55 protein-coding genes, 1 pseudogene and 1 riboswitch (1 of these 57 only partly in view) are annotated in these 57318 nt (G+C 70.6%); of the genes and pseudogenes, 37 read left to right on the plus strand and 19 right to left on the minus strand.

Going from position 1 to position 57318, the window contains the following annotated elements:
* The first annotated feature begins 166 nt into the window (after positions 1–166).
* The 5 genes from VGJ14_05320 to VGJ14_05340 all read left to right on the plus strand — a co-directional run bounded on the left by VGJ14_05320 (position 167) and on the right by VGJ14_05340 (position 4839).
* Positions 167–703, plus strand: coding sequence for a hydrogenase maturation protease (locus VGJ14_05320; GenBank protein ID HEY2831825.1), 537 nt, complete (start codon positions 167–169; stop codon positions 701–703).
* Positions 704–822: 119 nt separating this feature from the next.
* Complete coding sequence (locus VGJ14_05325) at positions 823–1017, plus strand: hypothetical protein (protein HEY2831826.1); 195 nt, start codon at positions 823–825, stop codon at positions 1015–1017.
* Positions 1010–3379 carry a carbamoyltransferase HypF gene (hypF, locus tag VGJ14_05330; protein ID HEY2831827.1) on the plus strand — a complete coding sequence of 790 codons (2370 nt, stop codon included), beginning with the start codon at positions 1010–1012 and terminating at the stop codon, positions 3377–3379. The genes VGJ14_05325 and hypF overlap by 8 nt, the downstream gene beginning before the upstream one ends.
* Positions 3370–3681 (plus strand): HypC/HybG/HupF family hydrogenase formation chaperone, encoded by a 312-nt coding sequence (locus tag VGJ14_05335; GenBank protein ID HEY2831828.1) that lies wholly within the window; start codon positions 3370–3372, stop codon positions 3679–3681. The genes hypF and VGJ14_05335 overlap by 10 nt, the downstream gene beginning before the upstream one ends.
* A 135-nt stretch (positions 3682–3816) precedes the next feature.
* Positions 3817–4839 (plus strand): hypothetical protein, encoded by a 1023-nt coding sequence (locus VGJ14_05340; GenBank protein HEY2831829.1) that lies wholly within the window; start codon positions 3817–3819, stop codon positions 4837–4839.
* Here the strand turns inward: VGJ14_05340 and VGJ14_05345 are convergent.
* A complete protein-coding gene (locus VGJ14_05345) occupies positions 4810–5037 on the minus strand; it encodes a hypothetical protein (GenBank protein HEY2831830.1) in 228 nt (75 codons plus the stop codon). The two genes, VGJ14_05340 and VGJ14_05345, sit on opposite strands and share 30 nt — an antisense overlap.
* Positions 5038–5732: 695 nt before the next feature.
* Between VGJ14_05345 and VGJ14_05350 the strand changes: the two genes are divergently transcribed.
* A complete protein-coding gene (locus VGJ14_05350; protein HEY2831831.1) occupies positions 5733–6293 on the plus strand; it encodes a phosphatase PAP2 family protein in 561 nt (186 codons plus the stop codon).
* Between the two features lie 7 nt (positions 6294–6300).
* Positions 6301–7299, plus strand: a complete 999-nt coding sequence (locus VGJ14_05355; protein ID HEY2831832.1) for a magnesium and cobalt transport protein CorA — start codon at positions 6301–6303, stop codon at positions 7297–7299.
* 1 nt (position 7300) lies between these two features.
* Here VGJ14_05355 and VGJ14_05360 read toward each other — a convergent pair whose 3' ends face one another.
* From VGJ14_05360 to VGJ14_05385, 6 genes are all read right to left on the minus strand, one after another.
* On the minus strand, positions 7301–7936 hold the full coding sequence (locus VGJ14_05360) for a class I SAM-dependent methyltransferase (GenBank protein ID HEY2831833.1): 636 nt from the start codon (positions 7934–7936) through the stop codon (positions 7301–7303).
* Positions 7918–8064 (minus strand): hypothetical protein, encoded by a 147-nt coding sequence (locus tag VGJ14_05365; GenBank protein ID HEY2831834.1) that lies wholly within the window; start codon positions 8062–8064, stop codon positions 7918–7920. Before VGJ14_05365 ends, VGJ14_05360 begins: the two co-directional genes overlap by 19 nt.
* A 144-nt stretch (positions 8065–8208) precedes the next feature.
* The gene (locus tag VGJ14_05370; protein HEY2831835.1) at positions 8209–9390 is read right to left on the minus strand and encodes a DUF1015 domain-containing protein; all 1182 of its coding nucleotides are present in this window, start codon (positions 9388–9390) and stop codon (positions 8209–8211) included.
* 30 nt (positions 9391–9420) lie between these two features.
* Positions 9421–9858 carry a DUF4234 domain-containing protein gene (locus VGJ14_05375; protein HEY2831836.1) on the minus strand — a complete coding sequence of 146 codons (438 nt, stop codon included), beginning with the start codon at positions 9856–9858 and terminating at the stop codon, positions 9421–9423.
* A gap of 87 nt (positions 9859–9945) precedes the next feature.
* Complete coding sequence (locus VGJ14_05380; GenBank protein HEY2831837.1) at positions 9946–10599, minus strand: ATP-binding cassette domain-containing protein; 654 nt, start codon at positions 10597–10599, stop codon at positions 9946–9948.
* Positions 10596–11777: a CaiB/BaiF CoA-transferase family protein gene (locus VGJ14_05385; protein HEY2831838.1), complete on the minus strand. Its 1182-nt coding sequence runs from the start codon at positions 11775–11777 to the stop codon at positions 10596–10598. Before VGJ14_05385 ends, VGJ14_05380 begins: the two co-directional genes overlap by 4 nt.
* A 247-nt stretch (positions 11778–12024) precedes the next feature.
* Between VGJ14_05385 and VGJ14_05390 the strand changes: the two genes are divergently transcribed.
* On the plus strand, positions 12025–12894 hold the full coding sequence (locus tag VGJ14_05390; GenBank protein ID HEY2831839.1) for a hypothetical protein: 870 nt from the start codon (positions 12025–12027) through the stop codon (positions 12892–12894).
* 62 nt (positions 12895–12956) lie between these two features.
* Here the strand turns inward: VGJ14_05390 and VGJ14_05395 are convergent, their stop codons facing one another.
* Together VGJ14_05395 and VGJ14_05400 are read right to left on the minus strand one after the other, a co-directional pair.
* Positions 12957–13631, minus strand: a complete 675-nt coding sequence (locus tag VGJ14_05395) for an SDR family NAD(P)-dependent oxidoreductase (protein HEY2831840.1) — start codon at positions 13629–13631, stop codon at positions 12957–12959.
* 20 nt (positions 13632–13651) lie between these two features.
* Positions 13652–14098 carry an SRPBCC family protein gene (locus tag VGJ14_05400; GenBank protein HEY2831841.1) on the minus strand — a complete coding sequence of 149 codons (447 nt, stop codon included), beginning with the start codon at positions 14096–14098 and terminating at the stop codon, positions 13652–13654.
* 209 nt (positions 14099–14307) lie between these two features.
* On the opposite strand from VGJ14_05400, the gene VGJ14_05405 reads away from it, so the two are divergent.
* The 8 genes from VGJ14_05405 to VGJ14_05440 all read left to right on the plus strand — a co-directional run bounded on the left by VGJ14_05405 (position 14308) and on the right by VGJ14_05440 (position 22071).
* Positions 14308–14727: a hypothetical protein gene (locus tag VGJ14_05405; protein ID HEY2831842.1), complete on the plus strand. Its 420-nt coding sequence runs from the start codon at positions 14308–14310 to the stop codon at positions 14725–14727.
* Positions 14728–14793: 66 nt separating this feature from the next.
* The gene (locus tag VGJ14_05410; GenBank protein HEY2831843.1) at positions 14794–15366 is read left to right on the plus strand and encodes a TlpA disulfide reductase family protein; all 573 of its coding nucleotides are present in this window, start codon (positions 14794–14796) and stop codon (positions 15364–15366) included.
* A 348-nt stretch (positions 15367–15714) separates the two neighbouring features.
* Positions 15715–16527, plus strand: coding sequence for a hypothetical protein (locus tag VGJ14_05415; protein ID HEY2831844.1), 813 nt, complete (start codon positions 15715–15717; stop codon positions 16525–16527).
* A gap of 309 nt (positions 16528–16836) precedes the next feature.
* A complete protein-coding gene (locus VGJ14_05420; GenBank protein HEY2831845.1) occupies positions 16837–17643 on the plus strand; it encodes an LPXTG cell wall anchor domain-containing protein in 807 nt (268 codons plus the stop codon).
* Positions 17644–17791: 148 nt separating this feature from the next.
* Positions 17792–18133 carry a DUF3263 domain-containing protein gene (locus VGJ14_05425; GenBank protein HEY2831846.1) on the plus strand — a complete coding sequence of 114 codons (342 nt, stop codon included), beginning with the start codon at positions 17792–17794 and terminating at the stop codon, positions 18131–18133.
* Positions 18134–18147: 14 nt separating this feature from the next.
* Positions 18148–18846, plus strand: a complete 699-nt coding sequence (locus tag VGJ14_05430; GenBank protein HEY2831847.1) for a LytR C-terminal domain-containing protein — start codon at positions 18148–18150, stop codon at positions 18844–18846.
* 68 nt (positions 18847–18914) lie between these two features.
* On the plus strand, positions 18915–19664 hold the full coding sequence (locus VGJ14_05435) for a trehalose-phosphatase (GenBank protein HEY2831848.1): 750 nt from the start codon (positions 18915–18917) through the stop codon (positions 19662–19664).
* A 127-nt stretch (positions 19665–19791) separates the two neighbouring features.
* Positions 19792–22071, plus strand: coding sequence for a molybdopterin-dependent oxidoreductase (locus VGJ14_05440; protein HEY2831849.1), 2280 nt, complete (start codon positions 19792–19794; stop codon positions 22069–22071).
* A gap of 36 nt (positions 22072–22107) precedes the next feature.
* Here VGJ14_05440 and VGJ14_05445 read toward each other — a convergent pair whose 3' ends face one another.
* Positions 22108–23541: a trehalose-6-phosphate synthase gene (locus tag VGJ14_05445; protein HEY2831850.1), complete on the minus strand. Its 1434-nt coding sequence runs from the start codon at positions 23539–23541 to the stop codon at positions 22108–22110.
* A gap of 23 nt (positions 23542–23564) precedes the next feature.
* On the minus strand, positions 23565–24641 hold the full coding sequence (locus VGJ14_05450) for a polysaccharide deacetylase family protein (protein HEY2831851.1): 1077 nt from the start codon (positions 24639–24641) through the stop codon (positions 23565–23567).
* A gap of 210 nt (positions 24642–24851) precedes the next feature.
* Between VGJ14_05450 and VGJ14_05455 the strand changes: the two genes are divergently transcribed.
* The 6 genes from VGJ14_05455 to groL all read left to right on the plus strand — a co-directional run bounded on the left by VGJ14_05455 (position 24852) and on the right by groL (position 32373).
* Entirely contained in the window at positions 24852–25988 is a 1137-nt protein-coding gene (locus tag VGJ14_05455) for a hypothetical protein (protein HEY2831852.1), read from the plus strand.
* Positions 25989–26072: 84 nt separating this feature from the next.
* Positions 26073–26217, plus strand: a riboswitch (SAM riboswitch).
* A gap of 12 nt (positions 26218–26229) precedes the next feature.
* Positions 26230–27474 (plus strand): threonine synthase, encoded by a 1245-nt coding sequence (gene thrC / locus VGJ14_05460; protein ID HEY2831853.1) that lies wholly within the window; start codon positions 26230–26232, stop codon positions 27472–27474.
* A 166-nt stretch (positions 27475–27640) separates the two neighbouring features.
* Positions 27641–27841: a cold-shock protein gene (locus tag VGJ14_05465; GenBank protein HEY2831854.1), complete on the plus strand. Its 201-nt coding sequence runs from the start codon at positions 27641–27643 to the stop codon at positions 27839–27841.
* 128 nt (positions 27842–27969) lie between these two features.
* Complete coding sequence (locus tag VGJ14_05470) at positions 27970–28629, plus strand: pyridoxamine 5'-phosphate oxidase family protein (protein ID HEY2831855.1); 660 nt, start codon at positions 27970–27972, stop codon at positions 28627–28629.
* A gap of 38 nt (positions 28630–28667) precedes the next feature.
* Positions 28668–30548, plus strand: a complete 1881-nt coding sequence (locus tag VGJ14_05475; GenBank protein ID HEY2831856.1) for a hypothetical protein — start codon at positions 28668–28670, stop codon at positions 30546–30548.
* A gap of 184 nt (positions 30549–30732) precedes the next feature.
* Positions 30733–32373: a chaperonin GroEL gene (groL, locus tag VGJ14_05480; GenBank protein ID HEY2831857.1), complete on the plus strand. Its 1641-nt coding sequence runs from the start codon at positions 30733–30735 to the stop codon at positions 32371–32373.
* Between the two features lie 79 nt (positions 32374–32452).
* Here groL and VGJ14_05485 read toward each other — a convergent pair whose 3' ends face one another.
* Positions 32453–32947: a peptidylprolyl isomerase gene (locus VGJ14_05485; protein ID HEY2831858.1), complete on the minus strand. Its 495-nt coding sequence runs from the start codon at positions 32945–32947 to the stop codon at positions 32453–32455.
* Positions 32948–33187: 240 nt separating this feature from the next.
* On the opposite strand from VGJ14_05485, the gene VGJ14_05490 reads away from it, so the two are divergent.
* Together VGJ14_05490 and VGJ14_05495 are read left to right on the plus strand one after the other, a co-directional pair.
* Positions 33188–34699: an alkaline phosphatase PhoX gene (locus VGJ14_05490; protein ID HEY2831859.1), complete on the plus strand. Its 1512-nt coding sequence runs from the start codon at positions 33188–33190 to the stop codon at positions 34697–34699.
* A 73-nt stretch (positions 34700–34772) separates the two neighbouring features.
* Positions 34773–35054, plus strand: a complete 282-nt coding sequence (locus tag VGJ14_05495) for a DUF4031 domain-containing protein (GenBank protein ID HEY2831860.1) — start codon at positions 34773–34775, stop codon at positions 35052–35054.
* A 22-nt stretch (positions 35055–35076) separates the two neighbouring features.
* Here VGJ14_05495 and VGJ14_05500 read toward each other — a convergent pair whose 3' ends face one another.
* Complete coding sequence (locus VGJ14_05500) at positions 35077–35676, minus strand: metal-dependent phosphohydrolase (protein ID HEY2831861.1); 600 nt, start codon at positions 35674–35676, stop codon at positions 35077–35079.
* Positions 35677–37335 (minus strand): DNA repair helicase XPB, encoded by a 1659-nt coding sequence (locus VGJ14_05505; protein HEY2831862.1) that lies wholly within the window; start codon positions 37333–37335, stop codon positions 35677–35679.
* Positions 37336–37367: 32 nt separating this feature from the next.
* Between VGJ14_05505 and VGJ14_05510 the strand changes: the two genes are divergently transcribed.
* Entirely contained in the window at positions 37368–38486 is a 1119-nt protein-coding gene (locus tag VGJ14_05510; protein ID HEY2831863.1) for an epoxide hydrolase, read from the plus strand.
* A 91-nt stretch (positions 38487–38577) separates the two neighbouring features.
* Here VGJ14_05510 and VGJ14_05515 read toward each other — a convergent pair whose 3' ends face one another.
* On the minus strand, positions 38578–41001 hold the full coding sequence (locus VGJ14_05515) for a helicase C-terminal domain-containing protein (protein ID HEY2831864.1): 2424 nt from the start codon (positions 40999–41001) through the stop codon (positions 38578–38580).
* Between the two features lie 96 nt (positions 41002–41097).
* Between VGJ14_05515 and VGJ14_05520 the strand changes: the two genes are divergently transcribed.
* Together VGJ14_05520 and VGJ14_05525 are read left to right on the plus strand one after the other, a co-directional pair.
* Positions 41098–41706 (plus strand): hypothetical protein, encoded by a 609-nt coding sequence (locus VGJ14_05520; protein HEY2831865.1) that lies wholly within the window; start codon positions 41098–41100, stop codon positions 41704–41706.
* 108 nt (positions 41707–41814) lie between these two features.
* A pseudogene (locus VGJ14_05525) lies at positions 41815–42000 on the plus strand (cold-shock protein).
* A 221-nt stretch (positions 42001–42221) separates the two neighbouring features.
* Here VGJ14_05525 and VGJ14_05530 read toward each other — a convergent pair.
* Entirely contained in the window at positions 42222–43745 is a 1524-nt protein-coding gene (locus tag VGJ14_05530; protein ID HEY2831866.1) for an MFS transporter, read from the minus strand.
* A gap of 144 nt (positions 43746–43889) precedes the next feature.
* Here VGJ14_05530 and VGJ14_05535 point away from each other — a divergent pair, with 144 nt between their 5' ends.
* On the plus strand, positions 43890–44699 hold the full coding sequence (locus VGJ14_05535) for a DUF3027 domain-containing protein (GenBank protein HEY2831867.1): 810 nt from the start codon (positions 43890–43892) through the stop codon (positions 44697–44699).
* Here VGJ14_05535 and VGJ14_05540 read toward each other — a convergent pair.
* Positions 44696–44971: a DUF2530 domain-containing protein gene (locus VGJ14_05540; protein ID HEY2831868.1), complete on the minus strand. Its 276-nt coding sequence runs from the start codon at positions 44969–44971 to the stop codon at positions 44696–44698. The two genes, VGJ14_05535 and VGJ14_05540, sit on opposite strands and share 4 nt — an antisense overlap.
* 81 nt (positions 44972–45052) lie before the next feature.
* On the opposite strand from VGJ14_05540, the gene VGJ14_05545 reads away from it, so the two are divergent.
* The 6 genes from VGJ14_05545 (at position 45053) to pcrA (ending at position 51312) form a co-directional block, all read left to right on the plus strand.
* Positions 45053–45493: a MarR family transcriptional regulator gene (locus tag VGJ14_05545; GenBank protein ID HEY2831869.1), complete on the plus strand. Its 441-nt coding sequence runs from the start codon at positions 45053–45055 to the stop codon at positions 45491–45493.
* Positions 45490–46893 (plus strand): MFS transporter, encoded by a 1404-nt coding sequence (locus VGJ14_05550; protein ID HEY2831870.1) that lies wholly within the window; start codon positions 45490–45492, stop codon positions 46891–46893. The genes VGJ14_05545 and VGJ14_05550 overlap by 4 nt, the downstream gene beginning before the upstream one ends.
* Positions 46890–47453 (plus strand): RNA 2',3'-cyclic phosphodiesterase, encoded by a 564-nt coding sequence (gene thpR / locus VGJ14_05555; protein ID HEY2831871.1) that lies wholly within the window; start codon positions 46890–46892, stop codon positions 47451–47453. Before VGJ14_05550 ends, thpR begins: the two co-directional genes overlap by 4 nt.
* 67 nt (positions 47454–47520) lie before the next feature.
* Positions 47521–47994 (plus strand): TIGR03668 family PPOX class F420-dependent oxidoreductase, encoded by a 474-nt coding sequence (locus VGJ14_05560; protein ID HEY2831872.1) that lies wholly within the window; start codon positions 47521–47523, stop codon positions 47992–47994.
* A gap of 26 nt (positions 47995–48020) precedes the next feature.
* A complete protein-coding gene (locus tag VGJ14_05565) occupies positions 48021–49064 on the plus strand; it encodes a hypothetical protein (protein ID HEY2831873.1) in 1044 nt (347 codons plus the stop codon).
* Between the two features lie 28 nt (positions 49065–49092).
* A complete protein-coding gene (gene pcrA, locus VGJ14_05570) occupies positions 49093–51312 on the plus strand; it encodes a DNA helicase PcrA (GenBank protein ID HEY2831874.1) in 2220 nt (739 codons plus the stop codon).
* 25 nt (positions 51313–51337) lie between these two features.
* Here pcrA and VGJ14_05575 read toward each other — a convergent pair whose 3' ends face one another.
* Positions 51338–52636: a M23 family metallopeptidase gene (locus VGJ14_05575; protein ID HEY2831875.1), complete on the minus strand. Its 1299-nt coding sequence runs from the start codon at positions 52634–52636 to the stop codon at positions 51338–51340.
* Positions 52637–53280: 644 nt separating this feature from the next.
* Here VGJ14_05575 and sucC point away from each other — a divergent pair.
* Both sucC and sucD read left to right on the plus strand, forming a co-directional pair.
* Complete coding sequence (gene sucC / locus VGJ14_05580) at positions 53281–54453, plus strand: ADP-forming succinate--CoA ligase subunit beta (protein HEY2831876.1); 1173 nt, start codon at positions 53281–53283, stop codon at positions 54451–54453.
* A 37-nt stretch (positions 54454–54490) separates the two neighbouring features.
* The gene (gene sucD / locus VGJ14_05585) at positions 54491–55378 is read left to right on the plus strand and encodes a succinate--CoA ligase subunit alpha (protein ID HEY2831877.1); all 888 of its coding nucleotides are present in this window, start codon (positions 54491–54493) and stop codon (positions 55376–55378) included.
* 27 nt (positions 55379–55405) lie between these two features.
* Here the strand turns inward: sucD and VGJ14_05590 are convergent, their stop codons facing one another.
* On the minus strand, positions 55406–56068 hold the full coding sequence (locus tag VGJ14_05590; protein HEY2831878.1) for a hypothetical protein: 663 nt from the start codon (positions 56066–56068) through the stop codon (positions 55406–55408).
* A gap of 136 nt (positions 56069–56204) precedes the next feature.
* On the opposite strand from VGJ14_05590, the gene VGJ14_05595 reads away from it, so the two are divergent.
* Positions 56205–57318, plus strand: the 5' portion of a protein-coding gene (locus VGJ14_05595) for a DUF6350 family protein (GenBank protein ID HEY2831879.1). Its footprint extends 290 nt past the window's final position; the window shows 1114 of its 1404 coding nt (coding positions 1–1114); it begins with the start codon at positions 56205–56207; its stop codon lies beyond the right edge, outside the window.

Here is a 57318-nt window from a genome sequence, read left to right on the forward strand (position 1 = left end):
CCGCCGGTGAGCGAGCGCAGCGAGTTCACCAATAGGCGCCGGCTGTGCGTGGCCGGTCGGCGCGCCGATGGCAGCGAGGTCTGCCGGTGAGCGAGCGCAGCGAGTTCACCAATAGGCGCCGGCTGTGCGTGGCCGGTCGGCGCGCCGATGGCAGCGAGGTCTGCCGGTGAGCGCGCGGCGGATGCTGGTGGCCGGCGTCGGCAACATCTTCTTGAGCGATGACGGTTTCGGTTCCGAGGTCGTGCGCCGCATGCAGGGGGTGCCCGTCCCGGCCGACGTGGACGTGCTCGACATCGGCATCCGGGGCGTGCACCTGGCTTACCAATTGCTCGACGGTTATGACGTCCTGGTCATCGTCGACGCGGCCGCGCGGGGGCAGATACCCGGCGCGGTCACGTTACTGACGGTGGATCAGGCATTGGTGGCCGACGCCCGTCCGGCAGTCGCCGAGGGGGACAGTGCGCTGGTCGACGCGCACGGCCTCGCGCCCGGCGCGATCCTGTCGATGCTCGCCGGGCTGGGCGGCACGGTCGGGCAGGTCTATGTGGTGGCCTGCGAGCCGGAAAGCGTGGCGGAAGGCATCGGCCTGAGTCCGCAGGTCGAGGCGGCGATCGGGCCGGCTATCGCCCTGGTCGAGCAACTGATGTGGTCCGGCGCAATGCCGGACCCAACCGGTCAACACGTGGAGGAGGTGTCCCGATGATCGTGCGGTTTGTCAAGGCGGTGCTCGTGGCGGGAGCGGCTGCAGCCGTGGTCCAGTCGATTCCGGATGTGAAGCGTTACTTGGAGATTCGGTCCATGTGATCGAGTGAGGAGACCGGTATGGAGACGTTGGTGGGGTTCGCCGTGGGCTTTGTGGTGGGCACCCGGGAAGGCAGACAGGGGCTAACCAAGATCGTGGAGTCCTGGGCGTACATCCGGGAGTCCAAGGAGTTTCAGGAGATCGTCGGCAACGCTCTGGGCATGATGGTCCCGATGGTGCGGGAGCTCGGCGCAGCCTCCGGCAGGCATGCCTGACACGTCGCACCACGGGTTGCCGCAACGGCGCGCGGAGACGAGCACGCGTCGGCGGCACGGGTTCACCGTGCGTGGAGTCGTGCAGGGCGTGGGTTTCCGGCCCTTCGTGTATGCACTGGCGCGCGAACTCGCCCTGTCCGGATCGGTGGCCAACACCCCCGACGGGGTGCTGATCGAGGTCGAGGGTTCGCCGGCCGCGGTCGACGCCTTCGGCGTGCGGTTGGGCACCCGGGCACCGCCGCTGGCCCGGCTGGACGAGATCGTTCTCACCGTGCTGCCGTGCCGCGGCGGCACCGATTTCGTCATCACCGAATCGGCCGGCGGCCCTGGTCGCACCTTGGTCTCCCCGGACGTCGCCACCTGCGCCGACTGCCTGGCCGAACTGGCCGACCCGAGGGACCGCCGCCACCGGCATGCGTTCATCAGCTGCACCAACTGCGGGCCGCGATTCACCATCGTCGTGGACCTGCCCTACGACCGGCCCGCCACCACGATGGCCGAGCTGCCGCTGTGCCCGACCTGCCATGCGGAGTACACCGACCCCGCTGATCGACGTTTCCATGCCCAGACGGTTGCCTGTCCCGAGTGCGGTCCGGTGCTGACGCTGCATCAGCCCGGCGAGCCGGACCGGTCCGGCGAGGCGGCGCTGGCCGGCGCGCGCGCGTTGCTGGCCGGCGGGGCGATCGTCGCGGTCAAGGGATTGGGCGGCTACCACCTGGCTTGCGACGCCGCCGACGAGACCGCGGTGGCCGTGCTGCGCAAGCGCAAGGACCGTGGCGACAAGCCGTTCGCGGTCATGGTCGCGGATCTGGCTGCGGTCCGGCGGGTGGCGGCGATCTCCCCGGCCGAGGCGGAGTTGCTGACCGGCGTGGCCCGACCGGTGGTGCTGCTCGCCCGATTGACCGGCGCCACCGGCCTGGCCGAGGCCGTCGCACCGGGCAGTCCGGACGTGGGCGTGGTGCTGCCCTATACCCCCGTGCATCACCTGCTGTTCGGTCTGCCCGGCGACCCGGCGGCACCCGGCGCCCTGGTGATGACCAGTGGAAACGTAGCGGGTGAGCCGATCGTGGTGGACGACGCCGAGGCGCGCGAGCGGTTGGCGTCCTTGGCCGACGCGTGGCTGAGCCACGACCGTCCGATCCACGCGCCCTGTGATGACTCGGTGCTGCGCATCGCGGGCGGCATGGCGCTGCCGGTGCGCCGCTCCCGCGGGTACGCGCCGCTTCCGGTCGCGCTACCCGTGCCGGTCACGCCGGCGCTGGCGGTGGGCGGAGATCTGAAGAACACCTTCTGCTTGGCCGACGGCCGCTATGCGTGGCTGTCCGCGCACGTCGGGGACATGGACGATCTGGCCACCCTGCGGGCTTTCGAGGCAGCCACCACCCAGATGCGGGCGGTGACCGGTGTCGCGCCCGAGCTCGTGATCGTCGACCGCCATCCGCGTTACCGCAGCGCCGCCTGGGCGCGGCGCGGTGGGCTCCCGGTGCGTGCGGTGGGCCATCACCACGCGCACATCGCCTCGGCGATGGCGGAGAACGGCCACGACGGCGCGCAGCGGGTGATCGGCTTCGCCTTCGATGGCACCGGGTACGGCGACGACGGCGCCGCCTGGGGTGGCGAGGTGCTGCTCGCCGACTACGACGGCTACACCCGGGCCGCGCACCTGCGCTACGCCTGGCTGCCCGGTGGTGACGCCGGTGTACGCAACCCGTGTCGGATGGCGCTGTCCCATCTGCACGCCGCGGGTCAGGACTGGGACCGGCGGCTGCCCAGCGTCGCGGCTTGTTCGCGGGAGGAGCGCTCGGTGTTGGGCCGTCAGGTGGAGACCGGCCTGGCCTGCGTGGCGACCTCCAGCATGGGTCGGCTGTTCGACGCGGTGTCATCCCTGGCCGGGGTCTGTCATCGGATCGCCTACGAGGCCGAGGCCGCGATGCGCTTCGAGGGCCTGGCCCGCGCGGGGCTGGACCGGTGTGGACAGCCGTATCGGTTCGACTGTCTCGGTACGCGGACCGCGACCCTGCTCGACCCGGGCCCGGTGCTGGCCGGCGTCGCCGCGGACGTGCTGGCCGGGGTCGAGGCCGCGCTGATCGCGGCCCGCTTCCACCTCGCCGTGGCGGACCTGGTCGAGCGGGTCGCGCTGGACCTGCGCGCGGAAACCGGACTGAACACCGTCGCGCTGTCCGGCGGGGTGTTCCTCAACGCCCTGCTGACCACGTTGTGCCGGGAAAGCCTGACCGCGGCGGGTTTCCGGGTGTTGTGCCACCGCATTGTTCCGCCGAGCGACGCGGGTCTTGCCCTCGGGCAACTCGTGATCGCCGCCCGCAGGACCGATCCAGTCGAGAAGAGTGCGCCATGTGCCTAGCCGTGCCCGGCAAGTTGCTGGAGATCTGGGAGTCCGACGGCACCCGCATGGCCACCGTGGACTTCGGCGGCGTGCACAAGGAGGTCTGCCTGGAGTTCTTGCCCGACATCGCGGTGGGCGACTACACGATCGTGCACGTCGGGTTCGCCCTGCAGCACCTCGACGAGGAGTCCGCGTTGAAGACCATCGCTCTGTTCCAGCAGATGGGGGAGATCGAAGCAGAGTTCGGTGACCCCCGGGCGCAGGCGGCCGAGGCATCGAGTTGGGCGGAAACCCAAGCACGATGGGAGGCGACGTCATGAGATCCGTGCCGGTGGTGGCCCGCACACGTTCGGCGCCACGCGAGTAGGGGACACTCCGTTGGGGGAGCAGCTGCCCCACATCTGCTGAGGCACCGTCACCGGCGCGACGCGGCGAAGGTGTGCGACCCTTCCGCCATGGTCCTCGCCGGGCTGAGCGCCGCCCTGTTGGTCGTCGCGGTCGCCACGCCCGCGGTTGCGGTCCAGCCGCCCGACAACGGACCGATCGTGTTCACCAGCAACCGGGCGGGCGGCAACGACGTCTGGGCCATGGATCCCGACGGCGGCCACCCGCGCCGGCTCACCGACTCCGATGCCGCGGATGAACAGGCCGCGGTGTCCCCGGACGGCAGGCACATCGCCTTCGCCAGCAGCCGAACCGGCTACTCCTTGATCTGGCTGATGGATGCCGACGGTAGCCATCCGCGGCTGCTCACCGGGGGTACCGGAGCGGAGACCGAACCGACCTGGTCCCCGGACGGGCGGCTGATTGCCTACACCGCGCAGGTCGGCGGGAACGTGGATATCTGGGTGATCGGCCTCGACGGCCGACACCGCCGCCGGCTGACCACCGACACCGAATACGCCGTGGACTACCGTCCGACGTTCTCCACGGACGGTCGGCGGGTGGCCTTCACCAGCGTGCGCAACGAGGACGAGGGCGAGAATGCGGACGTCTGGCGGGTGGACCTCGACGGCACCCACCTGACCCGGCTCACCACGAAGCCGGCGTTCGACACCGACCCCGCTTACTCCCCGGACGGTCGACACATCGTGTTCACCAGCACCGGCGACGACGGCAACGCGGACATCTGGCAGATGAACGCCGACGGCGGCGACCTGACCCGATTGACCACCGACCCGGCCTTCGACCACGCACCGGCCTTCTCCCCGGACGGCAGCGCGATCGTGTTCGCCAGTGACCGGCGCGGCAACTCCGATGGCATTTGGGTGATGTCGGCGAACGGCGCCCAGCAGTCCTGCCTGACGCTGGACGGGGCTACCGACACCGATCCCAGTTGGGGGCCGGCCGGCGCGGATCGGCCGCCCGCGCCGTTCGGGCAATTCGGTCCGGCGACGCTGCTCGGTGCGGTGGCGTGTGCGGTCCCCGACACGTCACACGTGGGTGGGTCAGAGGCTCTCGTCCGCGGCCAGGCGTAGTGCCTCGGCCAGGTCGGCCGCGGCCAGCAGCTGCGCCGCCAGCTCGCGCGCCCCGTCGGGGTCCAACGTGCAGTCCTCGTCGACGGTAATCATCCAGGGCTCTCCGGGCAGATGCTCGGTGCGGGTGACGCCGCAGCCGTGCCAGAGGTAGCTACACGGTGCGGGGGAGAAGATCAGGCTGTGCGGCAGGGCTTCCATACGGGCTCCAACGTCGGGCGGTCGTTGCCCTGATTGAACGGCGGTCGGACCTGGCCTCCCATCGCCCGATCGCCCGGATTCGGATCCGCTGAACGGCTGTCACCCACACGGGTGACAAAGGAGCGGAACGATTTCGGCTCTGTCCTCCCCGCTGAATTCCGGTAACGGGGTTGCTCACCATGGAGCCGACAATGTTGAGCAGGCCGCAAACCGGAGCCAACAGGAATGGGCAGGATATTCCTCCTTGAGGATTTGATGCAGATTCAGGGGCTGTCACGCGCCGAAATTCGTGGGCCCTGGATGGGTTCTGACCTGGGCCGTTTACTCATTTCGGCGGTGAGAAGCATCTCGATCCCGGGTGACTTACAGTCAGTGTGGAATGTCATCAAAAGGGCAAATCTTTAGAGCTCCATTTACGTACTGTGATCGCACAGTCACGTAATGAATTGGAATAGCCCGGTCGGTCGCTCAGCGTTTTATGCCGCAAATTTCAGACGGTAACGCCCGTCTTGTTGACCTCGAGGTCATCCAACGACCGGGTCATGGCCGGTTCCCGGGCAGGGTCGGTCGGCGTGCCGAACCCATTCGGGCTAATGGACGGTTCAGGATGGTCGGGATCAATCGGTCATCTCCTGCGCGGGCAGCACTGGCCGGCATACCGTCGACGGATCCCGCCTCGTGGCCTTCGGAGCGTCATGAACTACCACCTGTTCCGGACCATCAATGACTGGTCGGGCAACGGGTTGTTCGACGAGGCGATGAAGGCGATCGCCAAGGACGCGATCTGGGCGGTGTTCGCCGCCTTCGCTGTGCTGTGCGTGTTTCGGCTGCGCGAATGGGATCCACGCCCGGTGCTGTTCTCCCTCGGCGCGCTCGGCCTCACCTACGCCTTCGGCCTCCTCGCCGCCGCGCTGCACCCCGAGCAGCGGCCGTTTCAGACCCACCAGGTGCACCAATTGATCGCCCATGACCCGGGGCAGTCCTTTCCCAGTGACCACGCCACGGCGTCGTTCGGGGTTGCCCTGACCGCGCTGGTGTTTCTCTCCCGTTCCTGGGGCATGCTGCTGTCGTTCGTCGCCGTGGTGATCAGCTTCTCCAGGGTCTACGACGGCGTGCACTACCCGGGCGACATGCTGGGGGGTGCGGTGGTCGCGCTGCTCGGGGTGACCATCGCGGTGGCGGTCGCAGTGGTGTTCGCCCGGCCCGCCAGGCAGGCCGCAGCCCTGCGGCCGCCGGTGGGCGCCGCCCGACGGTGAGGTGACGATGGCCGGAAGCGACTCGAACGGCGCTATCGTCGCCCGAATCGCCTATCACGAAGGCGTGCGGGTGCCGCACGCCACCGGGCCGGGCATCGACGACGGCACGGCGTGCGACCTGCTCTGGGTCGCCCTGGAGAACCCCTCACCGCACGACATGGTCGGGGTGACCGCCGAGTTCGGGCTGCCCGACTTCGCCGTCGCCGAGGCGGTGCGCGCGCACCAGCGGCCCAAGCTGGAGCGGCACGGCGACGTCGCCTCGGTGGTGCTCAAGCCGGTGCACTACGTGGACAGTCACGAGGTCGTCGAGATCACCGAGATCACCTTGTTCCTCGGGCCCGGCTTCGTGGTCACCGTCCGGCACGGGGAGACCGACGTTTTGGGCCGGGTCATCTCCGAACTCGACGATCCGGCGCCCGCTCCGGAAAGCCCGTTCGACGTGCTGGCCAGGGTCGCCCGACTGGTGGTCCAGGGCTATGAGGCGGCGCTGGACGGACTGAACGTCGACGTGGACGAAATCGAGGAGGCGGTCTTCGCCCTGGGCGAGGCCGACCACTCCGAACGTATCTACAAGCTCAAGCGCGAGGTCGCCGAGTTCCGCCGGGCGGTCGCGCCGCTGGTGCGGGTGCTGGAGCGGCTGGCCGACGACATGTGCCCGGATCCCGGGCTGACCGGCCAGTTCCGCAGCGCGCACGACCACCTGTTCCGGGTGGCCGAGCTGCTGGAGGGCATCGACCGGCTGCTCACCGACGTGCTGCAGGCCAACGTGGCCCGGGTGACCGCGATCCAGTCCGCGATCGCGATCCGGCAGAACGAGGACATGCGCAAGATCTCTGCCTGGGCGGCGATCGCACTGGTGCCGACCGCGGTCGCCGGTATCTATGGCATGAACTTCGAGCACATGCCCGAGCTGAGGTGGCGTTTGGGTTACCCGTTGGCCCTCGGGTTCATCGTCATGGTCTGCTCGCTGCTGTACCGCACCTTCCGGCACAACGAGTGGCTCTGACTCAGCCGGGCTTGCGCCAGACCAGGGTGTAGCGGAAATACAACCGGCGGCGGAACGTCACGCCGGGCAACGCGGCGGCAGCGATCGCGGCGATCTCCCGGTAGGAGTGCCGGGGCCGGGCCGGCGGTGCCGGGAACTCCCAATAGCACTTGCGCCGCGGGGTGGTCCGGTCCGCGACCATGCCCGCGGTCAGCCACAGCAGGTCCCGCGGGAAATCGATGCGGGCCGGCCCGATCACCACCAACGCGCCGCCGGGGCGCAGCAGCCCGGCCATCCGAGTGAGTGCGGGGGCGGCATCCATGTGGTGCAACGCACCCACACAGGCCACCAGATCGAAGTGGTCGTCGGGCAACAGGTGGTCCTCGAACAGGCACACCTGGCGGTAGGAGATCGGGTCGCCGGTCACGGACAAGGCAGCGCCCAGGCTCGGTGCATCCGGGTCGATGCCCACCACCTCGGGTACCCGCGCGCGCAACTGGCGGGTCAGTACCCCGGCCCCGCAGCCGACGTCCAACGCGGACCGGGCGCCGGGCGGCAACGCGGCCAGCACCTCCGGGTAGTACTGGATGTTGTGGTTCCACAGCGGCTGCTGCGGATCCACCAGCGCGGTCCGATCGGTCAGGCCGCCGTGCGCCATCGCAACAGCCGAGCAATCAGGCCGGCCCGTGGCAGCGGCGTCGGCTCCTCGTCGTACCCCGGCCAGGACGGCTCGGTGCGCGTCTCCGGCGGCGGCGGTACCTCGAACAGTTCCTCGGGCATGTGCATGCGACGACCCCCCAGGGTGTGCTTCGATCCCGACGGTAGGTCGGTGCGGAACCGCCGGGGTGGACGAACGCGGCCGGGTCACCCAGATGGGCCGGCGTTTCACGACCGTTCGGTGAGAACTGAGCTCGCGTCAGGTGACGGATGTCAGCCGAGCGTGCGGAACACCGTGCCGGTGCGCGGCTTCGGGTAGAAGAACGTGGACTTCGGCGGCATCAGGCCGCGCGCCTGCGCCGTGGCACGGATCTGGTCCACCGATACCGGGCGCAGCAGGATCGCCGCGTCCGCCCGCCCGGAGCGCACCGCGGAGACCGCGTGCGCCACGCCGTGTTGATAGCTGATCTCGTGGTCGGGCAGTGCGTCCACCGCCGTGGCCACCCGCACCGAGTCCAGCGGTTCGACCACGCCGGGACCGCTGTCGGTGCGCGGGCGAAGCAGACGCATGCCCTCGGCGTCCACCAGGGCCAACGCCCGCTCGGCCACCAGCCGACGCACCACGGCGGCATCGGGATGCGGCTCCCGAGGGCCGATCTCGAACGCGGCGCTCAACTCGGTCGCTGGGTCGTGGCCGGTGGGTAACCCGGCCAGCAGGCGGTGGATGGGCTGCACGGTTAGTTGGTCGGCGACCAGTTCCACCACCAGACACAGCGTGGCGTCCGCGCCGGTCGGCGCGCCGGCTTCGTCGGCGTGGATCAGGCAGGTGGAATAACGGTGGTGGCCGTCGGCGATCACCAACGGCGTGGCGCCGATCGCTTCGCAGATCGCCTTGACCCCCGCCGGGTCGTCCATCCGCCACAGCTCGTGGGTGACGCCGTCCTCGTCGTCCCAGCGGTCCACCGCCTCGGCGGCGTCCAGGTCCAGCAGGGCGGTCAGGCCCTCGGTCAGCGACAGCGCCCAGATCGCCGACAGGTTCGCTTTCGTGGCGCGCAGCAGGGAGAGCCGATCGCTGTGTGCCTTCGGGGTGGTGTGCTCGTGCGGCAGCACGTCGGCGCGGGCCTGCGGGCCGATGCCCAGCGCGCCCAGCACGCCCAGCGTGCACCGCACGGTGCCGTCCTCGTCGGTGGCGGTCATTCGGTACGGGTACAGCGCGGGCGGGTCATCGGCCAGCACGCCCTGCACCCGCCAGTGCTCGAAGGTCGCCGAGGCGGCGGCGTACGGGTCCGGGCCGTCCTCGGCCACCGGCATGTCCACCCGGACCACGTTGTGCTCGTGCTGTGCGCACAGCGCGGCACGCTGCTCGGCGTCGATCACGTCGTAGGGCGGCGCGGTGACCTCGACCAACGGATCGGTGGTGTAGCGGATTCCGGGGAACGGTGAGAAGACGGGCATGGGCCCGATCCTTGCACCCGCAGGTTGCCGTCAGGCGAAGTGGAAGACCTCAGTGCCGGCAGGTGCGCCGTAACGGTCGATGACCTTGTTCAGCTCGTCCTGCAGGTACATCACGCCGACGCCGAAGCAAACCCACCACAGCACGCCGGTGACCGGGTCGCAGGTGGCCGGGATACCGGCGGCGCGCTGTGCCGCCTCGATGCGCCGGCCGGTGTGGTGGATGGCCACGAACTGCGGCACCGCCAGCGGGGCGCCCAACGACACCGCCGCGGCGCAGACCGCCGGGCGAACGGCGATCCGCTCGTCGAAGCGGCGCAGCTCGCGGTTCACCTGCCAGACCCAGTAGATCCAGTACAGGCCGAGGGTCGCCAGGCCCAGGGCGCCGACCAGCCACGGGTCACGATGCCGCGGCAGCACACCGACCGTGAGCACCTCACGGGCCAGCAGCACGTCGGTGTCCTGCGTCATCCCATCCCCCGGTCAGCACGGGTGCACACCCGTGACAGCACGGTAGGACGCGGCACCCACCCTCCGCCGGTCATTCACCCAAATCGACTAGTCCAGCGCGAACGTGCGTGCCTGCGCCCCCACCGCCAGGTCCAGATCGTGCGTGCCGAGCACCGCGGTGCCACCCCGATCGGCGTAACCGCGCAGGATGTCGGCGAGCAGCGGACGGAAGCGGTCGTCCAGGCCGTACTCGGGGTCGTCGATGAGCAGTAGTTGCGACGGCCGGCAGAACGCGGCGGCCAACGCCAGTCGCCGGCGCAGTCCTTGGGACAGGGTGTGCGGCTGGTCGTCGCACTTGGCGTCCAGCTCGAAGGCCTCCATCACCCGCGGTGGGATCGGCCAGGTGTCGTCCTCCACCTGGGAGCCCGCCATCCGAGCCAGCTCGAGCACCTGCAGCACGCCGGCACCGGGCTCCCATTTCGGTTCCCCGCAGACCAGCACCACCTCGCCGGACTCGATGGCTTCGGCCGGTGGGTAACCCAGCACACGGACGCTGCCGGCGCTGGGCGCCAGCTCGCCGCCGAGTACCCGCAGCAGCGTGGTCTTGCCGGACCCGATGCCGCCGAGCACGGCCAGGATCTCGCCGGGCGCGACGCTCAGATTGACCTCGGAGAACACGGGGTAGCCGCCCAGCCGCACCCCGAGCCCAGTCACCTCGACAGCGTTGCTGTGCCCATTGATTCCCTCGCTGCGCTCGCTCATATGACTTCCTCCCGGCGCAGTGTCGCGATGCCGTCGGCGTCGTAGCCGAGCGCGGCGAGGATGTCGTCGGTGTGCGCGCCGATGTCCGGCACCGGATCCATCCTCGGGGTGACACCGGGCATGGTGATCGGCGGGAGCAGTGCGTTCAGTTCCCCGACGGGGGATTCCACGGTGCGCCAGCGATCCCGCAGCGCCAGCTGCGGATGCTCGAGCAGACCCTCCACCTCGTTTCGCCGGCCGTTGGCGATGCGCGCCGCGGTGAGCCGACGGGAGACCTCCTCGCCGGGCATCGTGCCGAGCGCCTCGTCGATGACTGCGTGCAGGGCCGCGCGGTTGGCCACCCGGTCGGTGTTGGTGGCGAAGCGCGGGTCGGTGCCCAATTCTGGGCGGCCGAGCACCTGTTCGGCGAGTGCCCGCCATTCCCGGTCGTGCTGAATGGCCAGCACGATCTCGCCGTCGGCCACCGGGATCGGCCCGTAGGGTGCGATGCCCGGATGCTCCGCACCGCGCCGGGCCGGTGGGGTACCGCTGTAGGCCGTCCAGTACATCGGGAAGCCCATCCACTCGGTCAACGCATCGAACAGCGAGATGTCCACCACCCTCCCCGTACCGGTGCGCCCCCGCTCGACCAACGCGGCCAGGATCCCGGAGAACGCGTACATGCCCGCCGCGATGTCGGCCACCGGGATGCCCGCCTTGGACGGCTGTTCCGGGGTACCGGTGATGGACAGCACCCCGGTCTCGGCCTGGATCAACAGGTCGTAGGCCTTGTGGTCCCGATAAGGGCCGGACGTGCCGTACCCGGAGATCGAGCAGTACACCAACGTTGGGTGACGTGTCGTCAGTTCCATACTGCCCAGCCCCAGCCGGTCCGCCGCGCCGGGGGCGAAGTTCTGGACGAACACGTCGGCCCCGGCGATCAACCGGGCCACGATGTCGCGGCCGCGTTCGTCCTTGAGGTCGACGGTGAGGCTCTCTTTGGATCGGTTCAGCCACACGAAATGGCTGGACATGCCCTTGACCGTGCGGTCGTAGACGCGCGCGAAGTCCCCCACCCCCGGTCGTTCGATCTTGATCACCCGGGCGCCCAAATCGGCCAGGTGTCGGGTGGCCAGCGGGGCGGCCACCGCCTGCTCACAGGCGACGACGGTGATTCCCGACAGCGGCAACGTGCTCACCGACCGAGCCTAGTGACCACCATCCGAGGCGTCCGCTCGACCGTGAGCTATAGCTCACTGTTCGGCGGACGCGTCGGGGATGTCGACAGGTGACGGGAGCGGTTGTCCACAGATCGCGGAACTGTGTGTTGGCGTGGCGCTGAATTTGTCGAGGATCCCGAGCATGGGGTTATCGGGGGAGAGCGCACAGCGGCGCCAGACTCGTCGTGTGCGGGCGGCGATGGCAGCTCAATCGAGCGGCGGTGTAATGAGCCGGCGAGCGCTGCCGGCGTTGGGCATCGACCGGTGGGAGATAGCCGCCGAGCTGCGCGCCCGGCGGTGGCTGCGGTTGGGACACCAGACCGTACGGGTGGCGCCGGGGGATGAGCAGTTGGCGAACTTCTACCGGGCAATCGCCGAGGTCGGCGCGCCGGCTGTGCTGGACGGCGTCTCGGCGCTGCTCGCCGGGGGGTTGCAGAACTGGGCGGAAGGAGTGGTGCACGTCGCGGTGCCGAAGTCCGCGACGCCGCAACAGTGCAGCGGTGTCATCGTCCACGAGACACGTCGCTATGAGGCGTCGTCGGTGATCGCCGGGGAGGTGCCGCGGATGAGGCCGGGCACGGCCGCCGTCCATGGGGCACTGTGGGCCGTGACGGATCGTCAGGCCGCGACGGTGGTGTTGATGGCGGCTCAGCAGCGGCTGGTCACCCCCACCGAGTTCGCGGACGAGGTCGAGAAGGTCAAGTGGTCTCGCCGTCGTCGCCTGCTCCGCGATCTCGCCCTGGCCATCGGCGGGGGCATCGAGACCCTCGGCGAGCGTGAGTTCGCGGGGCTGTGCGTCAAAAGAGGACTGCCCGTCCCCGATCGACAAGTGCGCCGCCGCACCGACTCCGGCACCTGGGTGTACGACAACACATGGGACGCCTACAAGGTCACCGCCGAAATCGACGGTTCCCAGCATCGCGATCCGGCCGCCTGGATACCCGACGCACTGAAGCAGAACGCCGCGTCGCTCGGGGGACACGTCGTCCTGCGCATCCCGAATCTGGCACTGCGCATCGACCCCGAGCCCTTCCTCGACCAGCTGGAGGCGGCGTTGCGGGCGGGCGGTTGGCCCGGCGGTCGCCGTGCCGCGTAGCGCTGCCCACGGCGTCCGCTCAACAGTGAGCTATACCTCACTCTTCGGCGGACGCCCCGGGGTCATATTCCGCGGCCACCATCGACCGGCAACACGACCCCGGTGAGGAAGGCGGCCTCGTCGCAGGCGAAATAGACGACGGCCTCGGCTATGTCCTCCTCGGTGGCCACCGGGGCCATCCGCGCGACACAGTTCACCCGGATCTGGTCGCTCGCCAGCTCCAGAGCGAGGGCCTTGGCCAGGTGGTGGGCGGCGGCCTCGGCGGCGGCGTAGGCGGTGAAGCCGGAGCTCGCGCGCTCGCCCAGGATCGAGGCGACGATCACGATCGAGCCGCCACCGCGCTTACGCAACGCGGGGGCTGCCGCGCGCGCACCGAGCCACGGGCCGAGCACGTTGACCGCGAAAGCCTGCTGGAACTCCTCCTCCGGTAACTCCTCGAACGGCGTCGGGACGTGCGCGACGCCGGCGTTGGCCACCAGCACGTCCAGCCCGCCGTAGGTGCAGACGGCGAGGTCGACCGCGGCCCGGTTATCCGCGGCGCTGGTCACGTCGGCCGTGATGGCGATTGCCCGGCCGCCCGCAACCGCGATTTCCGTGGCGACGGACTCGGCCTTCGCGCCGTCGGAGTCTGCCACCACCACCGAGGCGCCGAGCGCAGCGAAGCGCAGCGACGTGGCCCGCCCCGGGCCGGACCCACCACCGGTGACCATGGCGACCTTGCCCGTCAGCGAGACCACGGTTTGCTCCACTTCTCAGCTCAGGTCGGGCAATTCAGGTGCTCGCGCAAACCGCGCTCCCCGGCCCGCATCATCATCCGGTGATTGATCTCGAACAACGGTCGGGCGAAGGCCAGGCGACGCAGCAGCGGCCGTGCCGCCTCGACCTCCTCGGAGAAGGCGAGCAGGGTGCCGCTGTCCGGTGCCGGGGTGAGCACCCAACGGGAGAACCCGACCAGGTCGCCGCTGAGTCGAGCCTCCAACACACCCGCGTCGGCGTCGGCGCGGGAGCGGTGCGCGGTGAAGCGGAGCGAGAACGGCAACCGGGACTGCACCACCACTCGACAGGTGTCGTCATCGATCCGTTCGGCGACCTTCACCTGTCGCCACCACTGCGGGTAGAGGTCGAGTCGTTCCAGGGTCGAGTACAGGACATCGAGTGGGGCCGGCACCGCCCAGGTGCAGGCGAACTTGTACACGTGATTCACGCGCCCAGTTTCTCCAACTATGTGCGTAACTGATGGTGCGTGACCGACCTCATTTGGCTCAAGGGGCAGGCGGGATAAGAGTGATCTTGTCGAGTATCGGGGATGGAACCGTCACAGATCCCGCTGCGTCTCACTGACAGTTTCCACTCGACAGCATTGCGTGTTGGCGAATGGAACGCAGCCGGACACAACGGTCAGGGGGACCCGTCGTGCACTGGAACAACCATCTGCAACACCTGCAGCAGTCCTGCGCTACCGCGGGCGGAACGGACACGTCCACCTGGGTGGATGCGACGCTCGATGTGGTAGCGGATCTGCTCGTGTTGCAGCAACGCGTGGGCCGGGACCCCGTGGCTCGGCGGGCCGTCGAGGTGGCCGCGCTGCACGTGGGACTGGCCCGCGAGTACGCGGGTCCGGTGGGGCCGTCTGTGGTGCCCGATGACCTTGCCCTCGAGGTGGCCGAGCGGTCCACCCACGCGCTGCTGGGCGTGCTGCTCAGCCTGGTGCGCGCGGAGAACAGCACCGCGTCCTACGCCCGTCGCCTGCATCTGCGCGCCGCCTCGCGGGCGATGCGCGGTGAGCCCCTGCTGCCCGCCCAGCGCGGCCGCGGCGGTGCCCGCACACCGTAAGGCCACCGGTGAACCCGGACCTATGCTGACGGCGTAGGCCCGGGTTTCGTGTGAGTGGAGGACGACGTGCGTCGGGTCGTCCTCGCGGTGGCCGCGATGCTGTTGGCCGGCTGCACCGGCTCGCACGGCAAGGCTGCGCCCACGTCCGGCGACACCTTGTTCGTGGCCGGCAGCGGTGCGGTGACGCTGATCCCGCCGGACAAGCGGGGCACACCTGTCGCGCTGTCCGGTGAGCTGGTCGACGGCGGCAGTTACGACGTGGCCGCCCACCGCGGCACGGTCTTCCTGCTCAATGTCTGGGGTTCCTGGTGCGCGCCCTGCCGACGCGAGGCACCGGATCTGGCCCGAGCCTGGGCGAGTGAACAATCCAACGGCGACGTGCAGTTTCTCGGTCTGAACACCCGCGAGGACGCCACCGCGGCCGCGGTCGCCTTCGAGCGCCGTTTCGGCATCACCTATCCGAGCCTGCGCGACCCCGACGGCCGCCTGCAGCTGACCTTCCGCACCACGCTGCCACCCAAGGCGATCCCGTCCACCTTGGTACTGGACCGGCAGGGTCGGGTGGCCGCGCGCATCGTCGGGGTGGGTTCAGAACTCACCTTCACCGAGTTGATCGACCAGGTCCGCGCCGAGCGCTGACCAAGCACTGGCAAAGCTTCTGGGACCGACTAATCGGACTCGGGCAGATGTGGGCGGCGGGGGCCTCTTGTACTCCGTGAGAAATCGCAACGGAGGTGTCCCGGATCGCACCCTTCGAAAGATGTGGAATGCACCCGGTCTGTCCGCGACCCTCACGAGGTAATCGCGGCGCGTGACGGGTGCACAGCCGAAAGTAGTTCCCGGGATTGTCGGAACCGCGTCCAGCGAACCCGCAGTCTGATGCCACGAAAGCCGGGACGCCGCAAGGCCAGGCTCGGACCGCACAGCCGGGGGGCTGTCGATCCGCAGCCGGCGTCCTGCCCACACATCATCTAGGGGGATCACTTCATGTCCGGTCGTCACGCCCACACCCGTCGTCGTCTCGCTCTCGTCACTGCCGCCACCGTCATCGCCATGCCGCTGGGCGTCGCGATGGCCGGCTCCGCTCACGCCGACACTCTCGGCGGCCTCGGCGGCCTGCTCGGTGGCGGCACCTCCAGCCTGCCGGTCGTCGGCGGCGCGCTCGGCAACTCCGGTCTGCCCGTCGTCGGCGACCTGCTCGGTGGGGTCACCGGTGGCAGCTCCGCCGCCGACCCGACCGCCGCGCTGGCGCCGGTCACCTCGGCCGTCGACTCCGCCACCGCGGGCACCCCGGCCGCCGGTGTGCTGGACACCGTCACCGGTCTCGCCGGTGGTGGCACCAGCGCCAAGGCCATCTCCTCTGCCGCGACCCCGGACGCGATCTCCGGTCTGCTGTCCAACCCGACCGGCGGCCTGGGCTCCGTCACCGGCGGTAACCTGCCCGTCGTCGGCAACCTGGGCGGCGGCGCGCTCGCCCCGGTCACCGGCCTGCTTGCCCCGGTCACCGGCCTGGTCGACTCTCTCGGCCTGGGCGACCTCGTCGGCGGTCTGCTCGGCACCGTCACCGGCCTGGTGGACGGCGTGACCGGCGGCCTGCTCGGTAACGGCATCGACACCGACGAGCCGAGCTCGCACGGGTCGCACGACAGCCGCGGTGGGGACGACTTCGAGGAGACCGCGCTGCCGCACACCGGCGCCAACACCGACGCCACCGCGCTGATGCTGTGCGCGGGCCTGGCTGTGGCCGGCACCGGCGTCACCCTGGTCAGCCGTCGCCGTCGCGGCGCGCTGTCCATCTGAATCACGATCTGAACAAAGCGACACCGCCTGTCCCCACGGGCCTGGGGACGGGCGGCGTTGTGTCCGCGGCCGTGGTGGGCGCGGTCGTGTGACTCACCAGAACCGGGTCGATCGGGTTCCTCCCGATCGGCCCGGTTTGTGTTTCCGTAGGGGCTTCACCCGTGTGGAGCAAGTCGGGCCGATCGCCGGAACCAAAACCCCGGGGGTGGGCAGTCTGAGCATCGGGACGCGCGAAAAGGTCTTGGGCTCAGGTGCCGAGACCGCCGAGACCGTGTGGGCGTCTCACGACTGCTTGGGGGGATCACCGATATGTCTGTCCGTCACATCACGAACAAGAAGCGGGTCATCGCCGGTACGGCGATTGCGGTTCCGCTGGGCATCATCGCCGCCGGTGCCGCCTCGGCCTCCGACGCGCCGGCTCCGCTGGGCGGCCTGACCGCCGTCACCAACGCGGTGAACTCCACCGCGACCAACACCAATGTGCTGCACGGCATCACCGACCTGGCCGCGGCCAAGCACGCCGCACCGGCCCCGGCGATGGCCGAGGCCCCCGCCGCTCCGGCTCCGGCCGCGGCGGCTGACCCGGTCAGCGCCGTCTCGGCCGCGGTGGTCAACGCGACCGCGGGCACCCCGCTCGCCGCGCTGCTGCCCCAGTCGGGCACGGTCGGCAAGCACCGCTCCGACAGCCAGGCACCGGCCGCGGCCATGGAGCCGGTGAAGAAGGCCAAGCACCGCAAGGCCAAGCACTCGAAGGACCCGCAACCGCTGGACGCGGTGACCGACAACCTCGGCCGGGTCGCCGACCTCAGCCTGGTCAACTCGACCGTCAACGGGCTCACCGAACAGCTGGGTCTGGGCGACACCGTCGGCGACGCGCTGAAGCCGATCACCGGCAACCACGGCCTGCTGCCGGGTCTGCTCGGCATCAAGGAGAAGACCGCGGTCAAGGCGCAGCACGAAGCCCGGCACCGGGCGCCTGCTTCCTCGCTGGTGGACGACTCCGCGCTGCCGCACACCGGTGGCGACGCCGGCGAGATCGCGATGCTGCTCGGCGCCGGCCTGGCGCTGACCGGCGCGGGGGCCCGGATGGTCGGCCGGCACCGTCGCAACGGCTGAACGGCACCTCGCACCACCTGCGCTCGATCGGAAGCCCGCCCCGAAATACCGGGGCGGGCTTCCGCGTGTGACGGGTGGGTCGTGAATGACACCGGTGTGGTTCGGGCATACGATGGGGGTCTCGACACCACGCACGAAGGGTCGCCGCATGGAAGCCACCACGCTCGCCGCCGTCGCCGGTCAGTTCCAGTCCCCGCCCGCGACCGGTGAACCTGTCCGGGTGGAGCTCGTGGACGGTGCGCTGAGCGAGCGGGATCGCGCGGTTTTGGACTTCGAACGGCAGTGGTGGCGCTACGCGGGTGCCAAGGAGAACGCGATCTCCGAGCTGTTCGGCATGTCGGCGAATCGCTACTACCAGATCCTCAACGCGTTGATCGATCTGCCCGAGGCCCTCGCGCACGACCCGATGCTGGTCAAACGGCTGCGCCGGCTGCGCGGTGCTCGCCAGCGGGCGCGGTCCTCCGCGCGCCGGGCCGGCGCCGAGATCTGAGGGGGGCTCGGGGGATGAACCGTTTTCTGCGTCGTCGTCGGCTGCCCGGAGTGCATCGCTCCGGGCTGACCGAGCTGGGTTCCTCGGCGGTGTCCGCGGTGGCGGTGATCGCGTTGGTGGCCGTGCTGCTGCTGATGTTCGGGCAGCGTGCCGACCACCTCGACGCGGTGGACCGGGTGGCCGCCACCGACGCGCCGTCCGCGCCCGCCCAGCAGCCGCTGCCGGTCGCACCGGCGCCGGGCACCGGGAATGCGGCCGACGCCCTGCCCGGCCCGATCGCCGGGACCGGCGCCCACGACAAGGTGGCGCCGGACAAGGCGCCGGGCATGCCGGCGGACCAGTCCGTCGCCGACCCGACGGCGCCCGGTGTGGTGCCCGACGCGGCCGCCCCGCCGGTGGCCGTGCCGTACGACGGCCCGAAGGTGCCGATCGTGCTGTTCAACCAGACCAGCGACCCGGCCAGGCTTACCTCTTTGCAGAGTGCCCTGGTGGCCGCCGGGTGGCCGGTGGCCGCGACCGGGGCCTGGAAGGGTGCCGTGCCGGCGACCACCGTGTACTACCCGGCGGGCATGGAGGCCCAGGCCAGGGCGTTGATGGCGGCCTTCCCCAGCATCGGGCGGATCCGGCCGGTGTTCGGCGGGATCCCGCAGACCAAAAAGCTGACGGTGATCATCTGCGAGGACCGCACGACGACCGCGGCCGCCCCGGACTGACAGCGTTTGCTTTATTCGGGGCCGGCGAGATCGGGTGGGCGGCGCTGGCCGCCGATCCGATCCGGGCGGTGATCGCCCTGGACTATGACGGCACGCTCGCCCCGATCGTCTTCGACCCGGCGCGTGCCGTGCCGGAGCCGGGCGCACGGGACGTGCTGCGCCGGCTGACCGAGGTGTTCGGCACCGTCGCGGTGATCAGTGGACGGCCAACGGCGAGCCTGATCGCACTGCTGGAGCTGGACGCGGCCGATGCCCCGCAGCTCACGGTGCTCGGCATGTACGGGCGCCAACCCTGGCGGCGTGACGACCCGGTGCCGCCGCTCCCTCGCGGCGACCCCGCGGCAGGGCCACGCGGCGAACTGATCGCCCTGCTGGCGGCCGGCGCGGACCGGCTGCGCCTGGAGGACAAGGGCGAGTCGTGGGCGGTGCACGCGCGCGGCCTGCCCGATCCCGATGCGGCGCTGGCCCGGATCCGCCCGCGGCTGATCGAGTTGGCCGGCCGGCACGGCCTGCAGTTGCAATCGGGCCGGGCCGTGGTGGAACTGCTCGCGCCCGGTCCGGACAAGGGCGCCGCGCTGCGCCTGATGGCGGACCAGGTCGGTGCCCGGGCCATCTTGTGGGCCGGTGACGACCTCGCCGACTTAGCCGGCTTCGACGTGCTGGACGACCTGCGCGCGCGTGGGGTGCCCGGGCTGGGTGTCGCCGTGGCCAACGGGGAGACTGCCGCGCCGGCCCGGCGGGCCGACGCCACGGTGTCCGACCCGGCCGCGTTGCTCAACCTGCTCAGCGCGTTGGCCGACGCCGCAAGCGGGCCTTGATCAGCATGTTGCCATGTCGACGCTGTGGTGCCCGAGATGGACGCTGCCCACCGGGCTTGATCAGCATGTTGCCATTCCGAGGGGTGCCGCGCGAACCGCGGTGAACTGTCAGGAGGTACAACGGATTGTGCGTTCGGTCCCGCATACCTGCTCGCTGTGCGAGGCGACGTGTGGGCTGCTGATCAATGTCGACTCCGACGGCACGCTCGGTGAGATCCGCGGAGACCCGGACGACGTGTTCTCCGCGGGCTATATCTGCCCGAAGGGTGTGGCGGTCAAGGGTTTGCACACCGACCCGGACCGGCTGCGCACGCCGATGGTCCGCGTCGGCGGGACGTTGCACGAGGCGTCCTGGGGCGAGGCCTGGGCGGTCTTGGCCTACCGGCTCCCCGCCCTGATCGAAACCCATGGCCCGGACGCCGTCGGGATTTTCACCGGCAGCGGGGCCGCGCACAACCTGGACGCCCGGCTCTACGCGCCCGCGCTGGCCGCCTCGATCGGCACCCGCAGCGTGTTCTCCGCGTCCTCACTGTGGCTGCGACCCAAGCAGGTCGCCGCCGGCTTGCTGTACGGCAGCACCGCGGCGATGACCGTGCCGGACGTGGACCGCACCGAGTACCTGATCCTGATCGGCGCCAACCCCGTTACCTCCAACGGTGGTCTGCTCACCGCCGCCGACCTGCGCTCGCGGTTGCGTGCCTTGCGGCGCCGGGGCGGGCGCCTGGTGGTGGTCGACCCCCGGCAGTCCAGCACCGCCGAGGGCGCTGATGAGCACCTGCGCATCCGGCCCGGCACCGACGCGGCGCTGCTGCTCGGCATGATCCACGTCCTGGTCGACGAGGGCCTGATCGACCCGGGCGGGTTGGCCGACCGCATTGACGGGGTGGCCGATGTGGCCGCACTGGCCACCGACTTCACGCCGGCTCGGGTGGCGCGGCGCACCGGCCTGGACGCCGGCGCCATCCGCCGGCTGACCCGTGATCTGGCTACTGCTCGGGCCGCGGCGGTGCACGCCGGGGCGGGCGCGTTGACCACCGGGCGGGCCACCGTGGTCAGCTGGCTGGTCGAGGTACTCAATGTGCTCACCGGCAACCTGGACCGGCCCGGCGGTGCGATGTTCCCGTGCCCGGCGCATTGGACCGCGCCGCCGGTCGGTGCCCGCTCGCCGTTCTCCTTGACCGACCAATGGCGCACCCGGGTTCGCGGACTGCCGATCATCGATGTCGAACAACCGGCCGCCGCATTGGCCGAGGAGATGGACACCGAGGGCGCCGGGCGCATCCGCGCGCTGATCACCATCGGCGGCAACCCGGCCCGCTCGCTGCCGGACTCCGCTCGGTTGCGTACCGCGCTGGACGAACTGGAGCTAATGGTCAGCGTCGACACCTACCTCAACGAGACCACCGCGTTGGCCGACATCGTGTTGCCGGTGCCCTCGATCCTGGAACGGGCGCACTACGACCTGGACCGGTACGCGCAGGCCTGCCGCAACATCGCCAACTACTCCCCGCCGGTGCTGCCGTTGCCGCTGGGCATGCACCACGAGTGGGAGACGCTGGCCCGCTTGGGCGTAGTCGCCGCCGGTGGGTCCGCGGGTACCGACCTCACTGCGTTCGACGACGAGGCCGCCGCCCGGCTGGCCAAGCAGGTTGGCATCGAGCTACCCGAAGAGCCGGACGGACTGCGCGGACCGCAACGTCTGCTGGACCTGCTGCTGCGCACGGGTCCCTACGGACTCACGCTGGAGGACCTGGAGTTCAACCCCCACGGATTGGACCTCGGTGAGCTGGAACCGCGCCTGAACGAGGTGTTGTGCACCGCGAACCGGCGGTTGAACCTCGCTCCGCCGGCGCTGGTCGCCGAGGCCGCCAAGGTGCGCGGCGGCTTGGACGCCGAGGGCGGCGAGGGATTGCTGCTGGTGGGTCGTCGGCACCTGCGCTCGCAGAACTCCTGGCTGCACAACCTGCCCGCGATGGTGTCCGGGGCCCGGCGGTGCACCGTGCAGGTGCACCCGGAGGACGCGGCGCGATTGCGGTTGCGGGATGGCGGTATGGCCCGGGTCAGTTCGCGCATCGGCGAGGTGGTGGCGGCGGTGCAGGTCACCGAGGAGGTACTGCCCGGCGTGGTCTCGTTGCCGCACGGATGGGGGCACGACGAACCGCAGGCCCGACTCCGGGTGGCTGCGTCCCGTCCCGGGGTGAACGTCAACCGGCTCACCGACGCGAGCCAGACCGACCCGCTCACCGGCAACGCAGTGTTCAACGGGGTGGCCGTGTGGCTGGCCCCGCACTCCGGGGACGCGCCGGCCACCGAGGGTCCGATACCGGACCGGCGTGTCGGGGTGGACCGCCGCCGCGCACCGCGTGGTCCGGGCGGAATCGGGCCGGAATCCTTCGGCCCCGCTTAGAACTGACCCTGTGTTAGTTCACCCCAGCGGACGACGTCAGAAGTCCAACGCAGCAATCTGGTCGGCGAACCAACGCGCCGGTGGGTACTCCCCGGCGAGGGCGGCCAACTGTGTGCGGCGACGCGCCCGCTCGGCCGGTTCCAGCCGCAGCGCCTGGTCGATGGCCCGTGCGGTGCCGGACACGTCGTAGGGGTTGACGCTGACCGCATACGGGCCCAACGCGTCGCACGCGCCGGCTTCCCGGGAGAGCACCAGCGCCACGTCGCGCTCAGAGATCACCGAGGCCTCCTTGGCCACCAGGTTCATCCCGTCCCGCACCGGGTTGACCACCAGCACGTCGGCCAGTGCGTAGGCGGCCAACGAACGCGGGAAATCGTCATCCACGGACAGCAGCAAGGGCTCCCAGTGATCGGTGCCGAACTCATCCTCGATCTCGCGGGCGATGCGCATCACGGCCGCGGTGTACTCGCGGTACTCGGGCAGGTCGTGCCGGCTGGGGTAGGCGATCACCAGATGCACCACCCGGCCCTGCCACTCCGGGTGGCTGCGCAGCAGTTCCCGGTAAGCGTGCAGGCCGCGGGTGATGTTCTTGGACAGCTCGGTTCGGTCCACCCTCACGATCAGCGCCCGGTCACCGATCTGCGCGGCCAGCGCGGCACGATGGCGGGCCACGTCCGGGCCCGCGGCGCGCTCCCGCAACGCCGGCGCGTCGGTGCCCAGGGGATACACCCCGACTCGGGTGGTACGGCCGCACTGACGCACCGTCATGTTGTCGTGGTCCACTTCCGCGCCCAGCACCAACGAACAACAGTCCAGGAAAGCCCGGGCCCAACGCGGCGTCAGGAACCCGGCGTGATCGGCGCCCAGGATGCCGAGCAGCACCTCGCTGCCGACCTCGTCGGGCAGCATCCGGTAGTAGTCCGGTGGCGCCCAAGGGGTGTGCGAGAAGTGCGCGATGCGCAGATCCGGACGCAGCTTGCGCAGCATCGCCGGCACCAGCGTGAGGTGATAGTCCTGCACCAGCACGCGGGAGTGCCCGGCAGCGTCGTTGGCCAACGCCTCGGCGAAGGTCGCGTTGTAGGTGAGGTAGTCCTGCCAATCGCGGGCGAAGGAGTGGTCGAACTCCGGGCGGGACGCGACGTCGAACAGCAGGTGGTGCACGAACCACAGCACCGAGTTCGCGATGCCGTTGTAGGCACGGTGAAACACCGCGGCGTCCATCGGCAGCATGCGGACCCGGCCCGCCACGTCATGGCCGGCCAGATCCAGCCGTCCACCCGGTGCCGCCGATGCCGCGCTGCGGTCTGCATCGGAGATCGCCGCGCAGACCCAGGTGATGTGCTCGGCCACGCCGACCGTGCCCAGGCCGGCCACCAGCCCGCCGGCCCCACGTTTGCACTGCAGGCCGCCGTCCGGACCCACCGAGAAGCTCACCGGCCCACGGTTGGAGGCGACGAGCACGTCCGGCATGGACTGAACGCTATCCCTGCGACCTAGGAGGCGATGGCCAGGCCACGGGCGTGCACCGCGTCGATCACGGCCTGCAGCTTGGCCGGGCTGAAGTGGGTGGCGTGCATGAGGATCACCCCGCCCGCATAGACCGGCGGGGTGAACGAGTTGCCGTATTGCACCGCGTCACCCATCTGGCTGGGGGTGTAGCCGGCCCAGTCGCGGCTGTCCACCGACCACCGGCAGGTGGCGTAACCCGCGGCCGCGATGCGGTCCACGACGCGGGTGGCCTCCGCGCCCGCGCCGTAGGGCGGGCGCAGCATCTTCGGTGCACCCGTGGTCGGGTGCGGGCCGCCGGAGATCTGCTCGGCGATCTGCGCGTCGCTCATGGTGTTCATCGGCAGGTGGTCGCGGGTGTGGTCCTCCACGATGCCGCCGCCGTCCTCGATCACCGCGCGGATCGTCGGGGTGAGGTGGTTGAGGAAGAACCGGCCCTTGGCGTGGTTGCGCGCCAACGTGGCCATCATCTGCTTGGCCACATCCGCCGAGGGCACCACGTCGTCGAAGGTCAGCCAGACACCGGGGCCGGAGTTGCCGCAGGTCTCGATGTGTTGCGCGTCGGACACTGACACCGGCCCGGACACCGCGCCCTCGGTGCGGAAGGCCACCGGCGTGGAATGCAGCGTGACGTCGCTGCCGCGCGCGGTATGCCAATCGGCCCGAGCCGTCATGGTCAGGTGCACCGCGGTGGTCGGGGCGAGCAGGTAACAGGCACGCGAGGTGGTGTCCAGGTGGGGGTTGTGCCAGGACTCCCCGCAGTCGGTGATCCGACCCGCGGTCGCGCTCGCCGTCATGGCGTCGGCCGGCAGGTTGGGCGGGGGATTGTGCACGGTCAGCACGATGGGCACCCGGGCACCCGGCGCGTCGTAGACCGGTGCGGTGAGCACCATGCGGGCGCTGCGCCCGGTGCCCGCCGGCGCCATGTAGGACGCCGTGGTGGGCGCCGGTGTAGCCACGGACGGTGTCTGCGAGGGCGCTGCGACGGCGTGGTCCGGAGTCCCGCCGCAGGCGGCGAGCAAAAGGGCGGCCGGCGCGAGGGCCAGGTTCCGGCGGGCGCTCACCGGTTCATCCTGGCACGCCGGGTGAAGAACTCACGCGCAAGTGATGACAACGCTGTGTGATGGATCGATTTCGGTCTGGCGTCGGACCGATCTGGGCAAAACCGCCCTGTTCGCCCCGTTTTCGTGTTTAGCCTGAGCGGGCCAGGGGCGGGGGATATGCGGTAGTCCCTCGCACGCACCCGTCCGCCGCGGGTGCAGAAGGGGAGAGCAATGTACACGCGATCCAGGCGCTCGCAGTGGTCCTTGCAGTTGTCGCTGTGGGCCGACGCGGTTGGCGGCAGCGCCCGCAACCTGCAGCGCCGCCGCGAGATGGGCTGGCGCTACCGGCAGGGCGCGGGTCAGTCCACGGCCGCCCTCTATGCCGCCGATCAGGCCGAGCGCCGTCGCACCATGAACCGTCGCAAGACCCAGGCCATCACCGCGGCCATCGTGCTGGGCGTGACCGTGCCCGCGTGGGCCGTGGTCAACGCCGTGTCCACCCCCTCGGCGCATAACGGCCTGGCGCCGGTTTCCGACGGGACCGCGTTCGGGGCGGCGAATGCCTCGGGCGACCAGTTGACCCAGATGCTGTCTTCCGTCGCGCAGAATGCGCCGGCCCTGACCGACGACGGGCCCTCGGACTCCGCCTGGGCGCGCACCATGAGCGCTGCCCACCAGTTCGACCTGCCGTCAGCCAACGACCCGTCGACCGTTTCGCAGCCTGCCGCGCCGCAACGCGCGGTGGCCCTCGACGAGAACGCGGATTTGCCTGACGCCGACTCCCCGGACGCCAGTGCCCCCGCGCCGCAGGACGTCATCACGGCGCCGGACGAGACGGCCACCGTGCCGGACACCATCGCCGCGCCCGGGCAGCACGCCACGAAGTCGGAGCGGCACGATCGGTTCAACACCCACCGGCACGGCTCGGCTCCTGCGCAGGAGGGCGTGACGCCGGCCGCCCCCGTCCCCGCGGCCCCGGGCAGCGAGAAGACCGATCCCAGCGACCCGGCCTCGCCCGGCAGTGGCTGGTCGACCACCCCGCAGAGCCCCGCCAAGTCCACCCCGAGCACCGGTGCAGCCGTGAGCACCCTGGACAAGCCGACCCCGAGCAAGCCGGTTGCGGCCACCCCGGGCAAGCCCGCCCCCGCCGATCCGGCCGAGCCTGCCCCGTCCGGGCCGCTCGCCGCCGACCCAGCGGCGCCGGACGCGGCGGGTACCAAAGCCGGCCCCCCGGACGCCACCGGCAGGATCGCCGATCGCGCCTCGAGCGGCGAGACCGGTGGCGGCGCGACCAGGGGCGAGGGTAGGGCGGCGGACGGCAAGGGCGCGCACGGCAAGGTGGCCAAGGCCGACCCCTCGGCCCCGTAAGCCGTCCCGCGCCCAGCAGGCGCCTGCGCGTGGTGCTTTACAATGGGCGCAGCGCGCGAGCGATCGCGTGTCCACAACTGAACGAGCTCATCCAGAGGGGCAGAGGGAACGGCCCGACGAAGCCCCGGCAACCACCCACGCAAACTCACCGGCGCACCACCGGCCGGCGCGAGGGAGTAGGTGCCAACTCCGACCCGAGGGGCAACGCGCCCGCGGGTAAAGATGAGGAGGAATTCCCTTCATGACGTCTGTCACCGCCACCCGGCTGCTCGGGTCGGCCATGGGGCTGTCCTGTCGCGAGTGCGGGCAGAGCTACGGCATCGGGCCGCTCTACGCCTGCGGCGAGTGCTTCGGCCCGCTCGAGGTGGCCTACGAATTCCCCGAGATCAGCCGGGCCACCATCGAAGCCGGCCCCAACAACATCTGGCGCTACGCCGACCTGCTGCCGGTGCCCACGCATGTCGCGTCCACCCGCAACCTCGAGCCGGGCTGGACCAAGCTGGTCAAGGCCGAGAACCTGGCCCGCGAGCTGGGCATGCGCAACCTCTGGGTGAAGGACGACTCCGGCAACCCCACCCACTCGTTCAAGGACCGGGTCGTCGCGGTGGCGTTGGCCGCCGCCCGCGAACTCGGCTTCAGCGTCCTCGCCTGTCCGTCCACCGGCAACCTGGCCAACGCGGTAGCCGCCGCGGCGGCCCGGGCAGGCATCCGCTCCGTGGTGATGATCCCGGCGGACCTTGAGCAGCAGAAGATCCTCACCACCGCGGTCTACGCGGGCACCCTGCTGGCCGTGGAGGGCAACTACGACGACGTCAACCGGCTCGCCTCGGAGCTCGCCGGTGAGCAAGAGGACTGGGCATTCGTCAACGTCAACGTTCGGCCGTACTACGCCGAGGGCTCCAAGACGCTGGGCTACGAGGTGGCCGAGCAGCTGGGCTGGCGCATTCCCGCGCAGACGGTGATCCCGATCGCGTCGGGCTCGCAGCTGACCAAGGTGGACAAGGCCTATACCGAGTTCACCAAGCTGGGTCTGGTCGATGAGATGCCCTACAAGATCTTCGGCGCGCAGGCCACCGGGTGCTCGCCGGTGTCCGCCGCGTTCAAGGAGGGCCGCGATTTCGTCGCCCCGGTCCGACCGGACACCATCGCGAAGTCACTGGCCATCGGAAACCCAGCTGACGGCCCGTATGTTCTCGACGTCTGCCGGCGCACCGGCGGGGTGGTGGAGGACGTCTCTGACGAAGAAGTAGTTCAGGGCATGCAGCTGTTGGCCCGCACCGAGGGCATCTTCGGGGAGACCGCGGGCGGGGTCACCATTGCCACGTTGTGCAAGCTGCTCAAGGCCGGCGTGCTGGATCCGGACGCGGACACCGTGGTGTTCAACACCGGCGACGGCCTCAAGACCCTGGACGCGATTGCGAGTCACGTCGGCCCCACGGCCACCATCAAGCCCACCTTGCGCTCGTATCGAGAAGCGGGCTTCTGAGTCCCTGAACTGGGCGTGAGATTCGGGCCGGTGATCTGTTCTCGGCGTGTCTGGGAGCGCTAGGGTCGGCCTCGGTCGGCCTGTTGCGCGCATCACAGCACCCTCGGGCGAGCACGACCCGAGCTCGCGTGGTGCGGGTTCGAAGCTTTTTGTTCAGGAGAGAACCATGCCTCAGGGCACCGTCAAATGGTTCAACGCGGAGAAGGGCTACGGCTTCATCGCGGTCGACGGTGGCGCGGACGTGTTCGTGCACTACTCGGCGATCCAGGCGGACGGCTACCGCTCCCTCGACGAGGGTCAGCGCGTGGAGTTCGAAATTACGCAAGGTCAGAAAGGTCCCCAGGCGGACGCGGTTCGCGCTGTCTGACACCCCACCAGTACAGCCACAGCAAAGGCCGGCCCCGTCGTCCCGTGGGGCCGGCCCTTTGCGTTATCGGGCTCTCGAATGGCGGCAAACGTCTGCCACGGACAATCGCGATCACTAGCCTGGTGCACGTGGGGGGTGACGACATGCTGCCCGGATCCGACGGCGAGCACTGCATGCAGGAGCAGTGGGGCTCGGTCGATCGGGCGCGCAATTTCTACGACCGGCAGGTGCTCGATCACCTGAACCCGGCCATGCAGGATTTCGTGGCTCGCCAGCAGATGGTGTTCGTGTCCACCGCCGACGCCCGCGGCGAGTGCGACTGTTCTTTCCGGGCCGGTGAACCCGGCTTCGTCGCCGTGCTCGACGAACGCACCCTGGTGTACCCGGAGCTGCGCGGCAACGGCGTCTACGCGAGCCTGGGCAATCTCGCCGAGAACCCACACGTCGGGCTGCTGTTCGTCGATTTCTTCACCGACCTGATCGGGCTGCACATCAACGGTGCGGCCACGGTGATCGACTACGTGGACCTGCTGGCCGACGAGCGGGTCAGCGTTGACCTGCTGGAGGTCATGAGCCGGCGGCGGGGCCGCCGACCGGAGCGTTGGGTCAGCGTGCACGTGCACGAGGCGTACATCCATTGCTCCAAGCACATCCCGCGGTTGGCCCGGCTGGACAGGCAGGTTGACTGGGGCACAGATGACATGAAGCGCAAAGGTGGAGATTATTTCGGGGTGGGGGCAACCCTGGCCGCGGGTAGTCTGCGGTCCACCAGCGTCGAGGCAACCTAGACCGGGGGCCTCGCCGATGCGACGGGAGTCGGTCGTCGGTGTCCCTGCTCAGCCTGCCCGCTCCCGCGGCACCTCTGCTCTCCGCGCAGCGCCGGATTCGGCTCGGGGCGTTGCTGCTGGCCGGGATGGCCGGGCTGTGCACGGCGGTGGCGCTATATCTGCGGCTGCGCATCTTCAACCAGGGCAGCGCAAACAACGACGAGGGCGTTTATCTGCTGCAGGCCCACGCACTACGCCATGGGCATTTGGTGCTCCCGTTCGACGGCGATGTCGAGGCGCGACAGCCCTGGCTGTACGCGATCGGACCGCACGGCTACATCGCCAAGTACCTGCCGGTGGTCGCCGGGCTCTACGCAGTCGGGCTGACGCTGTTCTCCTCGGTCACCCCGGTGCTGCTGGCGCTGGCGGCGGCGGTTCCGGTACTGACCCACCGGCTCGCCCTTGACCTCGGTCTGTCCCGGCACCGGGCGCTGCTGGCCGGCGCGTTGGTCGGACTGTCCCCGGCGATCCTCACCGAGGGCGGCTTGGTACTGTCCTACCTGCCGTTCCTGGTGACCGGGCTGGGTTGCTGGATCGTGGTGTTCCGATCGGCCGACCGGCGCGGCGGGTCCGCAGCCGGATGGGCCGCAGCGGCCGTGCTGCTCGCCGCGCTGGCCGCCTGCATGCGCCCGATGGACGGCATCGTGCTGCTCGCCCCGTCTTTGCTCTGGCTGCTGTGGCGGTGCGCGGACCGAGTGTGGGCGATCGTCGGGGGCGTGGCCGGTGGCCTGCCGGTGCTGGTGGGCGTGCTGCTCTACAACCGGCGCGTCACCGGGAGCGCGCTGCGCCTACCGTTCTCCCTGCTCGACCCGCACGACTCGTTCGGGTTCGGTGAGCACCGCTTCTTCCCCGAGGACAAGCTGCACCACTACGGGCCGTTGCAGGCGCTGGCCGGCACCTCCCGGCACTTCTTCATCGAGCCGGCCCAGTGGATGTGGGGCTTCCTGCCGGTGCTGGGTCTGGCCCTGTGGGCGGTGCGTCCGCGCGGGTCCGCGTCGGAACGGCACCGGGTACTGGTCGCCTCGGCCGGGGCGTTGCTCGTTGCCTACGTCTTCTTCTGGGGTCCGTGGCACGCCTCCTACATCTGGGGGTGGACGCGGACCGTCGGGCCGTTCTACAGCCTGCCGATGTTCGCCCCTCTGGTGCTCGCGGCGTTGACCGTGCCGATCTCCGTGCGCACGCTGAGCGTGCTGTTGCTGGCGGGCAGCATCCACCCGGCCGTGCACGGCGTCGACGCGGTGGGTCGAATGCACCGAAACCACCGCGAAACCGCCGAGGTGCTCGCGCTGCTCGACCCGCGGGTGACCACGTTGTTCGACGTCGACGCGCCATACCTCGGGCACCCGGTGAGCGAGCTGGCCGGACCGCACATCTGGCTCTCCTCGCAGGCGCCGGTGTCCCGGCTGCCGGCCGGTCCGTGGCACATGCTGGCGCTGGCGAGCTATCCCTACCGCCCGGTCGGCCATCTCAACTACCAACTGCGCGAGATGGTGCTGACCCGGGCCGCGCAGCCGCAGCTGACCGTGCGGCGGGCCGGTAAGCGGTACGTGAGCGAACTGCTGCTGGTCACCCGCGGCGGCGTGGCCTCGGCCTGCGTCCAGGGCCCGACCGGGGCGACGCTGACGCTCACCGCGACCGGCGTCTCCGGGTGTTCCGGCGCGGCGCTGCCCACCAGGTGGACCGCGCGGCCCTACCGCATCTGTCCCGACCTGAGCTGCTTGTCGATCATGACCTTCACCCCGGACAAGCACGGCCACTGGCACCCGGGGGTCTGGCGACAACTGCCCGTCGAGGTGGTCGACGGGCAGCTCCGCCTGCTCACCGATGGCCGGGCGCTGCACAGCTCCGGCAAGGGCTGGATCTCCGTGGTCGCCCACTGACCTCGGCTTGCACTCGCCGGGGTCGAGTGCTAAGACTTGGCTTAGCACTCTCATGTGTGGAGTGATAAATACAGGTCGGCCGGTGAGGCCGGGGTAACGGCGCGCAATGGGTCGCCGAGCGCCTCGGTCGTCCGTCGCGGGCACCGTCCACCTGCTCACCCGTAAGCCGGGAGGACCCGAAGCAATGGCCAAAATCATCGCCTTCGACGAGGAGGCGCGGCGCGGTCTCGAGCGCGGCATGAACGTGCTCGCCGATGCCGTCAAGGTGACGCTGGGGCCCAAGGGCCGCAACGTCGTCCTGGAGAAGAAGTGGGGGGCGCCGACGATCACCAACGACGGTGTCTCCATCGCGAAGGAGATCGAGCTCGAGGACCCGTGGGAGAAGATCGGGGCCGAGCTGGTCAAGGAGGTCGCGAAGAAGACCGACGACGTCGCCGGTGACGGCACCACGACCGCGACCGTGCTGGCTCAGGCGCTGGTCCGCGAGGGCCTGCGCAACGTGGCCGCCGGCGCCAACCCGATGTCGCTGAAGAAGGGCATCGAGGCCGCGGTGGAGCGGGTCAGCGAGGAGCTGACCAACATGGCCAAGCCGGTGGAGACCAAGGAGCAGATCGCGGCCACCGCGTCCATCTCCGCGGCCGACACCCAGATCGGCGACATGATCGCCGAGGCCATGGACAAGGTCGGCAAGGAAGGCGTCATCACCGTCGAGGAGTCCAACACCTTCGGTCTCGAGCTCGAGCTCACCGAGGGCATGCGCTTCGACAAGGGCTACATCTCGCCGTACTTCTGGACCGACCCGGAGCGCATGGAGGCTTCCCTCGAGGACGCCTACATCCTGCTCGTCGAGGGCAAGATCGCCTCGGTCAAGGACCTGCTGCCGCTGCTGGAGAAGGTCATGCAGTCCGGCAAGCCGCTGGCCATCATCGCCGAGGACGTGGAGGGCGAGGCCCTGGCCACGCTTGTCGTGAACAAGGTGCGCGGCACCTTCAAGTCCGTCGCCGTCAAGGCACCCGGCTTCGGTGACCGCCGCAAGGCCATGCTGCAGGACATCGCCACCCTGACGGGTGGTCAGGTCATCAGCGAGACCGTCGGCCTCAAGCTCGAGTCGGCCGGCCTGGACCTGCTGGGCCGGGCGCGCAAGGTGGTCGTCACCAAGGACGAGACCACCATCGTCGAGGGTGCGGGTGACGCCGACCAGATCGCCGGGCGGGTCAACCAGATCCGTGCGGAGATCGAGCGCTCGGACTCCGACTACGACCGCGAGAAGCTGCAGGAGCGGCTGGCCAAACTGGCCGGCGGTGTTGCGGTGATCAAGGCCGGCGCGGCCACCGAGGTGGAGCTCAAGGAGCGCAAGCACCGCATCGAGGACGCGGTGCGCAACGCGAAGGCCGCGGTCGAGGAGGGCATCGTCGCCGGTGGCGGCGTGGCCCTGCTGCAGGCCGGCAAGACCGCCTTCGCCAAGCTCGACCTCGAGGGTGATGAGGCCACCGGCGCGAACATCGTCAAGGTTGCGCTGTCGGCCCCGCTGAAGCAGATCGCGATCAACGCCGGCCACGAGGGTGGCGTCGTCGCGGAGAAGGTCTCCAACCTCGAGATCGGTTGGGGCCTCAACGCCGCGACCGGCGAGTACGTGGACCTGATCAAGGCCGGGATCATCGACCCGGCCAAGGTCACCCGCTCGGCGCTGCAGAACGCCGCGTCGATCGCCGGCCTGTTCCTCACCACCGAGGCCGTCATCGCGGACAAGCCGGAGAAGGGTCCGGACCCGGCGATGATGGGCGGCGGCGGCGGTATGGGCGGTATGGGCGGCATGGACTTCTAGCCCGCCCCCCAGCTGTAAGCGAACGGCCCGAGCGCAAGCTCGGGCCGTTCGGCGTTCCGGGCGCTTACGGGGGCGCCGCTCAGACGGTGCCGCTGGCGTCGACGGTGATCTTGCCCTTGGTGGTGCCGGAATCGGTGCCCAACGCTTCGATGGCCGTCACCACGTCCATGCCCTCGACGACCTCGCCGAACACCACGTGCTTGCCGTCGAGCCACGAGGTGATGACCGTGGTGATGAAGAACTGCGAGCCGTTGGTGTTGCGTCCGGCGTTGGCCATGCTCAGCAGGCCGGGGCGGTCGTGCTTGCGGTCGAAGTTCTCATCGGCGAACTTCTCGCCGTAGATGCTCTTGCCGCCGGTGCCGTTCTGCCGGGTGAAGTCGCCGCCCTGCAGCATGAAGCCGGGGATGACGCGGTGGAACGGGCTGCCCTGGTAGCCGAAGCCGTGCTCACCGGTGGCGAGCTCCCGGAAGTTCTTGGCGGTCTTGGGGACGTCGTCGTCGTAGAGCTTGAAGGTGATCCGGCCCAAGGACTTCCCGTCCACTGATACATCGAAGTAGACGTCTTTCTCGCTCACGCGGCCTCCTGTCGCCGATCGGATGGGTTCGCTCCCCACCCTAGGGACCTCGTCGCATCGGTGCATTTCGGGCGGACTCCGCGTCGGTTTCGGGTGGGGTTCACACGCCGGACATGAGCTGGGATCACGCTCCGGGGGAGCGCGCGGGAACCGCGCGTCGGGAAGGGCGGGGCAGGCATGGACGAGGTATGCAGCGGCGATCACCTGGCACCTGAACCCGGTCGACCCCCTCGGCGTGCTGTGCTGGGTGCAGCGCTGGCGGGCGGGCTCGGTCTGGCCTTCGCGGGCAGCCTGGAACCGTTGCTGACCGGCCGCCGGCATGCCGCGTCCCGCCCGGTGGCCTACACCGAACCGGCATCGGGGAACACGCCCGGCCTGACCGGTGCCCCGGCCGCGGCCGACACCCCGGCGCTGGGCAGCGCCGCGGAAGGCTACGGCGCGCTGCTCATCGACCCGGCGGCGCGGCTGTCGCTGCCGGCGGGATTCACCTACTCGGTGATCGCCGAAGCGGGTCGAACGCGACTGGTGGACGGCGGGGAGACGCCCGGCTATCAGGACGGCTCGGCCAGCTTCCCGGCCTCCGGCGGGCGCACCGTGCTGGTCAACAATCACGAGCAGAGCCCGCCGCCGACGATGCAGATTCCCTACCCAGTGCCGGCGCTGCCCGGGCTGACCTATGACCCGGTCTGCCCGGGTGGGGTCACCGCGATCGTGCTGGACCCGGACGGGCACCGCGAGCGTGAGTACGTGAGCCTGGCCGGCACCGACCACAACTGCGCGGGTGGGGTCACCCCGTGGGGGACGTGGCTGTCCTGCGAGGAGACCGAGGCGCGCAAGGGCGAGGACGCTCGCACGCAGGACCACGGGTACGTCTTCGAGATCGACCCGACCCGGCCGGAGGCCAACAACGACCCGCAGCCGATCAAGTGCTTGGGCCGGTTCCCGCACGAGGCCGTGGCCGTCGACCCGCTGCGCGGTCACCTGTACCTGACCGAGGACGCGGAGTGGCCGAACGGGTTGATCTACCGGTGGACCCCGCCGCTGGGGCGGCGCAAGCTCGGCCGCGGCGTGCTGCGGCGGATGGGCGCGACGGCCGGCACGCTGGAGGCGATGCGCGCGTACGACGGGTTCGGGCTGCCGGTCGCCGACCTCTCGACGACCACCGAGCCGGGCACGAAGTACCGGGTCGACTGGTTGCCCGTGCCGGACCGGGATGCGCAGCAGGTCTCCACCCGCAAGCAATTCGCGTACCTGACCTTCGACGGCGCCGGGAATCTGCTGACCGGCGGCGGTGCGGCGATCACCCGCAGCCGCAAGCTCGAGGGCGCCTGGTGGGGCAACGGCGGGGCCTACATCGTGTCCTCGTTCGCCAAGCCCGAGGAGGACCACAGCCCGCAGGCGCATTCCGGCCAGGTGTGGTTCTTCGACCCGGCCGCGCAGACGCTGGAGCTGGTGCTGCGTTACGCCCCGGACCAGGACAAGGACACCGCGGTGGACGGGCCGGACAACATCACGATCTCGCCCTACGGCGGGCTGATCATCGCCGAGGACGGCGATGGACAGAATCACCTGCTCGGCGCCACCCCGATGGGCACCACGTATGCCATCGCGCGCACCGAGGCCACCTGGAAGGGCGGCGCGCCGGAGTTCACCGGCCCGAACTTCAGCCCCGACCGGCGCACCCTGTTCGCCAATGTGCAGGAGCCGGGCACGGTCTTCGCGATTCAGGGACCTTGGCGGACCCACGTCTGAGGACGCCGCGGAAACATGTGCGGATGTGCACATTTCCCGAACGGGCGGGTTCCGGCCGCTTATCGTGGAGTGCATGGCGATCCTGATTGATCCGTCGCAGTGGCCCGGTCACGGCCGGATGTGGTCGCACGTAGCCAGCGACGTCGATCTCCAGGAGCTGCACGCATTCGCCCTGCACGCGGGTATCCCGGCTCGGGCCTTCGACCGGGACCACTACGACGTGCCGGGCGAGTGGTACGAGGACATGGTCGCGGCGGGCGCCCGACCGGTGTCCTCGCGAGAGCTGGTGCAGGCCCTGCTCCGGGCCGGCTTGCGCCGGCGGCGGGTGCCCGAGCGGGTGCTGCGCGCATCTTGAACGGACACGGTCTGAGGCTGCGTCAGACCGTCAACGTCTCCAGCTCCGCGCGCAGATTCGCGCGGGCCGCCGGTTCCCAGACGGTGCGGCCCAACGGGGTGCGGAACAGCATCGGTAGGTCCAGCAGCGAGCGCAGTACCGCGGCCCGACCGGAGCGGAATGCGGCGTCGTCCACGTGCGCGTACTCGACACGCACCGCCCGGGTGTACGCGGCGTAATCCGCGGCCGGGGCCGCGAGGATGGCCAGGTCGGCGTCACACAACGTTTCCCCGTTGCGATCGCCCGGCGGCGGATTGTGATGTGCCGTCAGGCGTACCAGTCGGGCCACCTCGGCGACCAGCGCGGGCCCCGGGCCGGCTTCGGTCAGTTCGGCTTCCGCGCGTCGGGCGCTGCGCTCCTCGTCGTCCGGCGCCCCGGAGTACACCGCGTCGTGGTACCAGGCGGCCAGCCGCACCGCGCGCAGGTCGGTGGGATGGTCGGCCAGTTCGTCGATTCGTCGCAGCACGTGCTGAAGGTGCGTCAGATTGTGGTATCGACGGGCGGGATCGCCCCAGTCGGCGACCAGTTGCCGACCCAGCGCAGGGGCGTCGGGCAGCAGCGCCGCCCACGCGTCGACGAGCATTCAGTCCTGCTCCGCGTGCGGGTCGAGCACGTCCTCGGCGTCGATGATCCGGTAGGCGTAGCCCTGTTCGGCCAGGAACCGCTGCCGGTGCGCGGCGAAATCCTGGTCGAGGGTGTCCCGGGCGACGATCGCGTAGAACCGCGCGGCCCGGCCGTCGGCCTTCGGGCGCAGTACCCGGCCCAACCGCTGCGCCTCCTCCTGCCGGGAGCCGAAGGTGCCGGAGACCTGGATGGCCACTGTCGCGTCGGGCAGGTCGATGGAGAAGTTCGCCACCTTGGACACCACGAGCAGGCTGATCTCGCCGGTGCGGAACGCGTCGTAGAGCCGTTCCCGTTCGCGGATGGTGGTCTCGCCCTTGATCACCGGGGCGCCGAGTCGCTCGCCCAGCTCGTCGAGCTGCTCCAGGTACTGACCGATGACCAGGATCTGCTCCCCGGCGTGCTGCGCGACCAGTGCCTCCACCAGGCGCGCCTTGGTGCGGGTCGTGGAGGCCAGCTTGTAACGCTGCTCGGGTTCCGCGGTGGCCACGGCCAACCGCTCGTGCTCGGTGAGCGTCACCCGCACCTCGACGCAGTCCGCTGGGGCGATGTAACCCTGCGCCTCGATGTCCTTCCACGGGGCGTCGTAGCGCTTCGGGCCGATCAGCGAGAACACGTCGCCCTCCCGGCCGTCCTCGCGGATCAACGTCGCGGTCAGCCCCAGCCGGCGGCGGGCCTGCAGGTCCGCGGTCATCCGGAAGATCGGCGCGGGCAGCAGGTGCACCTCGTCGTAGACGATCAGGCCCCAGTCCCGGGCGTCGAAGACCTCCAGGTGCTGGTACACACCTTTTCGGCGGGTGGTCATCACCTGGTATGTCGCGATGGTGACCGGGCGGATCTGCTTGCGTTGCCCGGAGTACTCGCCGATCTCCTCCTCGGTCAGCGAGGTGCGCTTGAGCAACTCGGTGCGCCACTGGTGCGCGGAGACGGTGTTGGTGACCAGGATCAGCGTGGTCGCCCCGGCGTTGGCCATGGCCGCCGCCCCGACCAGCGTCTTGCCCGCGCCGCAGGGCAGCACCACCACGCCGGAGCCGCCGTGCAGGAAGCTCTCCGCGGCTTCCCGCTGGTAGGGCCGCAGCGTCCACCCCTCCTCGCGCAGGTCGATCGGGTGCGCCTCGCCGTCCACGTAACCGGCCAGGTCCTCCGCGGGCCAGCCCAGCTTGAGCAGCACCTGCTTGAGGTGGCCGCGTTCGGAGGGGTGCACCACGACCGTGTCCGGGTCCACCCGCGCGCCGATCAGCGGGGTGACCTTCTTGCTGCGCAGGACTTCCTCGAGTACCGGGCGGTCGGAGCCGACCAGCACCAGGCCGTGCACCGGGTGCTTCTCCAACCGCAGCCGGCCGAAGCGGTCCATGGTGTCCGCGACGTCGACCAGCAGCGCGTGCGGCACCGCGTAGCGGCTGTACTTCAGTAACGCGTCGACCACCTGCTCGGCGTCGTGCCCGGCCGCGCGGGCGTTCCACAGACCCAGCGGAGTGAGCCGATAGGTGTGCACATGCTCGGGGGAGCGCTCCAACTCGGCGAAGGGCGCGATGGCGCGCCGGCACTCGGGCGCGCCGGGGTGATCCACCTCGAGCAGCAGGGTTTTGTCGGACTGGACGATGAGCGGGCCGTCGTTCACGGACCAATTCTGACCGATTAGCGTCCGGGAGTATGCCGACGCCGTTCCGGGTGCATATTTCCGAGGCCGAGATCGAGGACCTGCGGGCCCGGTTGCGGGCCACCCGGTGGCCGGAGCCGGAGACCGTGGAGGACTGGTCGCAGGGCATGCCATTGACCTACGCGCAGGAGCTGGCGGCGTATTGGGCCGAGGACTACGACATGCGCCGGGTGGAGCGCGAGCTCAACGCCCGCGATCAGTCGATCGTCGAGGTCGACGGCCTGGGCATCCACGTGCTGCAGGCCCGCTCGCCGCACCCCGGCGCGCTGCCGTTGCTGCTCACCCACGGCTGGCCGGGGTCGGTGATCGAGTTCCTGGACATCCTCGACCTGCTCACCGAACCGCCGGATCCGGCGGATGCGTTTCATGTGGTCTGTCCGACGCTGCCGGGGTTCGGGTTCTCCGCCAAGCCGACCCGGCACGGCTGGGGTGTGCAGCGCATCGGGGCCGGGTGGGCCGGGTTGATGGCGCAGCTGGGGTACGGCAGGTACGGCGCGCACGGCGGGGACTGGGGCTCGTTCGTCACGGCTGCGGTGGGCGCGGTTGATCCCGAGCACTGCGTGGGCGTGCACATGACGTTGCCCCGGGCGCTGCCCGTCGAGGGCGCGCCAATCACCGAGCGGGAACAGGCCGGGCTGGCGGCCACCGCGGAGTTCCGCAACCGCGGCTCCGGCTACTCGGCGATCCAGTCCACCCGGCCGCAGACCGTCGGGTACGGCTTGGTGGACTCTCCGACGGCGCTGCTGTGCTGGATCGTGGACAAGTTCTGGGCCTGGACCGATCACGACGGTGACCTGGAGCAGGCGGTCGGCCGGGACCGGTTGCTGGACAACGTGATGCTCTACTGGCTGCCCGCGGCGGGTGCGTCGTCCGCGCGGATCTACTGGGAGAGCTACCCACGGCATCTGGGCACGTTCCCGGTCGCGGTGCCGGCCGGCGCATCGGTGTATCCGAAGGAGGTCGCGAAGATCCCGCGGGCCTGGGTGCAGCAGCGCTTCTCCGATCTGCGGTACTGGAACGACGACCTGCCCAAGGGCGGGCACTTCGCCTCGATGGAGGTGCCGGAGAGCCTGGGTGTCGAGCTCCGCACGTTCTTCGGCCCGCTGCGCTGACCCCCGACCCGCCAACTTCGGGCCGGGTAGACACGTATCGACGGTGCTTGATGCGTTGCTACACGACCCGAAGATGCGTGTCGGGGCGGGGTCAGGCGTCGGCGACGGCGCGGATGCGGGAGACCTTGAAGCTGCGCACCTTGTTGTGCCGGTGGTCGAAGGCGCGCAGCACGCCGCCGTCCAGGGTGAGCGGGTCGACGATGCGTTCGGTGGCGGTGCCGTCGTCGCCGACGTAGCCCAGCCACACGGACTCCCCGGCCGCCGCGGCGGTGCGCAACCGGTCCAGGGTGGTGGCGGTGGCCGCCCGCGGGAAGCCGATCGCGGCGCCCACGTCGGTGGCCTCCCGCAACGCGGCGGTGGCGCGTTCGGCCGCCGAAGCGCGCTTGCCCGCGGCGGCGGCCCGATCCCCGGCGCGTAGGGCGCGCACCGCGGCGGTGGCCAGGGTGGGCGGTAGCGAGCGTTCCCCGCTGACCGGGCGGGGCGGCGTGCGTGAGCCGGTGCGCCGGGCGCCGGGCGAGGTGAGCACCACCGCACCGCTCGCGGATTCCGCGGTGGGCGCGTAGCCCAGTTCGCGCAGCTTGGCCAGCACCACGTCCGGTCCGACGCCGGCCACCGCGACGGTGGGCGCGAGCCGACGCAATTTCAGCGGCACCGCCCGCTTGGCCGCGATCAACTCGGCGATCACGCTCTCGTCGTCGCACCGGATGTAACCACCGGCCGCACCGACGCGGATCTGCCCGTGTCGGCGGGCCACGTCGTCGATCAGGTAACTCAGCGGCTGCGGCACCGGGGTGCGTGAGACGCGGGCCAACAGGTCGTGCAGGTCCGTCGCACTGCGGCCGGCATCCAGGGCGTGACGGATGGACCCTTCGGAGAACCGGTACACGGTGGCGGCGCCGGTGGACTCCACCTTCGCGGCCAGCGCCAACTCCATCGCGAGCTCGCGTTGCAGCGGGCCCGGCGCCACGGCAGTGAGGTCGGCCTGGATCAGCACGTGGTCCAGCGGGGTCGGCAGCAGCTTCTCCAGCTTTTCCGACGCGGCGTCAGATGCCTCACCGGTCAGGCGTCTGGCGTAGGTGGTGAGCGCGCCGCGCCCGGTGATGCCGAGCAGGGCGGCCTCGGCGACGGTGGCCCGCACGAACAATTCCTGCAGCGTGCCGGTGCGCCGCGGAGCGCGCCAGATCAGCCGGGCCCAGAGCTGTGCGAGGCTCGCGGTCATGCCCTTGGGCAGCGCGGCGAGTTCGTCGAGTACGCCCGCGCGCAGCGTCGGTGCCCAGGCGCGGTCCAGATCCGCGGACAGTGCGGACAACGGGCGGTCGCGGTTGGTGCCGTAGTCCGGCCGGGTGCCGATCATCGAGCACACCCGGCTGGTGGTCAGCCACGCGGAGGCCAGCACCGTCCAGCGGGGGGCGGTGTCCAGCGCCGACCAGCGGTCGTAGGCGGGAGTGGGCACCCAGGACTCGGGGTCCTCGCCGTCGGCGGCGACCAGCCCCGCGACGTAGGCGATCTCCACGATCAGTGCGGCGTGCTCGACCGGCACCCCCAGCAGCGTCTCCACCCGCTTGGTGTCCCGCACGCCCAGTCCGCCACCGGAGCGAAGAACTGACGGCGGGTCAGTGGCCCAGGCCTCCAGCAGGTCCTCCACCAGTCGCACCGTGATCATCGCCTGTCCGGCGCCTGCCCGGTCGGCCTCGGTGACCCCGACCTGCACCGGGGTGGCCGGCGGTGCGTGCAGTGCGGGTTGCGGGTACAGGGCACCTCCGCGGCGGGCCACCGCGACCTCGGCGGGTAGCACCACGGTGTCCGCGTCGATGGCGATGAGCAGGCCCCGGGCCAGCAACCACTCCAGTGGGGTGTTGGCATCGGCCGGGCGCACGTCGCGATCGGCACGTTCCACCCGGCCACTGCCACCCGCATCGACCTTGGCCAGCAGGTCAATGGCGGCCGGCGGGGCGTCGGCGAGCAGGGTGGCGAGGCGGTCGGGGTTGCCGAGCACCTCGAGCAGGCGCTGCAACGCGCTGGGCGGGTCCGGGGTGGTGGGCAGGTCGAGGTCGACCAGCAGTTGTTGCAACCGGGCGGCGGGGTAACCCTGCGCGGCCACCGCCAACGGCGGGCCGGTGCGTCCCGGGCCCGGGCCGACCGCCTCGCGGACTGCACGCACCAGGCGCAGTGAGTCGTCCGGGCCCCAGATGAGGGCCAGGTCGCGCAGCGTTGCCACTGCGGCGGTCAGTGGCTCCCGGTCGACCGGTACGAGACGACCGATGGCGTCGAGGTCGGTGGGGTCGGGCAGGTGGGCCAGGGCGTCGAGCACCTGGAGGGTGAAGCGGTTCAGCCGATCCAAAGCCCGATTCACCGACAGCCGGGTGGCCGCGCGGGCGACCAGATCGGTCATGTCGGTGGGCACCGGGGACAGCAGATCCGGGCGGGATTCGAACAGCGCCTCGAGCGCGGCGTCGCTGCGTTGCCGCAGATCATCCGCGAGCGTGCGTGGCCCGCCGGCGCCGTCCGTGGTCATCCGGTCAACGCTACGCCGAGCACGGTGGGGAACGAGGTGTGACGCCCACCGCGTGCCGCGCGACTGTTATTAGTGGGATCAGAGATAGTTACTGGGATGGGTGTGATGCCCGATGGCGGCGTCGGCGGGGTCGAGGGGGCTCCGCCGCCGGTCTGGCACGCCCCGACCCGGGCACCCGCCGCGGTCCCGTCCTCGCCCCCGGCGCTGGACGGGCTGGCCGCTGTGGTGCGACGCGGTGAGGAGTCCGAGCGGCAGCAGCTCCGACACCGGACCAGCGAACTGCCGAAAGAGTGGTTGCGGGTCCGCCGCCCGGCCCCGAACTCCGAGCCCGGACCGGATCTGCTCTCCGCGGTGGGCCGGGTGCGCTGGGAGTGCTTCGCGCTGGCGGTGTGTGCGCTCGGGCCGCAGTTTTTTGGGTTGCTGGCGGTGCTCGTCGGCGGGTTCATGGTCTGCCGCTCCCGGTTCTGGGAGGTCGGCGACAAGGTGCGGGCACTGCTGGGCATCCCGTTCGCCGGGTTCACCCTGGCCGTGCTGTGGGCCTGGTTGCGGGCCACCGAACTGCAGCAAGCGGACGCGTCCAGGGCGCGGTTGGAAATCGCCGGGCACAGCCTGGCGCACAGCTGGCACCTGGGGCCGCAGCTGGTCGGGTTGGGTATCGCGGTGCACTTGGGCCATCGGCTGGTCCGCGATGCCCGCTGGAGCTGAACACGCCGAATCGAGCTGTGCCGGGTAACCTTCGGGCTGGTTGTCCCGCCGCTGTCCCCGGGCCGGCCGGGTGCCTGGCAGGTGGGACGTGACGGACAGGACGCGAAGGTGCCCACCGGCAAGGTCAAGTGGTTCGACACCGAGAAGGGCTTCGGCTTCCTCTCCCGCGACGGCGGCCCGGATGTCTTCGTGCACAAGGACGCCCTGCCGGCCGGCGTGGCCACGCTCAAGCCGGGTCTGCGGGTCGAGTACGGCATCGTGCAGGGCCGTCGCGGGGACCAGGCGTTGTCCGTGCGACTGCTGGACCCGCTGCCCTCGGTGGTCGCGGCTACCCGCAAGTCCCCGGATGAGATGGCCGTACTCGTGGAGGACCTGATCAAGGTCTTGGACCACACCGCCAACGCCTACCGCCGCGGGAAGCAACCCTCCGGCCAGGAGGCCTCCCGCACCGCCGCCGTGCTGCGCGCCGTCGCCGCCGACATCGAGGTCTAGCCCCCACCACCTTGCAACGTGGTTCAGCGGGGCCCGGGGTCGTGGTCCGGGCGCTGTGCGGCCAGTGGGGGGAACGGCGTCCCCGGGGTGATCGGAGGCTGGATCCAGTCCGGCATCGGGGGCCGTTGCGCAGCGGGGTCCGGCTGCCGGGTGGGGCCGGGGGCAATGCCGCGCGTGCGGTTGCGGCGGTTGTCCCGCGCCCGGGTGATCAGTTGTAGCGTCACAGCGATCATCACCCCGGCAGCGATGCCGAAGCCGACGTCGCCGCGCAGCGGTAGCGCAGTACCGAAACCGCCGCCCACCACCCAGGCCAACTGCAGGCGGGTCTCGCTGCGGGCGAAGGCGGAGCTGCGCACGTCCTCATCCACGTCGCGCTGAATCATCGCGTCCAGGCCGAGCTTGCCCAGCGTCTGCGCAATGCCGATGACCGCGCCCGCGATCAGCACGGTGGCCAGGCCCCAGGCGAGTGTGGTGCCGAGCAGCACGACGGTCTGCGCAACGAGCAGCAGCACCTGCATGACCTCGGGGGCCTTCTGTTTCATCAGCGCCCCGACCGCGGTGCCGATCACGCTGCCCACGCCCACCGCGCCGAGCACCAGGCCGATCGCAGCGGTGTCGGCCAGCCCGCCGATCGGTTCCTTACGCAGTAGGAAGGCGAGGAACAGCGTGAGGAACCCGGACAGGGCGCGGAAGGCCATGTTGGCCTGCAGGCCCAACTCCACCGCGGGGCCGATGTAGCTCGCCTGGTGCTCGGTGGGCCGGATGCGCGCCACCGCCCCGGTCTCGGACATCGCCGCGGGGCGTTCGTCGGCCGCGGAGTCCACCCGTTTGGGCAACCGGACGGCCAGCACCGCGCCGACGATAAAGATCACCGTCGCCCCGCGCAGCGTCCACTCCGGGCCCGCGACGTGGGTGATCGCCGCGCCCAGGCCACCGGCCACCGCCGAGGACAGCAGCCCGGCCATATTCATCCAGGAGTTCGCCCGGACCAGCGGCACGGCCGGCGGTAACAGGCGTGGGATGCCGGCAGCTCTGGTGACGCCGTAGGCGCGCGAACAGGCCAGCACGCCGAACACCGCCGGATAGAGCCACAACGAGGCATCCGCGACGGAGCCGACCATGGACCAGGCCAGGAAGGCGCGGATGCCGAAGGTGACCGCGAGTGCGTAGCGCCGGCCGGAGCGGAACCTGTCCAGCATCGGGCCGATCAACGGGGCCAGCAGCGCGAACGGGATCATGGTGATGAGCAGGTAGAGCGCCACCCGGCCCCGCGCCTGCCCGAGCGGCACCGAGAAGAACAGCGTGCCCGCCAGGGCCACCGCCACCGCGGCGTCGCCGGCCGCATTCACCCCGGACAGTTCGGTCAGCTTGGCCAGGCCGCTCTCGCCCGCGCCCTGCGCGTTGGTGGCGCGCCGGACGGTGCGTCGGGTGGTGGCACCCGCCCTGGAGGCGACGCGCCCGGTCGATCGCAGGGCATCGCGCCAGGCCGCCACCGCCCTGGGATCCGGTCCGCCGGGGCGGCGCGGGGGCGGCGGGGTGCTCTCCACGGTTCCTATCCTGCCCCGTGTCCGTGGCGAAGCGACGAGCGCCGCGGGCCGGTTCGCCGGTGGTTCGTCACGAATTCGGATCGGGGTGGGCCGACCAGCAGGCCGCCGACCGCAGCAGTCGGCCTGATGAGGTTCAATCGGGTCATGGCACTGAGCACCCGGGACCGACGTCCGACGGCCGACGCGGCATGTGTGGATGCAGTCGACGCCGCGCGCGAGGCAGCGCTGGAGGTCGCGCCGGGTGAGATCGGCGACTACCTCGGGTACGACGTCGAGGAGGAACGCACTGTTACCCACCGCTTCGCCTGCACGAACGCGGCGTACCGGGGGTGGAACTGGGCGGTGACGGTGGTGCGGGCCTCGCGCGCGAAGGTGGTCACCGTGGCCGAGACCGTGCTGCTGCCCAGCGAGGCCGCGGTGTTGGCGCCGACCTGGGTGCCCTGGGAAGACCGGCTCCAGCCCGGCGACCTGGGCCCCGGCGACATCCGCCCGCCGGCCGAGGACGACGTCCGGCTGATCCCGGGCTGGTCCGCCGACGAGGCACCGGGCTACGACCCGGCGATCTCCGAGGCGGTGTGGTGGGTCGCCGCCGAGGCCGGCGTTGGCAAGCACCGCGTGCTCTCCCCGATCGGCCGGGAGGACGCCACCGACCGTTGGTACAGCGGGGAACGAGGTCCGGACGCGCCGATCGCGGTGGCCGCGCCGGGGCAGTGCAGCACCTGCGGGTTCTCCGTGCCGATGGCCGGCGCACTGGGGCGGGTGTTCGCCGTGTGTGCGAACGAGCAGGCGCCGGACGACGGCCGGGTGGTGTCGCTGGACCACGGCTGTGGGGCGCACTCCGAGGTGGTCGCGGTGCCCGCGGCGCTGGCCGAACGGCCGGACCCGGTGCTCGACGAGATCGCCTTCGACACGATCGTGGTCGACCGCGAAGCTGCGCAGCCCGACCCGGCTTAGCGGTCCGGAAGGCGTTCGCCGTTGCGGGCGACGACCCGTTTGCGGGTCAGGTACCAACCCCAGCAGCCCAGGCCGATGCCGGCGAGCGCGGTCCAGGGGTACCAGCCGTTGCCGTGCGCGGAGAGCTTGCTGTGCAGGGCGAGCATCAGGAGAAAGGCAATCGCCCAGCAGATGATCCCGATCAAGATCACCCGCGACTCGTCGATCTCCATCGGTGGCGGATCGGGGCGCCGCGCGGCTTTGGCGCCTGCGGCGCGGCGGGTCCCGGTCACACCACCAGGGTAGGGCGCCGGCGGGGCGGAATATTTCCAGAGGTAGTTCGTTAGCCTAACTAATGAGTTACTCTGGGGGCCATGAGCATGCTGACCGCCGCCGACCTGGACCTTGCTCACTCCGTCCGGCTGGCCGTCATGCGGCTGTCCCGGCAACTGCGCAAGCAGCGCACCGACCAATCCCTGACGCACAGTCAGACCTCGGCGTTGGCGGTGTTGGACCGGCTCGGCCCGTTGACGCCCGGCGCGCTGGCCGAGCAGGAGAGCGTGCAGCCGCCGACGATGACCAAGCTGGTGGCGGGCCTGGAGGCCCGCGGTTTGGTCGTCTGCGCGCCGCATCCCACCGATGGCCGGCAGAAGCTCGTCGCGGTCAGCCCCGACGCACACGCGATGTTGGAGGCCAACCGCAGCGTCCGCGACCAGTGGCTGGCGCAGCGCATCGGCGCGCTGACCCCGGACGAGGTGGCCACGCTGCACGCGGCCACCGTGGTGCTGGAGAAGCTGCAGGCGACCGCTCAGTGAGCCCCACATTCTCCTCGCTGCGCGTCCCGAACTACCGCCGCTACGCGGCCGGGATGCTCGTCTCCAACACCGGCACCTGGATGCAGCGCGTCGCCCAGGACTGGCTGGTGTTGCAGCTGTCCGGAAACGACGGCACCAAGCTCGGCATCACCACCGCGTTGCAGTTCCTGCCGCTGCTGCTGTTCGGCCTGGTGGGTGGACTGCTCGCGGACCGCTTCCCCAAGCGTCGGCTGCTGGCCTGCACCAACACCTTTCTGGGCCTGGTCGGCTTGACGCTGGGTGTGCTGGTGCTCGCCGGCGTCGCGCAGGTCTGGCACGTGTACTTGTTGGCGTTCGCACTCGGCCTGGGCACCGCGGCGGACAACCCGGCCCGGCAGGCGTTCGTGGTCGAGATGGTCGACCGGGAGAACCTGTCCAACGCGGTCGCGTTGAACTCCGCGTCGTTCAACGCCGCCCGACTGGTCGGCCCCGGCATCGCCGGTGTGGCCATCGAGGTGTTCGGCGGCACCGGCTGGGTCTTCATCCTCAACGCGATCACGTTTATCGCCCCGCTGATCGCGTTGTACTCGATGGACCCGCGGCAGCTGCACCGCACCGAACTGGCCAAGCGGGGGCGGGGCAACATCCGGGAGGGCTTGCGCTACGTGCGCGGTCGACCCGATCTGCTCGCCGTCCTCGGCGTGGTGTTCTTCGCCGGCACTTTCGGCCTGAACTTCCAGATCACCAACGCGTTGATGGCCACGAAGGCCTTCCACAAGGGTGCCGGGGAGTACGGTCTGCTCGGTTCGGTGCTCGCCATCGGTTCGCTGGCGGGCACGCTGCTCGCCGCCCGACGCAAGACCGTGCGGCTGCGGCTGGTGCTGGTGGGCGCCGCGGCGTTCGGCATCACCGAGTTCATCGCCGGGCTGATGCCCAACTACACCTGGTACGCCCTCGCGCTGCCGCCCGCCGGGATGGCCGCGCTGCTCACCATGACCGCGGCCAACGCCACCCTGCAGCTGTCCACCGTGCCGGAGATGCGCGGGCGGGTGATGTCGCTGTACCTGATGGTGTTCGCCGGTGGCACCCCGCTGGGTGCGCCGGTCATCGGCTGGCTGGCCGACCACTACGGCCCGCGCTGGTCACTGCTGTTCGGCGGACTCATCACGGCCACCGCAGCAGTGGTGGCCGCCGCGTTGCTGGCCCGCCGCGCCTCGATGACCGTGCAGGCGCACCTGCGGCCGTTGCCGCATCTGGAAGTGAGCCGAGCGCAGAGCAAGCGAGCACGCTTTTCGCTCGCTCGCTCTGCCGAGGCGATCGAACAGGTTGAGCGAAGCGAACACCTGCACCTCGTGCCTGCCGCCACCGACGCCATGGCGCCGGAGGCGGCCATCGGTGCCGGCCGCGGCTTTTCGCCGTGAGGTTGTTCGTCGCGCTGATGCCGCCGGTCGACGCACTGGACGAACTGGCCGCCGCGTTGGACCCGGTCAAACCCTGCGCTCCACCGGTGCTGCGCTGGACCCCGCGCGAGCAGTGGCATCTGACGCTGGCCTTCCTCGGTGACGTGCCGGTCGACCTGCTGCCCGCGGTGCACGACGCGTGCGCGGCCGCCATCCACGACCGGTACGCGGCCCCGCTGCAGGTGGCCGGCGCCGGCCGGTTCGGCGACCGGGTGCTGTGGGCCGGCATCGCCGGTGACTGCCCGCTGCTGGTCGAGCTCGCCGACCGGTTGGCCGTGGCGCTGTGCGCGGCGGGCATCGACGTCGACGACCACCCCTACCGCCCGCACTTGACGTTGGCCCGCTCGCCGCGGGGCAGCGCGCCGGACCTGCGCCCGACGGTGGCCGCACTGGCCGATTTCCTCGGTCGCAGCTGGCAACCCGACGCGCTGCGCCTGATGCACAGCCGACTCGGCGTCGGCCCCGGTGGGCAGGCGCGGCACGACCAACTGGCGTGCTGGCCGCTGCGGGCCGGGCCGTAGCCTGCGGGCATGGGCAGGCGGAACCGGACGCTGATCACCGCGGTTCTGGTCGTGCTGGTTCTGGTTGTTGTCGGCGCTGCTGCGCTGGGGCACTGACATGCGCCTGGACGCGGAGGAAGCGCGCCGGCGGTTTCTCACCGCGCCCAGCGTGCGGCTGGCCACGGTGCGCCCGGACGGCACCCCGCATCTGGTGCCGATCACCTTCGCGGCGTGCGCCCGGGACACCCTGGTCTTCGCCGTCGACCACAAACCGAAGTCCACGCAGCGACTGGCACGGTTGGCCAACATCGCCGCGCATCCGGCGGTCTGCCTGTTGGCCGACGAGTGGTCAGCGGACTGGCCGCGGTTGTGGTGGGCGCGAGCGGATGGCCGCGCGGTCGAAATCGCCGCCGACGACCCGCGTCGGCCCACCGCGCTGGCGGCGCTGAGTGCCCGGTATCCGCAATACCGTGAGCAGCCGCCCGCGGGACCGGTGGTGTGGATCGACGTGCACACCTGGACCGGCTGGTCAGGGAGCAACTCCGTCGATCTTCGGGCGTAGGCCGCGATCCGGCCTACGATCCCGGCATGGGGAGGCGGACGCGCCGTGCGGCCGGGGGACTGGCCGGTGTCGCGCTGCTGGTGGCCGTCGGAACGAGCCCGGCCGCCGCGGCCCCGTTGACCGCCCGGCCGCCCTACCAGTTCACCGTCCGGGCCGCGCCGGTGGAGACCTACCTGGAGTACTTCCGGGAGTTGGTGCAGGACGTCGGGTTCAGCCGGGTGCAGATCACCCACTCCGCCGGCGACGCGACCGGGCACGCCCGCGCGGTGGGCGCGGCCTACTGGTTGCTCACCGACGACGAACCGTGCCTGCTCGGCTGCGAGCCGCCGTGCCCGGAACCCACCCTGATCAACCCCACGGTGGCCCGCACCGCCAACCCGCGTGAGTGCGCCGACCGGATACCCGGCGCCGGCGCGCTGGGTTTGCCGACCACGGTGGACTCCTCGGTTCCGGCCGCCGCGCATGCCGAGGCGCGTACCCCGACCGAGGAGACCGCCGGTGCGCTGTCCCGGATGGCCGGCCCGGGCGGATCCGGGAGCCGGGTGAATGCCCTGGGCAGTTCGTCGGCCGCCGCGTTCGACCGGACCACCGATCGCTTCACCGGCAACGCGAACTCGTTCGTCGCCGACGTCGCGCTGCCCGGCGGGGGAGCGGCCACGGTGGCCAGCATGTTGTCGGTGAGCGCCGTGCCGAACGCGGTCCCGGTGGTCAGCTACCGGCTTTCGCTGACCACCTGGCGCGACGGGACCTCGACCTCCGGGGTCGACGAACAGGGCTTCAGCATCGCCGGCGAGCAGATTCCGCTGACCGACCTGGTGGGTCGGGTGAACAGCCAACTGGCCGCAGTGGGTAAGCAGCTGTCGGAGTTCGCCGACCTGGGTATCGCGGTGTTGTCCCCGGCCACCGCCTACACCGCGGAAGGTCAGCGATTCCGGGTGGCCGCGCCGGTGGTGGTCATCGGCGCGGGGCGCGACCTGGCGTTGCCCACCCCTTTGCGGGGCACCGGGCTGCGGTTGGGCAGTGCGGTCTTCGAGGGCGCGTTCAGCGCACCGGACCCACCGTTGCGTTGACCCTGGACCGCATAGGCTCGATGACGTCATGGACCTGCTGGACGGACTCAACCCCCAACAACGCGAGGCCGTCGAGCATCAGGGCGGCCCATTGCTCATCGTGGCCGGCGCCGGCTCGGGCAAGACCCGAGTGCTCACCCGGCGCATCGCCTACCTGATCAAGGCCCGCGAGGTGCGGCCGTCGCAGATCCTGGCGATCACCTTCACCAACAAGGCCGCCGGGGAGATGAAGGAACGGGTCGCCGCCGCGGTCGGGGCAGGCGCTCCGCACTGGGTGTCCACGTTCCACTCCGCGTGCCTACGCATCCTGCGTCACGACGCCAAGCGGCTGGGCTTCACCTCCGGGTTCTCCGTCTACGACGACACCGACTCCCAGCGGCTGATGAAGATGGTGCTGCGTGACCTGTCGCTGGACCCCAAGCGATTCACCCCACGCGGCGTGGCCAACGCGGTGAGCTCGGCGAAGAACGAACTGATCGACCACGAGTCATACGCCGCGCAGGCCGAGGGACCGATCCAGACCACCTATGCCGAGTGCTACGGCGAGTATCAGCGCCGGTTGCGTGGGGCCAACGCACTGGATTTCGACGACCTGATCATGACCACTGTCAACCTGCTGCAGGCGTTCCCGGACGTGGCCGAGCACTACCGGCGCCGCTTCCGACACGTGCTGGTCGATGAGTACCAGGACACCAACCACGCGCAGTACGTGCTGGTCCGCGAACTGGTCGGCGTCGAGGACGCTGAGCTGCCGCCGGGCGAGCTGTGCGTGGTGGGCGACGCGGACCAGTCCATCTACGCGTTCCGCGGCGCGACCATCCGCAACATCGCCGAGTTCGAGGCGGACTACCCCAACGCGAAGGTGATCCTGCTGGAGCAGAACTACCGCTCCACGCAGACGATCCTGTCCGCGGCCAACGCGGTGATCTCGCGCAACCCCGACCGCAAACCCAAGAACCTGTGGACCGATCGCGGCAACGGGAAGCCCATCGTCGGCTGGGTCGCCGGTGACGAGCACGAGGAGGCCACCTTCGTCGCCAACGAGGTGGACCGGCTCACCGACGACGGCGTCGCGCAGCCCCGGGACGTGGCAATCTTCTACCGCACCAACGCTGCCTCCCGGGTGTTCGAGGAGGTGTTCATCCGCGTCGGGCTGCCCTATCGGGTGGTCGGTGGGGTGCGCTTCTACGAGCGTCGCGAGGTGCGCGACGCGTTGGCCTACCTGCGGGTGCTGGCCAACCCCGAGGACGTGGTGTCGCTGCGACGCATCCTCAACGTGCCCAAGCGCGGCATCGGCGACCGCGCCGAGGCATGCGTGGATGCGCTGGCCTCGCGCGATCGGATCACCTTCTGGGCGGCGCTGCGTCGCTGCGAGGAGGCCTACGGCATCGCCACCCGATCGCTGAGGCAGGTCCGCGGTTTCGTCGACCTGCTCGATGGATTGGCCACCCTGGTGGAGGCGAACACCCCGCCGTCCACGATGCTGGAGGCGATCCTGGAGCAGACCGGGTATCTGCGCGAGTTGGAGACCTCCACCGACCCGCAGGACGCCGGCCGGGTGGAGAACCTCGCCGAGTTGGTGGCCGTCGCCCGCGAGTACGAGGAGCTGGACGCGGATTCCTCGGTGGCCGGGTTCCTGGAGCGGGTGGCGCTGGTGGCGGACTCCGATCAGTTGCCTGACGCTACGTCAGATGGCGAGCCTGTCGACGATGGCGGGCAGGTGACGTTGATGACCCTGCACACCGCGAAGGGCCTGGAGTTCCCGGTGGTGTTCCTCACCGGCTGCGAGGACGGGGTGTTCCCGCACATGCGGGCGTTGGGTGATCCGGTGGAGTTGGCCGAGGAACGGCGCCTGGCCTACGTCGGCATCACCCGCGCGCAGGACCGGCTCTACCTCACCCGCTCGGAGTTGCGGCGCAACTGGGGTACCCCGCAATGGTTCCCCGCGTCCCGGTTCCTGGAGGACATACCGTCGGACCTGGTGGACTGGAAACGCACCTCGCAACGCACGCCGCTGCAGGCGCTGGCCGCCGCGCCGTCGCCGGCCGCCCGGTCCACCGGCGGACGGCAGCTGGTGGCGAACGTGGTGTCGCTGGCGGTGGGCGACCGGGTCACCCACGACACCTTCGGTCTGGGCACGGTGGTGGGGACCGCCGGCGCGGCCGAGCGAGCCGAGGCGACGATCGACTTCGGCGACGGCGCGCCGAAACGCCTACTGCTCCGCTATGCCCCGGTGGAGAAGATCTGACCCTGCGTCGAATTGTGAAGCAGTGTCAGGGGTGCATGCCGTGCGCGCGGAGCCAGGGCATCGGGTTCACCGGGTCGCCGCCGTGCGGGCGCACCTCGAGGTGCAGGTGCGGGCCGGTGGTGTTGCCGGTGGAACCGACCCGGCCGATGACCTCGCCCATATACACGCGACCGCTGCGCACCAGCATCGCGGACTGGTGGGCGTACCAGATCTCGGTGCCGTCATCGAGGCGTTCCACGGTCTTCCAGCCGTAGGCGCCATCCCAGCCGGCGGAGATGATCGTGCCGTTGGCCACCGCGTGGATCGGGGTGCCGGTGGGGCAGGCGAAGTCCTGGCCGGTGTGGCCGTGCGACCAGAGGCCGCCGCCCTCGCCGAAGCCGGCCGTCAGGTGATAGCCGGAGACCGGCAGTCGGTACAGATGTGCCAGCGCGGCCAGTCGGGCGGCGCGCTGCTTGGCCAGCTGCAGCGTCTCGAGCAGCACGTCATGTTTCTTCTGTGCAGACGCGGCTGCCTTTTCCCGCGCGGCCAGCGCCTTGCGAGCGCGGTCGCGGCTGGCCCGGGCCTGTCCGGCGTCGAGCATGGACGCCGAGTTGTCCTTCAGGCCGAGCGCGGAGGCGCGGGCCAGGTCGGCACTACCCGCGCCCAACTGCAGGCCGCTGCCGGTGGCGTTGAGGGCGCCCACCGCGGCCACCGCGACGGCGGCGGCGCCGGCCACCAGGGCAGGCGCGCCGGGGCCGACCGCGGAGCGCGACTTGCGGCGGGCACCGGTGTGCGCCTGGCCGCGATGGGTGCTCGGGTGCAGCGGGATGACCTTGGCAAGTTCTGCTTCGGGTTCTGGGGTTGCCACGACGACCGGCTCGGGGACGGCCGGTGCCGCGATGACGAGGACGGCCGGTACCTCGAGGACAGGGACGATCGGCGCGGGATCGATGACCGGTTCGGCCGCCTTGCGACGGCGGCCGGTCCCCGTGGCGGGCACCGGGGTGCCGGGGTGAATCAGCGCCCGGGAGATCAGGCGATCCTCGATCTCGGAAATCTGCCGGCGACGTCGACCGGTGCCGGTGGCGACCTGGTCGGTGCTGGGTGCGGGGGCCGGAGTCCCCGGGGCCGGCTCGACCGACTTGCGCCGGCGGCCGGTGCCACCGGCCCTGGCCGCCTCGGCGGCGGCCGGCGGGGCCAGGACCTGCGGGACAGGAGTGGGCTGCGGGGTCGGCGGTGCCAGGACCGCAGCGGGCGGCGCGGGCTGCGGGGCCGGTGCGGGCTGCGGGGCCGGTGCGTGAGACGCCGGGCGGGCCCGTCGTCCGGTGGCCGTGATCACCTGCACGGGAGTAGCTACCGGCGTGTCGCGTGTTAGCCGGCCCGCAGGGGGTAAGGGCGTCGGCAGTGCCGCGAGGAGGTCGTCGCACTCTCGCTGTGGGCTTGCCAATTCGTCTTCGGCAAGCGCACCGAGATCGCGCGCGTGTCGGCCGGAAGGCACGGAATCGACTCCCACATTAACGGGCGAGAACGACGAGCATCACGACCGTATCGGGCCGCTGGTCATCGCCCCACGGCGGACAGGCAAAGAGCGCTCAAAGTGACGATCGTCCCGGGAAACTCATCACGCAGAGTGCCGATTTTCTGGTAATCGGTCACGCATCGTTGCGAGTTTGCAATTTCGAACCCAGGGTGAGGGACAAACCCGGACGAACCGAGACATCCACGTGAGACGTCTCGTCAGGTGATTGTTACGTTGAGTAGTCGGATGACCCCGCCAAAACAGGGGGGCGAACCCGGACGAACCGCCCGCTTAACGGGCCACTACGATCCGGCTGAGGTCGCGCCGGGGTACCCAGGGGTCGCCAGGCCGCGGCGATTAATAAGTAATCCCTCGCGGGCAGCGGCGCCCGCCGGCAGCAGATCGGTTGGACCGAAGGGCCCGGCCCGAACAGCGCCCTGCGCGGGTGCACGGACGTGAGGATCTCACTCGTGGATCTCTTCGAGTACCAGGCACGGGACCTATTCGAGAAGCACGGCGTGCCCGTGCTCGGCGGCCTGGTCGCCGAGACGCCCGCCGAGGCGCGCGCGGCAGCCGAGAAGCTGGGCGGCAAGGTCGTGGTCAAGGCCCAGGTGAAGGTGGGCGGCCGCGGCAAGGCCGGCGGCGTGAAGCTGGCCGACTCCCCGGACGACGCGGAGGCCAAGGCCTCGGCGATCCTCGGCATGGACATCAAAGGGCACACGGTGCGTCGGGTGATGCTGGCCCAGACCGCGGACATCGCCACCGAGTACTACGTGTCCTTCCTGCTGGACCGGGCCAACCGCACCTTCCTGGCCATGGCCACCACCCAGGGCGGCATGGACGTCGAGCAGGTCGCGGCGGAGACGCCGCACCTGCTGGCCAAGGTCGCCGTGGACGCCAATGTCGGCTGCGACGCGGCCAAGGCCGCCGAGATCGTCGCCGCGGCCGGTTTCCCGGCCGAGCACGCCGCCGGGGTGGCCGACGTGCTGCAGAAGCTGTGGACGGTATTCCAGTCCGAGGACGCCACGCTGGTCGAGGTCAACCCGCTGGTGGTCACCGGCGACGGCCGGATCATCGCGCTGGACGGCAAGGTCAGCCTGGACGCGAACGCCGACTTCCGGCACCCGGACCACGCCGCGCTGGAGGACAAATCCGCGGTGGACCCGCTGGAGCAACGGGCCAAGGAGAAGGACCTCAACTACGTCAAGCTGGACGGCGTCATCGGCATCATCGGCAACGGCGCGGGCCTGGTCATGTCCACCCTCGACGTGGTCGCCTACGCGGGCGAGGCGCACGGCGGCGTCAAGCCCGCCAACTTCCTGGACATCGGCGGTGGCGCGTCGGCCGAGGTGATGGCCAACGGGCTGGACATCATCCTGTCCGACCCGGCGGTGCGCAGCGTGCTCGTGAACGTCTTCGGCGGCATCACCGCCTGCGACGCGGTGGCCAACGGCATTGTGTCCGCGCTCGGTCTGCTGGAGAGCCAGGGCACGCCCGTGACCAAGCCGTTGGTTGTCCGGCTGGACGGCAACAACGCCGATGAGGGCCGTCGGATCCTCCACGAGGCGAACCTGTCCGTGGTCGAGATGGTGGACACGATGGACGGCGCTGCCGCCCGCGTCGCCGAGCTCGCCGCCCGCTGACCCCGCCCGCCCACCCAGTAACTAAGGACATCGCGACATGGCCATTTTTCTGACCGAGAACTCGCGGATCGTCGTGCAGGGCATGACGGGGTCCGAGGGACGTAAGCACACCCAGCGCATGCTGGCCTCCGGGGCGCAGGTCGTCGGCGGCGTGACGCCGGGTAAGGGGGGCCAGAAGGTCGAGTTCGAGGGCGCGACGCTGCCGGTGTTCAATTCGGTCGCCGACGCCGTCAGCGAGGGCGCCGCGAACGTCACCGTCGTCTTCGTGCCTCCGAGGTTCACCAAGGGCGCGGTGATCGAGGCGATCGACGCCGACGTAGCGCTGATCGTCACGATCACCGAGGGTGTTCCGGTGCATGACACCGCCGCGTTCCACGCCTACAACGTGGCGCGTGCGGGTGTCAGCCGGATCATCGGCCCGAACTGCCCCGGCATCATCAGCCCCGGGAAATCCAACGCGGGGATCATCCCCGCCGACATCTCCGGCCCCGGCCCGATCGGCCTGGTCTCGAAGTCCGGCACGCTGACCTACCAGATGATGTACGAGCTGCGCGATTACGGTTTCACCACCGGCGTCGGCATCGGCGGTGACCCGGTCATCGGCACCACGCACATCGACTGCCTGCGGGCGTTCCAGGACGACCCGGAGACCAAGGCGATCGTGATGATCGGCGAGATCGGTGGCGACGCCGAGGAGCGGGCCGCAGAGTTCATCAAGTCCTACGTGACCAAGCCGGTGGTCGGCTACGTGGCCGGCTTCACCGCCCCCGAGGGCAAGACCATGGGCCATGCCGGCGCCATCGTCTCCGGCTCGTCGGGCACCGCCGCGGCCAAGAAGGAAGCGCTCGAGGCGGTCGGGGTCAAGGTCGGCAAGACGCCGTCGGAGGCCGCGCGGCTGATGGCCGAAATCGTGAACTCGCTCTGACCCGGCCGGCCGCTGTCTGACGGCGGGTCAGCCGACGGGGTTCTCGGTCCAGATGTACCAGGGGCCCTGCAGGTGCTGCAGGGTCTGCATGTAGGTGTCGGCCGGCGGGACCGGCGTGTTCGGCGGGATGTAGGCCATGCCATTGCGGCCCAGTGAGCCGACGCCGCGGTCGAACTGGAAATACACGATGCTGTCGGCGGATTGAACAGCGCGGATGCGGTAGGTGCCCACCCGACCGAGGTCGCCCTGGTGCGCGGCGGCGTCCACCGGGTCGGGTGCGGCGAGCACGGCACGGGCGACGTCGCCGAGGTCATCCTGCGCGAGGCTGAACCGCGCGCGCAGCGGCGCGTGGGCGCTGAACAGCGCGAGGACCAGGGCGGCCCCGACCGGCGCGACCAGCCACCAGCAGCCGAGGTGCTCGCGGCGGACCATCGTCGCGGCCAACCGGCCGGTCCAGATCAGCGCACAGCCCGCCAACAACACCAACGGCACGGTCGCGTCGGTCAGCTCGAAGGCCGGCCGGCTCCAGATCCACGCCAGCCACAGCGTGAACAGCACACAGAAGCCGTGGAAGAACCAGCGCGGCGGATCGACCTCCCAGCGCTGTATCGGTCCGGGGGCGAGCGCCACGCCGCCGACCGCGTCGTCCCCGGACTGCCGCGGTGGGGCAATGCGCCAAACGCCCGTCACCCCTCGATCAAGACACATCGGGCGTCAGCAGCAAACGGTTTTCAGCGAACTCACTGCGAACCTGCACCCGAGGCAAACGTCGGCAAGCCGGGTGTCGGTGCGTGTTTCCGGTGCGCCCGGGCACCAAAGTTGTCCGGTGGTCACGATCCTGGCGCCGGCACCGCAAAGGACGGGTGCGGGGCTTGCGGATCCCGGATCGCGTTGGCCGGCGGCCTTCGGGTTGCTCGCGGCGTTGATCTCGACGGCGGTCGGACTGGCTGTGCTGGGTGCAATCAGTCTGTTGCTGTGGGCCACCGGCCCGGACTCGGTCGGTAGCCCGAGCGGGCCGTTCCGCACGGGTTCCTGGTTCTGGTTGTTGGGGCAGCGGACGGAAACGCACCTCCCCGCGGGTCGGCTGCAGTTGGCCCCGTTGGGTCTCACCGCGGTGCTCGCGGTGGTCGCGGTACGGGCGGCGGGGTGGGCCGCCCGTACCGCGCGGGCCCACGAGACCGGACCCGCGCTGAGCGTGGTGGGCGGTTTCACCGGTGGCTGCGGTGTGCTGGCGGTGGTCGCGGCGCACGAGACGTCGCCACATGGGCTGAGCGTGGCCGCGATGCCCGCGATGCGTGCGGCGCTGCTGTTCGCCCTGCTGACCTCGCTGATTGGGGTCGCCCCGCACACCTGGGAATGGGCACAGTTCGCCGCGCAATGGCGGACCCGGGCCCGGCCGGTGCTGCGCGCGACCGCGACGGCGAGCCTGGTGCTGTTCGGGGGCGGCGCACTGGTGGTCGCGGTCTGCCTGGCTGTGCACAACGAGGCCATGGCCGAGGTCTTCGACCGCACCGGTGGCGGCAACAGTGGCTTTCTCGGTCTGACGCTGGTCAATTTGATTTTCCTGCCGAACGCGACCTGCTGGGCGGTGGGCTTCGCGTCCGGTCCCGGCGTTGCGTTGGCCGCCGACGCACATCTGGATTTCCGGGGCATGGACGCCGGTACGCTGCCCGGCCTGCCGCTGACCGCCGGGCTGCCGCAGCCGGGGTCGTTGGGCTGGCTCGCCTGGCTGCCGATGCTGGTGCCGCTGGCCGCGGGGTTGGCCGCCGGCTGGGCGATCGCGCCGGACATTCGCCGTCCGGTGCGTGGCACGTTGGTGCCGACCGCGTCCGCGGCCGGACTGACCGGGTTGCTGGTCGGGGCGGTGTGCTGGCTGTCGGCCGGTGACGGCGGCGGGCGGCTGACCCAGTTCGGCCCGTCGGGCTGGCAGGTCGGCGGGT

This window comes from Sporichthyaceae bacterium (assembly GCA_036493475.1).
In the GTDB taxonomy this organism is placed as follows: domain Bacteria; phylum Actinomycetota; class Actinomycetes; order Sporichthyales; family Sporichthyaceae; genus DASQPJ01.

Excerpts from the sequence above, each read along its gene's own strand:
- VGJ14_05325 (HEY2831826.1), top strand. The coding sequence starts at position 823 with ATGGAGACGTTGGTGGGGTTCGCCGTGGGCTTTGTGGTGGGCACCCGG.
- hypF (HEY2831827.1), top strand. The coding sequence starts at position 1,010 with ATGCCTGACACGTCGCACCACGGGTTGCCGCAACGGCGCGCGGAGACG.
- VGJ14_05335 (HEY2831828.1), top strand. The coding sequence starts at position 3,370 with ATGTGCCTAGCCGTGCCCGGCAAGTTGCTGGAGATCTGGGAGTCCGAC.
- VGJ14_05340 (HEY2831829.1), top strand. The coding sequence starts at position 3,817 with ATGGTCCTCGCCGGGCTGAGCGCCGCCCTGTTGGTCGTCGCGGTCGCC.
- VGJ14_05345 (HEY2831830.1), bottom strand. The coding sequence starts at position 5,037 with ATGGAAGCCCTGCCGCACAGCCTGATCTTCTCCCCCGCACCGTGTAGC.
- VGJ14_05350 (HEY2831831.1), top strand. The coding sequence starts at position 5,733 with ATGAACTACCACCTGTTCCGGACCATCAATGACTGGTCGGGCAACGGG.
- VGJ14_05355 (HEY2831832.1), top strand. The coding sequence starts at position 6,301 with ATGGCCGGAAGCGACTCGAACGGCGCTATCGTCGCCCGAATCGCCTAT.
- VGJ14_05360 (HEY2831833.1), bottom strand. The coding sequence starts at position 7,936 with ATGGCGCACGGCGGCCTGACCGATCGGACCGCGCTGGTGGATCCGCAG.
- VGJ14_05365 (HEY2831834.1), bottom strand. The coding sequence starts at position 8,064 with ATGCACATGCCCGAGGAACTGTTCGAGGTACCGCCGCCGCCGGAGACG.
- VGJ14_05370 (HEY2831835.1), bottom strand. The coding sequence starts at position 9,390 with ATGCCCGTCTTCTCACCGTTCCCCGGAATCCGCTACACCACCGATCCG.
- VGJ14_05375 (HEY2831836.1), bottom strand. The coding sequence starts at position 9,858 with ATGACGCAGGACACCGACGTGCTGCTGGCCCGTGAGGTGCTCACGGTC.
- VGJ14_05380 (HEY2831837.1), bottom strand. The coding sequence starts at position 10,599 with ATGAGCGAGCGCAGCGAGGGAATCAATGGGCACAGCAACGCTGTCGAG.
- VGJ14_05390 (HEY2831839.1), top strand. The coding sequence starts at position 12,025 with ATGAGCCGGCGAGCGCTGCCGGCGTTGGGCATCGACCGGTGGGAGATA.
- VGJ14_05415 (HEY2831844.1), top strand. The coding sequence starts at position 15,715 with ATGTCCGGTCGTCACGCCCACACCCGTCGTCGTCTCGCTCTCGTCACT.
- VGJ14_05420 (HEY2831845.1), top strand. The coding sequence starts at position 16,837 with ATGTCTGTCCGTCACATCACGAACAAGAAGCGGGTCATCGCCGGTACG.
- VGJ14_05425 (HEY2831846.1), top strand. The coding sequence starts at position 17,792 with ATGGAAGCCACCACGCTCGCCGCCGTCGCCGGTCAGTTCCAGTCCCCG.
- VGJ14_05430 (HEY2831847.1), top strand. The coding sequence starts at position 18,148 with ATGAACCGTTTTCTGCGTCGTCGTCGGCTGCCCGGAGTGCATCGCTCC.
- VGJ14_05445 (HEY2831850.1), bottom strand. The coding sequence starts at position 23,541 with ATGCCGGACGTGCTCGTCGCCTCCAACCGTGGGCCGGTGAGCTTCTCG.
- VGJ14_05455 (HEY2831852.1), top strand. The coding sequence starts at position 24,852 with ATGTACACGCGATCCAGGCGCTCGCAGTGGTCCTTGCAGTTGTCGCTG.
- thrC (HEY2831853.1), top strand. The coding sequence starts at position 26,230 with ATGACGTCTGTCACCGCCACCCGGCTGCTCGGGTCGGCCATGGGGCTG.
- VGJ14_05465 (HEY2831854.1), top strand. The coding sequence starts at position 27,641 with ATGCCTCAGGGCACCGTCAAATGGTTCAACGCGGAGAAGGGCTACGGC.
- groL (HEY2831857.1), top strand. The coding sequence starts at position 30,733 with ATGGCCAAAATCATCGCCTTCGACGAGGAGGCGCGGCGCGGTCTCGAG.
- VGJ14_05495 (HEY2831860.1), top strand. The coding sequence starts at position 34,773 with ATGGCGATCCTGATTGATCCGTCGCAGTGGCCCGGTCACGGCCGGATG.
- VGJ14_05500 (HEY2831861.1), bottom strand. The coding sequence starts at position 35,676 with ATGCTCGTCGACGCGTGGGCGGCGCTGCTGCCCGACGCCCCTGCGCTG.
- VGJ14_05510 (HEY2831863.1), top strand. The coding sequence starts at position 37,368 with ATGCCGACGCCGTTCCGGGTGCATATTTCCGAGGCCGAGATCGAGGAC.
- VGJ14_05515 (HEY2831864.1), bottom strand. The coding sequence starts at position 41,001 with ATGACCACGGACGGCGCCGGCGGGCCACGCACGCTCGCGGATGATCTG.
- VGJ14_05520 (HEY2831865.1), top strand. The coding sequence starts at position 41,098 with ATGGGTGTGATGCCCGATGGCGGCGTCGGCGGGGTCGAGGGGGCTCCG.
- VGJ14_05535 (HEY2831867.1), top strand. The coding sequence starts at position 43,890 with ATGGCACTGAGCACCCGGGACCGACGTCCGACGGCCGACGCGGCATGT.
- VGJ14_05545 (HEY2831869.1), top strand. The coding sequence starts at position 45,053 with ATGAGCATGCTGACCGCCGCCGACCTGGACCTTGCTCACTCCGTCCGG.
- VGJ14_05565 (HEY2831873.1), top strand. The coding sequence starts at position 48,021 with ATGGGGAGGCGGACGCGCCGTGCGGCCGGGGGACTGGCCGGTGTCGCG.
- pcrA (HEY2831874.1), top strand. The coding sequence starts at position 49,093 with ATGGACCTGCTGGACGGACTCAACCCCCAACAACGCGAGGCCGTCGAG.
- sucD (HEY2831877.1), top strand. The coding sequence starts at position 54,491 with ATGGCCATTTTTCTGACCGAGAACTCGCGGATCGTCGTGCAGGGCATG.